Source organism: Pseudomonas subflava (assembly GCF_023823685.1).
GTDB classification, from domain to species: domain Bacteria; phylum Pseudomonadota; class Gammaproteobacteria; order Pseudomonadales; family Pseudomonadaceae; genus Aquipseudomonas; species Aquipseudomonas subflava.
The window spans coordinates 1-51,177 of the sequence record NZ_JAMXBF010000018.1; the positions used below are offsets into that span (position 1 = coordinate 1).

Below are 51,177 nucleotides of genomic sequence, written 5' to 3' on the forward strand. Positions count from 1 at the left end.
ACAGCAGACCGGCCTGGTGGTCGACCAGCAGAACGACGGCGTTGTCTTTGTCCAGGCGGTTGTAGGTGGCGTTGGTCATGGTGAAATCCTCGATTTGTTTTCAATGGTGGCCGGCGGGGCCGGTGAGTCAGTCTTGTTTCGCAGTACGTCACTGCATGGAAGAAAGATTAAATTCGAGGCCTTTGACGCGCCAGACTGCGAAAATCGCCTCTAGCGTTCTATTTGGAGAACGATCTGTATGCGCCACGGCTATCGGCTCCTCGCGGCGAGCGATCATCTGAGACGAAGCAGGAGTGGAAGAGCATTCCCAGGTATTCCCGCCCGCTCGGCCGTTCAGCGCCGAACTGCGAGCAAATGAGTCGGAATGAATGGCGCGCGAGGGCTGAGGCCGGACATAGCTTCTATCGGCCATGGAACACTCGCCCATGCGGGCCGGCGAGCGGGCGGAGCGTCGCGCTCGCCCGCCTGGATCGTGCCGTCCGCCTGAATAGGCTGCTTCAAAAGGCGCCGTGGGATACCCTTGCGCCACGAATCAACCACGAAGCTGCGAATACAACGATGGGTTTTGAGCAACTAGCTGAGTTACGTGACCGCCTGCGGGCCGAAAAAGAGCAGGTAAAGACCGACAGTCCGAAGCCGCGCAAGCGTAAGCCTTCGGCGCAGGCGAAGCCCCGCGAGCAGGACCCGGCGGTGGAGGCGATCTGGCGGCTGCAGAAGCATTTCCCCCTGGCCTTCCCGGTCAACCCGGCCCCCAAGGTTCCGCTCAAGGAAGGCATTCTCAAGGATGCCGAGCAGCACCTGGAGCTGCTCGGCATCACCGGCGAACAGCTCAAGCTGGGCATCGCCAGCTGGTGCCGCGGCCAGCGCTACTGGGCGAGCATGACGGAGAATGCGCCGCGCCTGGACCTGAACGGCCAGCCCGTCGGCGCCGTGACGGCGGCGCAGGCGCAGTATGCGAAGCAGCAGGCCAACCGGCAGCGCGTCCAGGCGCGACGTGCTCAGTCCAAGCCAAAGGCGAAGACGCCCGCCGAGGCTCCCGCCGCCGATACCGCGGGGGAACAGCCCGCGGAGTGAGTGCGAGTCGGCCGCACGTTTAGAACCTGTAGGCGAGCTGTGCCCAGATGCGCGGCTGGCGCTCGATATCGCTCTGCGCCGGATGGTCGCCGAGCTTCCAAGCCGCCAGCGCGCTGACGTGCCATGTCGCGGTCGACCATTTCGCGCCCACACCTGTCGCCGACAGGCGGCGCGGAGCGGTGTCGTAGGTCAGGCTCGGGATATTCAGCCGAGCCTCGCCGTGATCGGCAAAGGCCACCAGCCGCCACGCACCGGTCAGCGCGTAGCGCAACTCGACATTGGCCAGCCAGCCCCTGTCGCCGCAGGCCGCCGTCTGCTGCATGAAACGCGCGCCGAATACACCGCCGATATAGCTCCCCGGATGCCCAACCTCGACCAGGAGCGTGGCAAAAATGTGCTGCCGGGAGCGAAGTTCATCCGTGCAAACCCGCGCGGACTTTGCTTTGATGCGGGCAAGACCGACGGCCACCGGTCCACCGCAGCAACACGAGCACTTAGCGTTGAACAACCTAACCCGAGAAGAGCTGGAAGCCGAGGTCACTCGCCTGCGCACGGCGCTCGAAACCGCAGGCATCGATCCCCAGCATCCCTCCACGAGCGCGCTCGAAGAGACACTGGCGCGTTATCGCCTCGCCGCCAAGGCGACCAACGATGCCATCTGGGACTGGGACCTGCTCGCCAACCACGTACTCTGGAACGACGCCCTGGAGCGCGCCTACGGCCACCCTCTCGACAGTGTCGAGCCCACAGGCGACTGGTGGCTCTCACAGATTCATCCCGATGACCGGGCACGTATCAGCGACTCCATCCATGCCGTGATCGAAGGCAGCGGCACGGCCTGGTCGGACGGTTACCGCTTTCGCTGCCACGACGGCTCGTATGCCGAGGTGCTCGACCGCGGACACGTGATCCGCGACGCGCAGGGCCGCGCGACGCGCATGATCGGCGCTATGCTCGACCGTACCAAGATGCGCACCGCCGAAGCGGCGCTGCTGCGCAGCGAAGAGCGTTTCCGGACGGTGCTGGAGACCACCGAGGCGGCCTTCGCCATCGTCCAGGTGAAGTTCGACGAGCGCGACGAGCCGGTGGACTACCGGTTCGTCGAGGCCAACGCGGCCTTCGAGCGCGAGGCCGGGGTGAACCTGCGCGGCAAGTGGGTGACCGAGTTCGCGCCCGACCTGGAGCGCTTCTGGTTCGAGACCTACGGACACGTGGCCAAGACCGGCGAGCCCGCGCGATTCGAGAACTACGCCAAGGCCTTCGAGCGCTGGTTCGACGTGCGCGCGGTGCGCATCGGCGAGCCGGCCGAACGGCAGATCGCGATCATCTTCAGCGACGTCACCCAGCGGCGCAATGCCGAGGAGCGCCTGCGCGTCAGCGAGGCGCTGGCGCGTGAGAATGCCGAGCGCATGCAGCTGGCACTGGCGGCCGGCGCCATCATCGGCACCTGGAACTGGCATCTGCCCAGCAACAGCTTCACGCTCGACAAGCCCTTCACCGAGGCATTCGGCCTGGACCCCGCGCTTGGGCGTGACGGCCTCACCCTGGAGCAGATCACCGCCACCGTGCACCCCGAAGACCGGGACGGACTGTTCGCCGCGATCAACGAGGCCATCGCCCGCGGCGGCACCTATTCCCATCAGTACCGGGTCCGCCGAAAGGACGGCCGTTACTACTGGATCGAGGCGAATGGGCGCGTGGAGCCGGCCGAAGACGGCAGCCCGCTAAGCTTCCCCGGCGTGCTCATCGATGTCGAGGCGCGGCGCGCCGTCGAAGCCGAACGCGACCGGGCGATCGCCGCGTTGCGGGCGTTCAACGAGACGCTGGAGCAGCGTGTCGCCGACCGCACGGCCGAACTGATGCAGGCCGAGGAAAAGCTGCGCCAGTCGCAGAAGATGGAGGCCGTCGGCCAGCTCACCGGCGGCCTGGCCCATGACTTCAACAACCTGCTGGCGGGCATCTCGGGCGCCCTCGATCTGACGCTCCTGCGCATCGCCCAGGGGCGCTGGCAGGACATCGAGAAATACATCGTTACCGCCCAGGGCGCGGCCAAGCGCGCGGCGGCGGTGACCCACCGGCTCCTGGCCTTCTCCCGCCGGCAGACGCTCGACCCGCGGCCCACCGACGTGAACCTGCTGATCGCCGGCATGGCCGAGCTGATCCAGCGCACCGTGGGGCCGAGCATCCGCGTCGAGACCTCCGGCGCGAGCGGGCTGTGGCCGGCGCTGGTCGATGCGAGCCAGCTGGAAAACGCGCTGTTGAATCTCTGCCTCAACGCCCGCGACGCCATGCCCGAGGGTGGCTCCATCCAGGTCAGGACGGCGAACCGGCGAATGGACAAGGAGGCCGCCCGCGCGCTCGACCTGCGCGAGGGCGAGTACCTGTCGCTGGCAGTGACCGACACGGGCGTGGGCATGACGCCGGAGATCATGGCCAAGGCCTTCGATCCGTTCTTCACCACCAAACCCATCGGCCAGGGCACGGGTCTCGGACTGTCGATGATCTACGGCTTCGCCCAGCAATCTGGCGGACAGGTGCGTATCCAGTCCGAGCTGGGCAACGGCTCCACCGTGAGCCTGTACTTGCCGCGCTACCACGGCGATGCGGCGAAGGACGAAACGGAAGCCGGGAGCAACCCGTCCGCCTGCGCGGAAACCGGCGAGACCATTCTGGTGGTGGACGACGAGCCCACGGTGCGCATGCTGCTCACGGAAGCGCTGGGCAACCTGGGCTACACCCTGATCGAGGCGGCCGACAGCCTCGCCGGGCTCAAGGTGCTGCGCTCGGACGTGCACATCGACCTGCTGATCACCGATGTCGGCCTGCCCGGCGGCATGAACGGCCGGCAGATGGCCGATGCCGGTCGGGAGCTGCGCCCCGGCCTGAAGACCCTGTTCATCACCGGCTACGCAGAACAGGAGGTCTTCGAGCCTCGGCACCTCGGCCCGGGAATGGAGGTGCTGACCAAGCCCTTCACGATCGACGCACTGGTGGCGAAAGTGCGCGAACTGGTGATCGCCTAGTCGAATCGACCGTGGGAGGCCTGCAGAGCGTCTCCTGCCTCGCCTGGCTTCCTCGCCTCGGTAATCACACGGCCCCCGCACCAGGCTGGATAGTCGAGGCCTGCCCGATCAGGACGGTTTGGCGAAAGCTTCCAGCGTGTCCTCGGCTACCCGCAGTTCCCGCACCGGGAAGGCGAATTCCACGTCCAGCGCCTGGAGCCCCGCCAGCAGCTCCAGGTTGATCGCCTGCTGCACGTCCATGTAGCGGTTGTAGTCGGAGGTTTGCATGATGTAGACGACCTCGAACAGCAGCCGGCTTTCCTCGAAGGCGAAGAAGTGGGCGCGATCGAACTTGGCGTCGCCCTGCTTGCCGATGATGTCCCGCACCAGGTCGGCCACCGCCTTGGCCTTGTCCGCCGGGGTGCGGTAGCTGATGCCGAACTGGAACACGATGCGCCGGGTGTTCATGCGCTTGTAGTTGTGCAGCGTCTGCTTCAGCAGCTCGGTGTTGGAGCAGACGATCTGCTCGCCGCTGAGGCTGCGGATGCGCGTGGTCTTCAGGCCGATGTGCTCGATGGTGCCGGCCACGTTGCCGAACACCACGAAGTCGCCGATTTCGAACGGCTTGTCGAAGCCGATGGACAGCGACGCGAAGACATCGCTGAGGATGGTCTGCACGGCGAGCGCCACGGCGATGCCGCCGACGCCGAGGCTGGCGATCAGCGCGGTGATGTCGACGCCCAGGTTGGCGAGGATCGACAGCAGCATCACCGCCCAGACGACGATCAGGATCACCACCGAGATGATCGTCGCCATCACCGGATTCTGCACCCCGCCGAAGCGCGACGCGGCCATGCCCCGCGTCCACAGGCGCACGCAGGCGTCGAGCCAGAGCGCCACCTGCAAGGCCAGCACGACGAACCAGCCATGGGCCAGCGCCGCCTCCCAGCTGGCGGGCAATTCCACCAGCTTGAGCGCCAGCATGAGCGAGAAGACGAACAGCAGCAGGTTGCTGGTTCTGTGGGCGATGGCCGAGGCGTAACGGGCCCAGCGGCTGGTGCCGTCGGCCAGACGCTTGCGCAGCGAGCCGATCAGAAACCGCAGCAGTCCGAAGCCGATGACGGTCGCCGCGATCACCAGCAGCACCTGGCTGACGAACGCCATGTCGAGGCTGGAATACAACTTCATCGGGTGTCTCCCTTGTTGGCTAGGCACGAGTCATTTTTGGCGGGCCTGGCCGGGAGAAGTTCACGGGAGTTGGCCGCGGGCGCGCATCGTTGCGCGGGCCCGCACATGGAAACGGGGCCTCAGCCCCGTCTCGTTCACAGCTGTTGCGGCGCTCGCTCACAGAGCGTCTTCAGCGCCTCGGCCCAGCGCGGGTGGTCGTTCAGGCACGGCACCAGCACCAGCTCCTCGCCGCCGGCCTCGCGGAACTGCTCCTGGCCGCGCTGGCCGATCTCCTCCAGGGTCTCGATGCAGTCGGCGACGAAGGCCGGGCACATCACCAGCAGCTTCTTCGCCCCGGCCTTGCCCAGCTCGTCCAGGCGCGCCTCGGTGTAGGGCTCGATCCACTTGGCGCGGCCCAGGCGCGACTGGAACGACACCGACCACTTGCCCGCCGGCACCCCGGCGCGCTCGGCGAACAGCTCGGCGCTGCGCAGGCACTGGGCGCGGTAGCAGCGGGCCAGCACCTCCGGCGAGGCGGTCTTGCAGCACTCAGCGCCCTTCAGGCAGTGGCCGCTGGGGTCGAGCTTGTGCAGATGCCGCTCGGGCAGACCGTGAAAACTCAGCAGCAGATGATCGTAGTCCTGCTGCAGATGGGGCCTGGCGCTCTCGACCAGGGCATCCAGATATTCGGGCTGGTCGTAGAAGGGCTGCAGGGTGGCGAAGCGCAGCGGCAGGTTCTGCTCCCGCGCCACCCGACGGACCTCTTCCAGCGCGGTGGTGGTAGTGCTGTCGGCGAACTGCGGATAGAGCGGCGCCAGCGTCACCTGGCGCACCCCCTGGGATGCCAGGCGCGTGAGCACGCCGGCGATGGACGGCTCGCCGTAGCGCATGGCCAGCTCCACCGGGCCGTGCGGCCAATGCGGCACCATCGCCTGCTGCAGGCGGCGGCTGAGGGCGATCAGCGGCGAGCCCTCGTCCCACCAGATCGACGCGTAGGCGTGCGCCGACTCGGCCGGGCGCTTGATCAGGATCAGCGACACCAGCAGGCGGCGAACCGGCCACGGCAGGTCGATCACGTAGGGGTCCATGAGGAACTGGTTGAGGTAGCGACGCACGTCGGAAACCTCCGTGGAGGCCGGCGAACCCAGGTTGATCAACAGCAGGGCATGGTCGGTCATGCGGTGTCCTTGAACAGGTCGGCCAGGGCCGAGTCGATGTCGGTGAAACGGAATACGTAGCCGGCGGCCAGCGCGCGTTGCGGTATCGCCTTCTGCCCACCGAGCAGCAGCCCGGACAGCTCGCCCAGGCCCAGCTTCAACAGCGGCCCCGGTAGAGGCAGCAACGCGGGCCGGTGCAGCGCCCGGCCCAGCGCCTGGGCGAAGGCCCGGTTGCGGACCGGCTGCGGCGCGCAGGCATTATAGGGACCGCTGGCGTCTTCCCGCTGCAAGAGAAAATCGATCAGGCCGATTTGGTCCTGCAGATGAATCCAGGGCATCCATTGCCGACCATTGCCGATCGGCCCGCCCAGGCCCAGGCGGAACGGCGGCAGCAGGCGCTTGAGAAAGCCGCCGTCCCTGGCCAGCACCAGCCCGGTGCGCAGCAGCACCACGCGCAGGCCCAGCGTCTCGGCACGCTGGGCGGCCTCCTCCCAGGCGCCGCACAGCTGGGCGGCGAAGTCCTCGACCACCGGCGGGCTGTCCTCCTGCAACTCGCGCTCGCCGCCGTCGCCATACCAGCCTACGGCGGAACCGGAGATCAGCACCTGCGGCCTGGCGTCGCGGCTCTCCAGCCAGGCCAGCAGCTGTTCGGTGAGCGTGATGCGGCTGGCCCACAGCAGCGCCTTGCGCTTGTGCGTCCAGGGGCGGTCGGCGATAGGCGCGCCGGCCAGGTTGATCACCGCGTCCAGCGGGCCGTCGCCGTAGTCCTCGAGCCGGCCGATGCCGCGCACGCCCGCGCCGCAGCGCTCGGCGACCTTTTCCGGCGTGCGGCTCCACACCGTCAGCCGGTGCCCCTGCGGCAACCAGTGGCGGCAGAGCGCACGACCGATCAGCCCCGTACCGCCGGTCAGCAATATGTGCATGGCATTTTCCTCGCGTGGGGTTCTCCCCCTAGTCTGAATCATGACGGTGCGGCGTGCCTTTTTCCGCCCGGGCCGCCGTCCCAGTTTTGACACGCTCGCGCCGAGGCGCGAGACGGGTACAACCAATGTTCGTCCACCCGTGTCCAACCTGTAGCCGGCGGTGATATCGCTCCGAGAAGCGACTGGCTCCGGGAAACGAGGTCCATCATGAACGCACCCATCGCGATTATCGGTACCGGCCTGGCGGGCCTCTCCGCCGCCCAGGCCCTGCATGCGGCAGGGCTGGAGGTCGAGCTGTTCGACAAGAGCCGCGGCAGCGGCGGACGCATGGCCAGCAAGCGCAGCGACGCCGGCGCGCTGGACCTCGGCGCCCAGTACTTCACCGCCCGCGACCGCCGCTTCGTCGAGGTGGTCCAGCAGTGGCAGGCCCGCGGCTGGGTCGCCGAGTGGGATCCGCAGCTCTACCACTACAACCAGAACGGCCTGCTGCCCTCGCCGGACGAGCAGGTGCGCTGGGTAGGCACGCCGCGCATGAGCGCCATCAGCCGCGCCCTGCTCGGCGCCCTGCCGGTGCACTTCGCCTGCCGCATCACCGAGGTGTTCCGCGGCGAGCAGCACTGGGGCCTGCAGGATGCCGACGGCAACAGCCACGGCCCCTACAGCAGCGTGATCGTCGCCACGCCCGCGCCGCAGGCCACCAACCTACTGGCCGCCGCACCGAAGCTGGCCGGCGCCGCCGCCAGCGTGATCATGGAACCGACCTGGGCCGTGGCCCTGGGCTTCTCCACTCCACTGGAGACCGCCGTGCAGGGCTGCTTCGTGCAGGGCGGCGCGCTCGACTGGCTGGCCCGCAACCGCAGTAAGCCGGGCCGCGATGGCGGTTGCGACACCTGGGTGCTGCACGCCACCAGCGCCTGGAGCAAGCAGCACCTGGACCTGCCCAAGGAGGCGGTGATTGAACAGTTGCATGGGGCTTTCGCAGAGCTGATCGGCTGCGCCCTGCCCGCTCCGGCCTTCAGCCTGGCCCACCGCTGGCTCTACGCCCGCCCGGCCAGCGCCCACGAGTGGGGCGCGCTGGCGGATGCCGACCTGGGCCTGTACGCCTGCGGCGACTGGTGCCTGTCCGGCCGGGTGGAGGGCGCCTGGCTCAGCGGCCAGGAGGCCGCGCGGCGCCTGCTGGAGCACCGTCAGTGACACCGACGCGGATCAACCCGCGCAAGCTGCTGCTGTCGAAATGGACGGCGCGCGCCCCGCAAAACCGCGAGCGTCACTTCCTGGTGACCGAACTGCACCACGATGACGCTGGCCGGCTGCTGGAGGTCGACCTGCAGGCCGTGCTCACCGGCCGCAGCGAGCGCCTCGACTGGCGCCGCCTGCAGGACCCGCAGCGCTGGCAGATGGGCTGGAAGTAGCGGCTGTGGGACAATGCGCGCCCCGCCCGCCGAACCGCCCGCCATGCGTCAGAAAACCCAGCCTCCCCGCCCGCCCCAGGTCGTCGCCAAGGGTCAGCTGCACCCGCGCAACCGCCACCAGGGGCGCTACGACTTTCCCAAGCTGATCGAGGCCAGTCCCGAGCTGGGCCGCTTCGTCATCCTCAACCCTTACGGCAAGCAGAGCATCGACTTCGCCGATCCCGAGGCGGTGAAGGTCTTCAACCGCGCGCTGATGCGCCAGCTGTACGGCATCCGCCACTGGGACATCCCGCCCGGCTACCTGTGCCCGCCGGTGCCCGGCCGCGCCGACTACCTGCACGGCCTCGCCGACCTGCTGGCCGAGAGCGGCGACGGCGTGATTCCCCGGGGCAAGGCGGTGCGCGTGCTGGACGTGGGCACCGGGGCCAACTGCATCTACCCGCTGCTCGGCCACCTCGACTACGGATGGCGCTTCCTCGGCTCGGACATCGACCCGGTGGCCTTGGCCTCGGCCAAGGCGATCGTCCAGGCCAACGGTCTGCAGGACGCCATCGAGCTGCGCCACCAGGCCGACCCCGGACACATTTTTCAGGGCCTGCTGGAGGCCGGCGAGCGCTTCGCCCTAACCCTGTGCAACCCGCCTTTCCACGCCTCCGCGGCCGAGGCTGCCAGCGGCAGCACTCGCAAGTGGAAGAACCTGGGCAAGCTCGACCCCAAGCGCAAGCTGCCGGCCCTGAACTTCGGCGGGCAGAGCAACGAGCTGTGGTGCGAGGGCGGCGAGGCGGCCTTCCTGCGGCGCATGGCGCGCGAGAGCGCGACGGTGGCCGACCAGGTGCTGTGGTTCAGCAGCCTGGTGTCCAAGGCCGCCAACCTGCCGGCCCTGGAGACCGCGCTGAAGCAGGCCGGGGCGCTGGAGGTGCGCCGCGTGGACATGGCCCAGGGCAACAAGCAGAGCCGCTTCGTCGCCTGGACCTTCCTCGAGGTCGCCGCGCGGCGCGCCTGGCTGCAAGGCTGATGGCCTTCACCCTCGCCGCCTCCTGCGAGTATCGCGAGGAGATTCGCAAGAGCCGCTTCCTCGCCCTGGCCGCGCCCGTCGACTCGGCCGAGCAGGCGCTGGCCTTCATCGAACGGCACCGCGACCCGGGCGCCTCGCACAACTGCTGGGCCTTCCGCTGCGGCGATCAATACCGCTTCAGCGACGACGGCGAACCCGGCGGCACCGCCGGCCGACCGATCCTGGCCGCCATTGAGGGCCAGGACTGCGACCGCGTGATGGTGCTGGTGATTCGCTGGTACGGCGGCATCCAGCTCGGGACCGGCGGCCTGGCCCGCGCCTATGGTGGCGGCGCGGCCAAGTGCCTGCAGGGCGGCGAGCGGATCGAGCTGATCGCGCGGGTGACCGCCCGTTGCCACGTGCCCTTCGCCGAGCTGGCGCGGGTCAAGGCGCGCCTGGCGGATTGGCAGGCGGTGCTGGAGGAGGAGCGTTTCGACGCCCAGGGCGCCGAGCTGCGCCTGGCGTTGCCCGCCGAGCGCCTGGCACAGGCAGCGCGCCAGTTGGCGGACCTGGGCCGCGGGCAGATCAGGCTGGAGCAGGACTGAGCCGCTGACTCACATCGCCCATTCGCTCACCACCATGTGCGTCTTCACCCGCAGCATGCCGGGGAAACTCTCGATGGCGCCGCGGATCTCGGCCAGGCGCGCCATGCTCGCCGCCTCGACCTGCACCAGCATGTCGGTCTCGCCGCTGATGCCGCAGCACTGGCGGATCTCGGGGAACGCGCGCATGCGGTCCACATAGTCCTGGCAGCGGCTGTTCTGATAGAACAACTCGAGGAAGGCCTTCACCCCGCCGCCCGCCGGGTCGACCACCTGGGCGTGGTAGCCGCGGATGACCCCGTCCTGCTCCAGCTGGCGGATGCGCTCGCCGACCGCCGAGCGCGACAGGCTGACCTCGCGGGCGATCTGGCTGACGGGAGTGCGCGCGTCCTGGCGCAGCAGGGCGATGATCTGACGATCGAACTTGTCCACGGTGATTCTCGGCGGCAGGCGGTTTGACGGAGGAATCCGCCACTTTGCCGGCGATCGGCGGCGACCTGCTGCAGACGGCGCGCTTAACATGGCGGGATCGAAACCGAGCGAGCATACAACATGAGCCGGCTGAACAAGGAACTGGGCCTGCTGCAGGGCGTCGCGCTGCTCAGCACCTCGCTGCTGGGCACCGGCATCTTCGTGGTGCCCGCCCTGGCCGCCACCGCCGCCGGCGACGCCTCGCTCTGGGCCTGGCTGATCCTCATCGCCCTGGTGCTGCCGGTGGCCTTCACCTTCGCCCAGCTGGGCAAGCGCTTCCCCCATGCCGGCGGCGCGCCGCACCTGATCGGCCGGGCCTTCGGCGCACGCATGGAGCGGCTGATCGCCTTCCTGTTCCTCGCCGTGCTGCCGGTGGGCCTGCCCGCGGCGCTGAACATCGCCATCGGCTTCTGGCAGGCGGTGCTGCCGATCGGCAAGGTCGAGGCGCTGCTGATCCAGTTCGTCACCCTCGGCGCCATGCTCCTGCTCGGCCAGCGCCCGGCCCGCGCCAGCGGGGTGGTACAGGGCCTGATCGCCCTGGCGATCCTCGGCACGGTCGGCCTGGTCTGGTGGGTCGGCGACCTGCCGCTGGCCAGCCAGCCGCTGCTGCCGCAGATCGACGGCTCCTGGCAGCTGATCCCCGCGGCGCTAGGCGTGATGTTCTGGTGCTTCGTCGGCATCGAGGCCTTCACCCACCTGGGCGAGGAATTCAAGCACCCGCAGCGCGACTTCCCCCTGGCCCTGCTGCTCGGCGTGCTGCTGGCCGGCCTGGTGTACTGGGCCTTCTCGGTGGCGGTGCTGAGCTTCGGCGTGTACGGCGACGTGCACAGCGACGCCGCCTCGCTGCCACGGCTGATGCACATGCTGCTGGGCGACGAGGCGCGCTGGCTGGTGGCGGCGGTGGGCTACCTGGCCTGCTTCGCCTCGATGAACGTCTATGTGCAGGGCTTCGCCCGGCTGATCTGGAGCCTGGCCGACGAGGGCAAGCTGCCCGCCTCGCTCGCCCCGCTCAACCGTCACGGCGTACCGGCCCGCGCCCTGCTGGTGGTGGTAGTGAGCTGCTGCCTGTGCGCCACCCTGGCCGCGGTGATGCAGCTGTCGGTGGACGACCTGATCCGCTACGCCAACGGCAACTTCATCGTCGTCTACCTGCTCAGCATGGCCGCCGGCTGGGTGCTGTTGCGCGGCCTCTGGCGCTGGATCGCAGGCTTCAGCACGCTGCTCTGCCTGCTGGTACTCGCGGCCCTGGGCCTGGAGGCGCTTTACGCCCTGGCCCTGCTCGCCGGCTTCGCCGTGCTTGGGCACTGGCACGCGCGACGCGCCACGCCGCTCATTCCACGCGGCTGAGCGGTGAATGCGCGCGCTCGCGCGGCTATCCTCTGCCGGGAGATAGCCAGAAGGACCGCCCATGCGCCGCATTCTCCGCGACCTGAAAATCCTCATCCTCGCCAACCTGTGGATCGTGCCGGTACTGGCCGCCCTGGTCGGCGCGCTGTTCTACTTCGTCGCCCCGCCGCCGCCGATGCACGCGCGCATGGCCACCGGCGCGCCCGGCGGCGGTTACCACGCCTTCGCCGAACGGCTGCGCGACGAGCTCGCCTTGCAGGGCTTCGAGCTGGAGCTGGTGCCGAGCCAGGGCTCGCGCGACAACCTGGCCAAGCTGGGCCAAGGCGCCGTGGAGCTGGCCCTGGTGCAGAGCGGACAGGAGCTGACGCTGGACGACGAGCAGCGGGACAGACTCAGCGGGCTCGGCGTCATGTACCGCGAGCCGCTGTGGCTGTTCACCGGCGCTGACGTGAAGTTTGAGCGCCTGGCCGACCTGCGTGAACTGCGCCTGGCCATCGGCTCGCAAGACAGCGGCACCCAGGCGGTGACCGCGGCGCTGCTGGCCGCCAACCGCATCGAAGCCGCCGACTACCCCGAACGCTGGCAGCAGATCGGCGGCAGCCGGGCGGCCGACGCGCTGACGGCCGGCGAGCTGGACGCCGCGTTCTTCGTCGGCCCGGCGGAGAATGCGCTGATCCAGCGCCTGGCCACCGAGCCCGGGCTGCGCTTGGTCAGCCTGCGCCGCACCGAGGCCTATCTGGCGCGACTGCCCTACCTGAGCCGCCTGGAAGTGGGCGAAGGCATGCTGGACATGGCGCAAAACACTCCCGACCAGGACATCGTCACCCTCGGCCCGGTCGCCACGCTGGTGGCCGGCGAGAGCTTCCACCCGTCCCTGACCCCGCTGATTCTGGAGGCGGCCAGGACCGTGCTGAAGAACGGCAGCCTGCTCGATCCGGCCGGCAGCTACCCGGCCAGGCCGCCGCTGTCGCTGCGCACGCTCGACGAGGCCGAGTACTACTACGACAAGGGCCTGCCGATCCTGCAGCGCTACCTGCCGTTCCGCATCGCCTCGCTGGCCGACCGCTACATCATCCTCGCCATCCCGCTGCTGGTGCTGCTGTTCCCGCTGTTCAAGGCCATCGGCCCGATCTACCAGTGGCGCATCCGCGCGCGGATCTACCGCTGGTACAAGCACCTGCGCGAAATCGACCAGCAGTTGTACAAGGGCAGCCTGAATGGCGATATCGGCGCCGAGATCGCGCGCCTGGAGAAACTGGAGGATGAGCTGGCCCGGGTCGAAGTGCCGCTGTCGTACTCCAGCGAGTTGTACGAACTGCACATGCACCTGCGCTACATGATCGAGCGCCTGCACGCGGTGCAGCGCCGCCGGGCCATCGCTGCGGCCCAATAAAAAGCCCCGCCGGGCAATGCCTGGCGGGGCCTCGGGTCAGGCGTGGATCACTTGATCCAGTGCTTGCCCCAGTGGGTGATGTCGTAGGCCTTGGCGGCGCGCTTCAGGGTCGGGCCGGCCTGGCCGGCTTCGATCTCGTCGATCGCCTTGGTCGAATGCGACAGCCAGCTGGTGACGAAGGCCATGGCATCGCCATTGATCTCCAGCGCCCGGGCATCGATGTTGTTCAGCCCATCGCAGGCCTGGTGGTAGCAGGGATCGAGCGCGATGCCCGCAGTGCCGCCGTAGCGCGCCGCCTGCTCCTCGGTCTTCAGCACCTCGGCTCCGGTGAACAGGCCGCCGAACGCGATGCCGTCGGTGAAGAACTGTGCATAGTCGGAGCGGAAGGTGATCTCGTCACCCTCGGACGGCAGCCCGCGCAGTGCGTAGTACTCCTCGAACAGCTTCTCGATGGCCGCCGAGCCGGGCGGGCCTTCCAGGCCGAAGTCCGAGCCGTCGCCGTCATACACGAAGTAAGCGAAGTTCGGCGAGGCGATCATGTCGAAGTTCAGGTACGCCTTGATCTTCGCCTTCTCTTCCGGCGGCAGCTGAGTCACGTAATGGGTCGAGCCCACCAGCCCCGACTCCTCGGCCCCCCACCAGGCGAAGCGCAGCTTGTTGTTCGGCCGCACCTTGCGCAGCTGCACGGCCATCTCCAGCAGCGCGGCGCTGCCCGAACCGTTGTCGTTGATGCCCGCACCCTCGTACACCGAATCCAGGTGCGCGCCGGCCATCACCACGTTGTTCGGATTGCCGTGGCGCGTCTCGGCGATGAGGTTGTGGGTCTGGGTGCGCTCGCGCACCACGTCGGTGACCATGCGCAACTGCAGCTCGGCGGTCTGCGCCAGGCTCACGCCGACATCGTAGGTGGCGAACAGCACGGGAATGCCACCGGCGTAGGCGTCGCCCAGGGTGGCGCTGAGCAGGCCCTTGCGGTCCTCGGTGTCGCCCTGGTTGAAGATCACCACCCCGGCGGCACCGGCCTCGGCGGCGTTCTCCGCCTTGATGCGGAAGTCGCACGCACCGCGCTGCACCAGCGCGATGGCGCCTGCGGGGAAGCCGGTGAAGTCTTCCGGCTCGCAGCCGCTGGTGGAGGTGTTGCCGGCACCGAGGGCGATGTCCACCGGCGCCACGGCCGCGGTCACGTCACCGGCATCGGTCTGCGACAGGTAGGTGAAGTCCACCTCCCACTCGTATTCGCCCGGCGCCGGCGCCACCGTCTGCAGCAGGCCGGGGCCCTGCGGATAGAAGGCGCTGAAGGGAAAGGCCTGCAGCGTCACGCGGTAGCCGGCGCGCTCCAGCGTCTCCTTCACGTAGTTCACCGAGCCGTCGTAACCCGGCAGGCCGGCGGCGCGGTTGCCGCCGTTGGCCTGGGCCACGTCGTGCAGCATCTGCAGGTGTTGCTGGGTGTTCTCCACCTGCATGCAGCGCGGTAGCAGCAGCGGCGAACTGTTGAGCAGGCCGGCGCGACACTCCAGCGGGCCGATGCGGCTCGGGCTCCAGAGTTTGTCGAACAGTTGCGAGAAGTCCTGGGTGGCCAGGGCCGGCGAGGCAGCGGTGGCGAGAAGCGAGGCGAACAGCAGTTTCTTCTTGTAGTGCATGGGTTTTCTCCAATCCGTATTTGGAGCAAATGGATGCGACAGCGCTTGTGGCGCGGCCGCGGACCGTCCCTTTACTGCGTCGTGTGGACGCATGGACAGTAGACCCGCATCGCCGGGCAAGCGAAGCGGTGGCAGATCTTTTCGTCGAAAAATTGCGGCAGTTCACCGAAGATAACGGCACAAAGCCATCACTCGAGGCGCCGGCGACCCGCCTGCGAACGGAGTCGGGTAGACTCCTCGCCCTGTTTCCCGCGAATCACCGAAGACCGATACCCATGCCGATCCGCCACTGCATCGTCCACCTGATCGACAAGAAGCCCGACGGCTCACCCGCCGTGCTGCACGCCCGCGACTCCGAACTCGCCGCGTCGCAGGCCATGGAGAATCTGCTGGCGGACCTCAACGAGAGCTACAACGCCAAGCAGGGCAAGGCCTGGGGCCTGTTCCACGAGGAATCCGGTGCCTATCCGTTCAGCGGCTGGCTGAAGGCCTATCTGGACGACGAGCAGGACTTCACCGCCTTCAGCCGCCAGGCCGTGGAGCAGCTGCAGAAGCTGATGGAGGAATCCAACCTGTCCACCGGCGGCCACGTGCTGTTGGCCCATTACCAGCAAGGCATGACCGACTACCTGGCCATCGCCCTGCTGCACCACAGCGAGGGCGTGGCGGTGACCGACGCGCTGGACGTGGCGCCGGCCAAGCACCTGGACCTCGGCCAGCTGCACCTGGCGGCGCGCATCAACATCTCCGAGTGGCGCAACAACGCGCACTCCAAGCAGTACATCTCGTTCATCAAGGGCAAGAACGGCAAGAAGGTCTCGGACTACTTCCGCGACTTCATCGGCTGCCAGGAGGGCGTCGACGCGCCGAGCGAGACGCGCACCCTGCTTAAGGCCTTCAGCGACTTCGTCGAGAGCGAGGACATGGCCGAGGAGCAGGCCCGCGCCAAGACCGAGACGCTGGTCGACTACGCCACCAGCCAGGCCAAGATCGGCGAGCCGATCACCCTCGACGAACTCTCCGGGCTGATCGACGAGGACCGCCCGCGCGCCTTCTACGAGCACATCCGCAACAAGGACTATGGCATGGCCCCGGAATTTCCGGCGGACAAGCGCACCCTCAGCCAGTTCCGCCGCTTCACCGGCCGCGCCGAGGGCCTGTCGATCAGCTTCGAAGCCCATCTGCTGGGCTCGAAGATCGAGTACGACGAGGCGCGCGACATGCTGATCATCCGCCAGGTCCCCACCCAGTTGAAGGACCAGCTCAAGCGTCGCAAGGACTGACATGGGCAAACGGCTATTCGTGCTGCTGGCGCTGTTCGCCGCCTGGCAGCACTGGGACCGCATCGAGACCTTCCTCGGCCTCGGGCCGACGCCGCGGATGGCCGCCGCGGATGCGCCGGTGGTGCTCTATGCCACCAGCTGGTGCGGCTATTGCGCCAAGACCCGCAGCTTCCTCGCCGAGGAAGGCATTGCGTATACCGAGCTGGATATCGAGAAGTCCGCCGAAGGCCGCCGCGCCTACGAGGCGCTGGGTGGTCAGGGCGTGCCGCTGCTGACGGTGGGCGACACGCTGGTGCGCGGCTACGACCCCGAGGGCATCAAGGCCGCGCTGCGCTAGCCCGCCATCCGAGCAGGGTGTGCCATGCGCACCGAGTCTCCGCATGGTGCGTGCGGCGAACCCCACAAAAGCGGCGCGACACTAGAGCCCTCGCCGTACATGCGGGCTCGGACGGGCCCGGCGTCGTAGGGTGCGCCGCGCGCACCAACCCTCTGCGCGGTGCGCACAGCGCACCCTACAAAGCGGCTCGACACCATCGCCATTTGCCACAACCGGGCGCGGACTGCGAATGCGCCGCGTCGCCTAGGGTGCGCCGTGCGCACCACCCCTGCCGCGCGCGCCGACCCGGCGCACGCGGCACGCCGCTTAGCAGGCCTCGATGCGGAAGCCCAGGCGCGGGAAATGCACGTGGACGGTGCCGGCGCGCTCGTCCTCGCGTCGCAGGATGATCGATTCCTCGGCCACACAGAGCAGCTCGCCCTGCACCGGGTCGACACCGTAATCGGTCGCCGCCACCTTCACCTGCTGGCCCTTGGCAACGCCCAGCGATGCGCCGAAATCCCGCTCCGGCAGCGCCGCCGGCGTGGCGTCGCGAGCGATGGCGATGGCCTCTTCGGCGCTTAGGGTGCTCGACGCGCCATGACCGAAGCCGAGCACGCGACCGAGCCAGGCGCTGACCGCCGGGTAGTCATCGACCAGCGGCGCGGTGACATGGGTGCCCTTGAGGAACCACAGCGGATGGGCCATGGCGAAGTCGGCCACCGACGCCTCGCCGAACAGGAAGTCGCCCTCCTCCCGTGCCAGTTGCTGTTCCAGGCGCGCCATCAGCACCGGCCATTGCAGCTTGGCCTGCTCCAGCGGCAGGCGGGTGGCGCTGCCGCCGGAGAACAGCGCGGCGCGGTCGGCGACGAAGGCCTGCTGCGCGGCCGGCGGCAGCTTGCCCATGCGCACGGCGATGGATTCCGGCTGGAACACCAGGGCCACGGCATGCTGGAACACCACGGCATCGGCCCATTGGGCGAAGCTGGCGGCGGTCAGTTCATGGCCTTCCGGGAAGAGCGCCGAGGTAGCCTTCTCGGCCTCCAGGCGGCGGGCGATCAACGCGGTGTCGCAGTAGATGTCGGCACCGACCTGCAGCACCGGCGTCTTGCGGTAGCCACCGGTGAGCGCGGTGAGGTCGGGCTTGGGCATGACCCGCGGAATCTCCACCGAGCGCCACGACAGCTGCTTGTAGCCCAGCATCAGGCGGGCCTTCTCTGCGAAGGGCGAGGCGTCGTAATGGTGCAGGATCAGTTCGGACATGGCGGGTCTCCGCTGCTTATTGGAATGCGAGGCCGCAGCTTAGCCGCAGCCGGCGCCGCGGCCTACCCCGGCGCGGCGACTATCAGCGCTTCCTTGGCCGCCTTCTTCAGGCGCTTGATGGCGATCTCGCGGCGCAGCGCCGCGCGCTTGTCGACGCAGGACTCGACATAGACCAGTGCACGGGCCGGGCTGGCGTGGAAGAAGCGCGCGCCTTTGCCGCTGCGGTGTTGTTCGAAGCGCCGCTGCGGATCGTCGCTGATGCCGCAGTAGAGCGCGCCGCTCTCGGCGCGGACCAGATAGACAAACCAGGGCTTGGCGGGAGGTGTATCGGTCATGGCTCGGCAGCAGGATGCGGGGCCGCCGAGCTTACGCCAGTCAGCGTCCGGCCTGCCAGGCGCGCAGCCCGCCCATGGCCTGCTTGCGGATGGCGTTCTGCACCGGCGCCAGCCAGCCGAGCAGCACGCCCTTGGCGCCCAGGGCCTGGCGGGACCAGCGCCACAGGTCGAAGCGGTCGCGGTGCTCGACGATCTTGCCGCCGACGAAGCGGAAGCTGGCCTCGATATGGTTCTCCACCATGCGCCCGGTCTGGCTGAACAGGTAGGTAGCCACCCAGCGCGCGCGGCCCTTTTCGTCGTCCGCTTCGAGCACCTCGTAGGTCAGGGAAAACTGCTTGGCGCGGGCGCAGAGCATGCGCCACATGTCGCCGGCGTCCGTGCCCTTGAGGTCGCGGAACACCGGGTCGGAAAACTCGACATCGTCGGCGTAGCAGGCGGCCATGGCCTCGGCGTCCTGGCGCTGGAAGGCCTGGTAGAAACGGTCGATCAGTTCGGCGTTGGGGTGGGCCATGGCAACACGCTCTGGGTTGGGATGGGCGAAGTATGGCCGCGGCTAACACCGCCGGCGATTGGCGATACAGACAACTTTGTGGCCATAATCGCCAAATGATCCGCATCGCCCTCTATACCTGCCCGCAGACCGTGCTCTCCAGCCTGAGCATGGCCGACGACGCCTTCCGCCTGGCCAACCAGTTGGCCGGTGAGGCGCTGTTCGAGCTGCAGCGGATCAGCTTCGATGGCCAGCCGGTGCAGCTGGGCTACGCGCAGCTGCGGGTGGACGGCAATCTGAGCCTGGCCGAGCGTGCCGACCTGCTGCTGATTCCCGCCACCGGCAGCGCGCTGGATCGCACCCTGGAGCACAACGCCGCCCTGCTCGCCTGGCTGGCCGCACGCCCGCAGCACCAACAACTGGCCAGCCTGTGCAGCAGCGCCTGCCTGCTGGCTGCCTCCGGAGTGCTGGACGGCCGCCGCGCCACGACGCACTGGGCCCTGGCCGAGCAGTTCCGCCAGCGCTTTCCCAGAGTGCGCCTGCAGATCGATGCGCTGTTCACCGAGGACGACAACCGCTTCTGCTCCGGAGGCGCCCAGGCCGGCCTCGACCTGTGCCTGCACCTGATCGCCGTGCATGGCGGCGACTGGCTGGCCCAGCGCGTGGCCGGCGCTCTGGTGGTGGAGCGTGAGCGCGGCGGGCAGAGCCGCTTCGCCCCGCTGCTGCCGATGGCTGGGCAGGACGACCCATTGATTGCCCCGCTGCTGCGCTGGTTGCAGCAGCACCACGCCCAGGCCATCGACCTGCCGCTGCTGGCCGAACGCGCCAACTGCTCCACCCGCACTCTGCTGCGGCGCTTCAAGGCGGCCACCGGCCTGACGCCCAATGACTACCTGCAGCGCCTGCGCATCAGCGCCGCGCAGAGCGCCCTGCGCAACCCGGCGCGCTCGCTGGAACAGGTCGCCGCCCAGGTCGGCTACGCCGACCGCGCCACCTTCGCCAAGCTGTTCAAGCAACTGTGTGGCGAGACGCCCGGGGCCTTTCGCAAGCGCCTGCGCCAGCCGATGTAGGGCGCCAGGTGCACCCCGCAAACCGCAGGGTGCGCCATGGACTGCCATAGCACCCTGTACGCGACCCATGAAAAAGGAGCCTCGAGGGCTCCCTTTTTCTTACCGCGGCCAGATCAGTGGAGGATCTGCCCGAGGAACAGCTTGGTCCGCTCGTTCTGCGGGTTGTCGAAGAACGCGTTGGGCTCATTCTGTTCGACGATCTCACCACGGTCCATGAAGATCACCCGGTTGGCCACGGTGCGAGCAAAGCCCATCTCGTGGGTCACGCAGAGCATGGTCATGCCGTCTTCGGCCAGGCCGATCATGGTATCCAGCACCTCCTTGACCATTTCCGGGTCGAGGGCCGAGGTCGGCTCGTCGAACAGCATGATCTTCGGCTTCATGCACAGGGCGCGGGCGATGGCCACACGCTGCTGCTGGCCGCCGGAGAGCTGGCCTGGGTACTTGTGCGCCTGCTCGGGGATACGCACGCGCTCGAGGAAGTGCATGGCGATCTCTTCGGCCTTGCGCTTGGGCATCTTGCGTACCCACATCGGCGCCAGGGTGCAGTTCTGTAGCACGGTCAGGTGCGGGAACAGGTTGAAGTGTTGGAACACCATGCCCACTTCGCTGCGGATCGCCTCGATGTGCTTGAGGTCGCTGGTCAGCTCGGTACCGTCGACGACGATGCGCCCCTGCTGGTGTTCCTCCAGGCGGTTGATGCAGCGGATGGTGGTGGACTTGCCGGAACCGGACGGGCCGCAGAGGACGATGCGCTCGCCCTGCTGCACGTCGAGGTTGATGTCCTTGAGCACATGGAACTGCCCGTACCACTTGTTCACGCCCTGCAGCTGAATGATCGGCTCGGCCGCGGCTTCTTTCTTAACTTCGGTCATGGTCAATGACTCCTAACGCTTGTGGCCGGTGTCCAGCTTGCGCTCCAGGCGCATGGAATAGCGGGACATGCCGAAACAGAAAATCCAAAACACCAGGGCGGCGAACACGTAGCCCTCGGTGGCCATGCCCAGCCAGGCCGGGTCGGTGGTGGCTTGCTTGATGCTGTTGAGCAGGTCGAACAGGCCGATGATGATCACCAGGCTGGTGTCCTTGAACAGGGCGATGAAGGTGTTGACGATGCCCGGGATCACCAGCTTGAGCGCCTGCGGCAGGATCACCAGACCCATCATCCGCCAGTAGCCCAGGCCCATGGCCGCGGCCGCCTCGTACTGGCCCTTGGGGATGGCCTGCAGGCCGCCACGCACCACTTCGGCGATGTAGGCGGACTGGAACAGGATCACCCCGATCAGGGCGCGCAGCAGCTTGTCGAAGGACAGGCCTTCCGGCAGGAACAGCGGCAGCATCACCGAGGACATGAACAGCACGGTGATCAGCGGCACGCCGCGCCAGAACTCGATGAAGGTCACGCAGATCACCCGGATCGCCGGCATCTTCGAGCGCCGGCCCAGCGCCAGCACGATGCCCAGCGGCAACGCGCCGGCGATGCCGACGGCGGCGATCACCAGGGTCAGCATCAGGCCGCCCCACTGGCTGGTTTCCACTTCGGTCAGGCCGAGGAAGCCGCCGTGCAGCAGCCAGAAGGCCAGCAGCGGGTAGATGACCAGAAACGCCGCGCCGTACAGCGCCTTGCGCGGCATCGCCGAGACAAACAGTGGCGCTGCGCCGATCACCGCCAGCCACACGGTGAGGTCGACGCGCCAGCGCAGTTCGGCCGGGTAGAAGCCGTACATGAACTGGCTGAAGCGCTCCTTGATGAACACCCAGCAGGCGCCCTCGCCGGTGCAGTCGGCGCGGGTGGTGCCGACCCAGTCGGCCTCGAACACCGCCCATTTCAGCAGCGGCGGCACGATCAGCCAGACCAGGTAGATGGCCAGCAGGGTCAACAGAGTATTGAACCAGTTGGAAAACAGGTTGGATCGCAGCCAGCCGACGACGCCCACGCTCATGCGGGGCGGCGGCAGACTGGGACGGAACTGATGGACTTCCATGCGCTTCTCCTTACCGCTCGATCAGCGCGATGCGCTTGTTGTACCAGTTCATCAGGATCGAGATGCTGATGCTGATGGCCAGGTACACACTCATGGTGATGGCGATGGCTTCGATGGCCTGACCGGTCTGGTTCAGGGTCGTGCCGGCGAACAGCGAGACCATGTCCGGATAGCCGATGCCGGCGGCCAGCGACGAGTTCTTCGCCAGATTCAGATACTGGCTGGTCAGCGGCGGGATGATCACGCGCAGGGCCTGGGGGATGATCACCAGACGCAACGTCTTGCCCGCCGGCAGGCCTAGGGAGCGCGCCGCCTCGGTCTGACCGTGGCTCACCGCCTGGATGCCGGAACGCACGTTCTCCGCGATGAAGGCCGCGGTGTAAACGGTCAGCGCCAGGGTCAGCGCCATCAGTTCGGGAATCAGCACCCAGCCGCCGCGGTAGTTGAAGCCCTTCAGCTCCGGGACGGTCCAGTGGAAGGGATCGCCGAACACCAGCATGGCCAGGCCCGGCAGCGCGACGATCAGCACCAGGCTGGTGATCAGCGTCGGGAAGCTCCGCCCGGTGGCCTCGAAGCGCCGCAGCGCCCAGCGCGCCAGCACCCAGACCGCCACCAGGGCGACCACCACGGCGATCAGGAACGGCCAGAAGCCTTCCGCCATGTTCGGCGAAGGCATGTTCAGGCCTCGGTTGCTCAGAAAGAAGGTGTCGCCGAGGTTGAGGCTCTGCCGCGGACCGGGCAGCGGCAGGAACACGGCGAAGTACCAGAAGAATATCTGCAGCAGTGGCGGGATGTTACGGAAAGTCTCGATATAGACGGTGGCCAGTTTGCTGATCAGCCAGTTCGGCGACAGCCGCGCCACGCCGAGAATGAAGCCGAGGATGGTGGCCAGCACGATGCCGATGGCCGAGACCAGCAAGGTGTTGAGCAGGCCGATGACGAAGACGCGGCCGTAGCTGTCGCTTTCGGTGTAATCGATCAGGTGCTGAGAAATACCGAAGCCGGCACTCTGATCGAGAAAGCCGAAGCCCGAAATGATGCCGCGCTGGGCGAGGTTGTGCTGGGTGTTGTGGAACAGGTACCAGCCGATCGCCACGACGGCGATGACGGCGATGATCTGGAATAGCCAGCCGCGCACCTGCGGGTCGGTCCAGACCGACGCGCGCGGGCGCGAAATAGTGGCGGGATTTTGCATAGCGGCCCTCATGGAAACTCCGCGCCCGTGAATTGCGGCGCGGAGTTCTCTGAATCAGAAACACCATCGCCCCACAGGGGGGCGATGGCACGGCGGTCAGCGCACCGGCGGTGCGTACTGCAGACCACCCTTGTTCCACAGGGCGTTGAGGCCACGCTCGATCTTCAGCTCGCTGCCAGCACCGACGTTGCGATCGAAGATTTCGCCGTAGTTGCCGACCTGCTTGATGATCTTCACCGCCCAGTCTTTCGGCAGCTTCAGATCCTTGCCGAAGTCACCCTCGGCGCCCAGCAGACGGGCGACGTCCGGGTTCTTGGTGGACTTGGCCATCTCTTCGACGTTGGCGGAGGTGATGCCCAGTTCCTCGGCGTTCAGCTGAGCGAGCAGGGACCAGCGCACGATGTCGAACCACTCCTCGTCACCCTGACGCACGGCCGGGCCGAGGGGCTCCTTGGAGATCACTTCCGGCAGGACCACGTAGTCGTCCGGCGCGGCCAGCTTGATGCGCTGGGCGTAGAGCTGGGACTGGTCGGAGGTCAGCACGTCGCAACGGCCGGACTCCAGGGACTTGGCGCTCTCGTCGGAGGTGTCGTAGGTGATGGGGGTGTACTTCAGGCCGTTGGCGCGGAAGTAGTCGGCCAGGTTCAGCTCGGTGGTGGTACCGGCCTGGATGCACACGGTGGCGCCGTCCAGTTCCTTGGCGCTGGAAACGCCGAGCTTCTTGTTCACCAGGAAGCCCTGACCGTCGTAGTAGGTCACGCCGGTGAAGTTCAGGCCCATCGCCGCATCGCGGGAGCTGGTCCAGGTGGTGTTGCGCGACAGCATGTCGACTTCGCCGGATTGCAGCGCGGTGAAGCGCTCCTTGGCGGTCAGCGGGCTGTACTTGACCTTGGAAGCATCGCCGAATACGGCGGCAGCCACGGCCCGGCACACGTCCACGTCGATCCCCAGGTAGTTACCCTTGGCGTCGGCGTAGGAGAAACCGGGCAAGCCGTCGCTGATACCGCATTGCACGAAGCCTTTCTTCTTCACCGCATCCAGGGTCGCACCGGCCTGAGCGAAACCGCTCACACCGAGAACCGCAGCCGTGGTCAGTACTGCCAGGGTGGATTTCACCATCTTCATCAAAACCTCCAAGTGTTCTTGTTTGGTCGGGTCTCGGTCCTGCCGCCGTACCCTTGTGAGGCACGTTCGATCCCGCCACCATGGCAGGATCAACCGGGGTGCGAACCTGAAAGGAGTCTAGTTGCCGTTCCGCAGAGCGGCGAACGACCCTTTCATTTCCGTAGGTCTTACAGAAAGGAGACGAGCAGATCGTCCGGCTTTCCGCAGCGGAGCGGCCCCCGCCGGACAGGACCAGTACAGCAAGGGCCGTACCAGTTTCACGACCGAGCCCGATTGACGACCGGTCAATAGGTAAAGTTCTAGTAGTGCGACATCTTGTTAAGTGATCCGCCATCGCCGAACAGAGGCGCCGCACCAAACCCGACAAAGCGCACCAAAAAGAGGCATTCATGCAACAACCCTTAGTAGTGGAGCCCTCCCAGCCGGCCGACTCCTGCGTCATCTGGTTACACGGTTTGGGGGCCGATCGTTACGACTTCGAGCCGGTGGCGCAGATGCTCCAGCGCAAACTGCCGGGCACCCGCTTCGTCCTGCCGCAGGCGCCGACCCAAGCGGTGACCATCAACGGCGGCTGGGCCATGCCGAGCTGGTACGACATCCTCGCCATGAGCCCTGCACGGGCGATCGACAAGGACCAGATGGAGGCCTCGGCGCAGACGGTGATCGGCCTGATCGAGGCGCAGCGCGACGGCGGCATCGATCCGGCGCGGATCATCCTGGCCGGCTTCTCCCAGGGCGGCGCGGTGGTGTTTCACACCGCATTCCTGCGCTGGCAGGGTCCGCTGGGCGGACTGCTGGCCCTGTCGACCTACGCGCCGACCTTCGGCGAGCCGCTGCAACTGGACGACGCCCGCAAATCCCTGCCGGTCCTCTGCCTGCATGGCAGCCAGGACGACGTGGTGCCGTCCTTCATGGGTCGCGCCGCGCACGATGCGCTGGCGAGCCAGGGCGTGCCGGTGGACTGGCGCGAATATCCCATGGCCCATGAGGTGGTCGCGGAGGAAATCGACGACATCGCCGCATGGTTGCTGCAACGCCTGCGTGGCTGACGCTGTCATAAAGCGATCGAGACGCCGACCGGGCACGCCGCACGGCGATGGCAAACGCCCGTCCTGTGACGTCGTGCGCAGGCCCGTCCAGCCCTTGCGACCGCTGGTCGGGCGTCTCCGGACCGAGGATTGCACCGGTCACGAGGGCGGACATATGTTCGCCGTTTGGTGTTTCGCCCTAACGACAGGGAGTGTTAAGCGATGCCCCTTATCCACCGCCAGACAGGTCATTCGTTCTCGCAATGAAAAACGCCCACTGGCAGCAAGATATCCAGCAGATCAGCCGGCTGCGCCTGTTCCAGAACATCGCCGCCAGCAGCCTGCAGCTGTTGCTGCAGGAATTTCGCGCCTGCGAGCTGGAGGCCAGCGAGATCCTGCTCTCGCCCTTCAACCGCAACCAGCACCTCTACCTCTTGCTCGAGGGTGAGCTGAAGGTCTATCTCGGCTCCCTCGACAACCAGCCGGTCATCACCCTGCGGCCGGGCGACTGCGCCGGCGAGATCAGTTTCATCGACAACGATCGCCCCTCGGCCTATGTGGTCGCCACCGAGCCATCGCTGGTCCTGCGCCTGCACCGCGAGTCGCTGATCAAGCTGTTCAACCAGTCGCCGGAAATGATGCAGAACCTGCTGAGGCTGCTCTGCGACCGGGTGCGCCAGGGCAACCGGCTGATTCTCGACAGCGAACAGAACGCCAACGTCGACATCCTCACCGGCTGCTTCAACCGCCGCTGGCTGGAGCACGTGTACGAACGCGAGAGCACCCGCTGCGCCTTCAACGGCCAGCCGCTGAGCATGCTCATGCTCGATGTCGACCACTTCAAGGCCTACAACGACCAGCACGGCCACCTGGCCGGCGACTATGCCCTGTGTTTGGTGGCCCACACCCTGCGCAACCAGCTGCGCCCCAAGGACAGTCTGGTGCGTTACGGCGGCGAGGAGTTCGTCATCCTCCTGCCGGAACTGGACGCGGCCGAGGCACGCACCATCGGTGAGCGCCTGCGCCAGAGCCTGGAGCAGATCGGCTCCTTCTATTCGCCGGTGGGCATCCTGCCGGGCGTCACGGTCTCCCTCGGCATGGCGCAGATGCAGGACCGGGACGGCCTGGAAAGCCTGATCGCCCGCGCCGACGCCGCGCTGTACAAGGCCAAGCAGCAAGGCCGCAACCGCCTGTTCGGCTGATCGGGCCGTCACGCCAAAGCGGCCGGCGAAGCCGCCATCGCATCGCCGCTTCCGCCGCCGCTTGTTAGAGTCGCCGCATAACAACAACGAACGGATGCCGTCATGCGCAAGCTGCTGCTCGCCCTGCTGATTCTCGTGCCACTGGCCGCGGGAGTCTTCTTCACCCTTCCCACCCTGCTCGACCGGCAGATGAACAGCGTGGCCAACCCGGCACCCTACCCGGCCAGCGACAAGGCCGAGCAGCTGCACCAGCGCCTGTTCGTCGCCGACCTGCATGACGATGCCCTGCTCTGGCAGCGCGACCTGCTGCAGCGCCACGACTACGGCCATTCAGACCTGCCGCGCCTGCTCGAGGGCCGCGTCGGCCTGCAGGTGTTCTCCACCGTGACCAAGACGCCGCGCGGCATCAACTACGAGAGCAACGGCGCCGACAGCGACAACATCACGCTGCTGGCCATGGCCCAGCGCTGGCCGCGGGCGACCTGGGGCAGCCTGCTCGAACGTGCCCTGTACCAGGCCGACAAGCTCAAGCAGGCCGCGGCCGCCGGCGAAGGCCGCCTGGTGCTGATCCGCAACCGCGGCGAGCTGGCGAGCTTTCTGGAAGACTGGCGGCGCGATCCGCAACGCCTGGCCACGGTCCTCGCCACCGAGGGCCTGCAGCCCATCGAGGGCAAGCTGGAAAACGTCGATCGCCTGTACGACGCGGGCTTCCGCATCGCCGGCCTGACGCACTTCTTCGACAACGAGGTGGGCGGCTCGGCCCACGGTCTGGACAAGGGCGGGCTGACGCCGCTGGGCCGCCAGGTGATCACTCGACTTGAAGGGAAACGCATGCTGGTCGACCTAGCCCATGCCTCCAAGCCACTGATCGACGACGTACTGGCGATGGCCAAACGCCCGGTGCTGGTTTCCCACACGGGCGTGGCCGGCACCTGCGCCGGCCCGCGCAACCTCAGCGACGACCATCTGCAGCGCATCGCCGCCACCGGCGGGGTGATCGGCATCGGCTACTGGGACGCCGCCGTCTGCGACACCTCGGTCGGTGCCATCGTCCGCGCCATCCGCTATGCCGTGGACAAGGTCGGCGTCGCCCACGTGGCCCTGGGCTCGGACTTCAACGGCACGGTGCACGCTCCGTTCGATACCACCGGCCTTGCGCAGATCACCGAGGGCCTGCAGCGCGCCGGCTTCGACGAGGCGCAGATCGCCGCGATCATGGGCGGCAACGTGCGCGACCTGCTGCTGGCCAACCTGCCCGATTGACCGCACGCAACCCGCGCGGCACTTCGCCGCGCGGGCTTCTTGCTTTACACTGGCCGGCGTTCATTCCTTGACCAGAACGAGACCGGCCGTGCTCAAAGCACTCAAGAAGATCTTCACCAAGGGCGAAGCCGAGCAGCCCGCCAACAGCACCACCGTCGCCCCCTCCCCCAGCGCTCCCGCGCAGAGTGGCCAGCGCAGCGCGCCGGTGAAAACGGCCGCCGAAGACACGTCGCCACGCGAGAAGAAGCCGCGCACCGACAAGCCGCGCCGCGAGCGCCCGGCCAAGCCGGTGGATACCTGGAAACTGGAAGACTTCGTGGTCGAGCCCGCCGACGGCAAGACCCGCTTCCACGACTTCCGCCTGGCCCCCGAGCTGATGCACGCCATCCACGACCTCGGCTTCCCCTACTGCACACCGATCCAGGCCCAGGTCCTCGGCCACACCCTCAAGGGCAAGGACGCCATCGGCCGCGCCCAGACCGGTACCGGCAAGACCGCCGCCTTCCTCATCTCGACCATCACCCAGCTGCTGCAGACCCAGGTGCCGAAAGAGCGCTACATGGGCGAGCCGCGTGCGCTGATCATCGCGCCAACCCGTGAGCTGGTAGTGCAGATCGCCAAGGACGCCGAGGCCCTGACCAAGTACACCGGCCTCAACGTCATGCAGTTCGTCGGTGGCATGGACTTCGACAAGCAGCTCAAGCAGCTCGAATCACGCTACTGCGACATCCTGGTCGCCACCCCCGGCCGCCTGCTGGACTTCAACCAGCGCGGCGAGGTGCACCTGGACATGGTCGAGGTGATGGTGCTGGACGAAGCCGACCGCATGCTCGACATGGGCTTCATCCCGCAGGTACGCCAGATCATCCGCCAGACCCCGATGAAGGGCGACCGCCAGACCCTGCTGTTCTCCGCGACCTTCACCGAAGACGTGATGAACCTGGCGCGGCAGTGGACGGTGAACCCGGCCATTGTCGAGATCGAGCCGGAAAACGTCGCCAGCGACACCGTCGAGCAGCACGTCTACGCCGTCTCCAGCCAGGACAAGTACAAGCTGCTGTACAACCTGGTGACGCAGAACGACTGGCAGCGCGTGATGGTGTTCGCCAACCGTCGCGACGAGGTACGCCGCATCGAGGAGAAGCTGATCCGCGACGGCGTCAGCGCCGCGCAGATGTCCGGCGACGTGCCGCAGCACAAGCGGATCAAGACCCTGGAAGGCTTCCGCGAGGGCAAGATCCGCGTGATGGTCGCCACCGACGTGGCCGGCCGCGGCATCCACGTCGACGGCATCAGCCACGTGATCAACTTCACCCTGCCGGAAGTGCCGGACGACTACGTGCACCGCATCGGCCGTACCGGCCGTGCCGGCGCCAGCGGCACCTCGATCAGCTTCGCCGGCGAGGACGACGCCTTCGCCCTGCCGCCGATCGAAGAGCTGCTGGGCCGCAAGATCACCTGCGAGATGCCGCCGGAAGAGCTGCTCAAGCCGGTGCCGCGCAAGCACTGATCGGCAGCGATAAAAAAGCCCGCTCGACGCGGGCTTTTTTGTGCGCGCAGATCTAACGCGACTGCACCAGGCTGAGCACCTCGGCGCTCGGCTGCGGGCGCTGCGCCAGGAAACGCGTGCAGCTGACGCGCAGGAACGAGGCGAAGTTGACCACCTCGCCCCGGTAGTCCATGACCTCCTCGTACAGCTTGGTGATCAGCTGGTTGGTGGTCATGCCGTCGACCTCGGCGATCTCGCGCAGGATGTCCCAGAACTGATTTTCTAAACGCAGGGTGGTGACCACCCCGCGGATGCGCAGCGAGCGCGAGCGCGACTCGTAGAGGATCGGATCGGCCTTCACGTAAAGCTCACACATCGCCTGCTCCCGAATCTGCTGCGCGTCGCCACTGCGTTGAGAAGTGGCTCGGGCTGCTCATCTACGCTCCGCGCCCTCGCCCCTTCTCGCCTTGCCTGGCGCTCGCTCGCGAGATTCTCTTTTGTCTATTTAGCCCAGTACCTTCAGGAACGCCGCCAGCCAGGCCGGATGCGCCGGCCACGCCGGGGCGGTGACCAGGTTGCCGTCGACGTGCACGCCATCCATTGGCACCTCCACGTACTCGCCACCGGCCAGGCGCACTTCCGGCGCGCACGCCGGGTAGGCACTGCAACCGCGGCCCTTGAGCACATCGGCGGCGGCCAGCAGCTGGGCGCCGTGGCATACGGCGGCGATCGGCTTGTCGGCCTTGGCGAAGGCCTGCACCAGGGCGATCACCTCGGCATTCAGCCGCAGGTATTCGGGGGCACGGCCGCCGGGAATCAGCAGGCCGTCATAGGCGCTTTCGGAGGCCTTGGCGAAATCGAAGTTGAGGGCGAAGTTGTGCCCCGGCTTCTCGCTGTAGGTCTGGTCGCCCTCGAAGTCGTGGATCGCGGTACGTACGGTCTGCCCGGCGCTCTTGCCGGGGCACACTGCATGTACGGTATGGCCGACCATCTGCAGCGCCTGGAATGGCACCATGGTCTCGTAGTCTTCGACGTAGTCGCCGACCAGCATCAGGATCTTCTTCGCCGCCATGACAATGACCTCCTCTGGGTGAATGTGGTGCCAGTCTGCGCCGCCTCACCCAATCCAGGGTAACAGCTGGCTACTACACGGGGACGCTACAAATCCCTCAAACACCCTGGAATATAAGCCAGCCCCCGGAACGGCGCCGGAAGGAGGGAACCCTTCGCGAAGCGTAGGGCCGGGTGCCGGGATGCGCTTTCTTTTGCTTACTTTTCTTTGCGCCGGGCTGCGATCCGCAAACAAAGAAAAGTGAGTGGGCGAAACCAGACGTGTCCGACCGCTCGGTAATCGGCCAGGCACCGCATCCCCGGATCATCCAGGCTACGGACCGGCACAACGGTGCGCACAGCGCACCCTACGAAGCACATGCCGCCCAACAACAAAAAGCCCCGCACAGGGCGGGGCTTCGGTCACGGCCGGCAGATCAGAGCGGCTTGCCGCGGTTGCCATGGGCGGCGACGAACTGCTGCACGGCCTTCAGGTCGTTGGCCAGCACGGTGCAGCGCTCCTCGCGCTGGAAAAGGTCGGTCAGGTGCGCCGGCAGCGCCGGGCTCTGGCCGACGCCGGCCTTCTCCACCGCTTCGGGGAACTTGACCGGGTGCGCGGTACCCAGGGTGACCATGGGCACGGCCAGGCTGCGGCGGCACTCACGCGCGGCGCGCACGCCGATGGCGGTGTGTGGGTCGAGCAGCTCGCCACAGGTCTTGTACACCTCGGCGATGGTCTCGCAGGTCTGCTCGTCGTTGACAGCCAGGGAGTCGAACAGCTTGCGCGCCTCGGTCCAGCGATCGTCTTCGACGCTGAAGCCGCCACCCTGCTTGAAGGTGTCCATCAGACCGGCGATGGCGGCGCCATTGCGACCGTGCAGGTCGAACAGCAAGCGCTCGAAGTTGGACGAGACCATGATGTCCATGGACGGCGACAGGGTCGGGTGCAGGTCGCCCTTGACGTACTGGTTGCCGCTCATGAAGCGGTGCAGGATGTCATTGCGGTTGGTCGCCACGATCAGCTGGCTGATCGGCAGCCCCATGTTGCGCGCCAGGTAACCGGCGAAGATGTCGCCGAAGTTGCCGGTCGGCACCGAGAAGGTCACGGAACGCGCCGGGCCGCCCAGCTGCAGGGCCGCGTGGAAGTAGTAGACGATCTGGGCCATGATCCGCGCCCAGTTGATCGAGTTGACCGCGACCAGGCGGGTGCCCTTGAGGAAGCCCTGATCGGCGAAGCTGGCCTTGACCATCTCCTGGCAGTCGTCGAAGTTGCCTTCGATGGCGATGTTGTGGATGTTCTCGCCGAGGATGGTAGTCATCTGCCGGCGCTGCACCTCGGACACACGGTTGTGCGGGTGCATGATGAAGATGTCGACGTGCTCGCAGGCCTTGCAGCCCTCGATGGCGGCCGAGCCGGTGTCGCCGGAGGTGGCGCCCATGATCACCACGCGCTCGCCACGCTTGCTCAGCACGTGGTCGAGCAGGCGCCCCAGCAGCTGCAGGGCGAAGTCCTTGAAGGCCAGGGTCGGGCCGTGGAACAGCTCGAGCACCCACTCGTTGCCGTCGAGCTGGCGCAGCGGCGCCACGGCGCTGTGGGCGAACACGCCGTAGGTCGCCTCGAGGATCTTCTTGAAATCGGCGTCGGCGATGCTGCCGGCGACGAAGGGGCGCATCACGCGGAAGGCCAGCTCGTGGTACGGCAGGCCGGCCCAGGAGGCGATCTCCTCCTGAGTGAAGCGCGGCAGATTTTCCGGCACATACAGGCCGCCGTCGCTGGCCAGGCCGGCGAGCAGGACGTCTTCGAAATTGAGGGCCGGGGCCTGGCCGCGGGTGCTGATATAACGCATGACTCTTCTACCTCAGACCAGTTGCTCGACGCGGATGCGCACGACTTTGCCGACCACGTCGGCCAGCCCCTCGAGGGCGGCGATGGCGTCGTCGATGCGGCTCTCCACCACGCGGTGGGTGACCAGGATCATCGGAACCAGGCCGTCGTGCTCCTCGACCTCCTTCTGCATGATCGACTCGATGTTGATGCCGCGCTCCGACAGGATGCTCGCCACCTGGGCCAGTACGCCCGGATGGTCCTTGGCCTGGATGCGCAGGTAGTAGGCGCTCTCGCACTCGCCGATCGGCAGGATCGGGTGGTCGGACAGCGCATCCGGCTGGAAGGCCAGGTGCGGCACGCGGTTTTCCGGGTCGGTGGTCAGGGCGCGGACCACGTCGACCAGGTCGGCCACCACCGAGGACGCGGTCGGCTCCATGCCGGCACCGGCGCCGTAGAACAGGGTGCTGCCGGCGGCATCGCCATTGACCATCACCGCGTTCATCACGCCGTTGACGTTGGCGATCAGGCGGTCGGCCGGGATCAGCGTCGGGTGTACGCGCAGCTCGATACCGGCCTCGGTGCGACGGGCCACGCCGAGGTGCTTGATGCGATAGCCCAGGGCCTCGGCGTAGTTGACGTCGGCGCTGGTCAGCTTGCTGATGCCCTCGGTGTAGGCCTTGTCGAACTGCAGCGGGATGCCGAAGGCAATGGACGCGAGGATGGTCAGCTTGTGGGCGGCGTCGATGCCTTCCACGTCGAAGGTCGGATCGGCCTCGGCGTAGCCCAGGGCCTGGGCTTCCTTCAGCACGTCGGCGAAGGCACGGCCTTTCTCGCGCATCTCGGTGAGGATGAAGTTGCCGGTGCCGTTGATGATGCCGGCCAGCCAGTTGATGCGGTTGGCGGCCAGACCCTCGCGGATCGCCTTGATCACCGGGATGCCACCGGCCACGGCGGCCTCGAAGGCGACGATGACGCCCTTCTCGCGGGCCTTGGCGAAGATCTCGTTGCCGTGCACGGCGATCAGCGCCTTGTTGGCGGTGACCACGTGCTTACCGTTCTCGATGGCCTTGAGCACCAGCTCGTGGGCCAGGGTATAGCCACCGATCAGCTCGATGACCACGTCGATGTCCGGGTTGTTGGCCACGTCGAAAATGTCGGCGGTGATGGGGGTGGCACCGGTTTCACACTTCGGGTTGGGGCGACGGGCGGCAATCTGCGCGACTTCGATTCCACGCCCGGCACGGCGGGCAATCTCCTCGGCGTTGCGTTTGAGTACGTTGAAGGTACCGCCACCGACGGTGCCCAGCCCACAGATGCCCACTTTCACCGGTTTCACGTTGTTTTCCCCATCTGCTACACGAAACGGCCGGGGCAAGCCCCGGCCGCACAAAAGAGCCGCACTTTACGAAGCGCCAGTACTCCAGGTCAATCGACCCGGCGGCCGAATCACTTGGCCTGCAGGGCGATTTCCGCGAGCTGCGGCGCGGGCTGGTAGCCCGGGATCAGCTCGCCGTTGCCGAGGACAATGGCCGGGGTGCCGTTGACGCCGATCATCTGGCCCAGTTCGTACTGCTTGGCGACCGGATTGGCGCAGCTGGCCGACGGCAGGTCCTCGCGGGCCTTGGCCTTGTTCATGGCCTCCTGACGGTCCTTGGCGCACCAGACGCTGACCAGGCTGTTGTAGCCGTGGCTGCCCAGGCCCTGGCGCGGGAACGCCACGTAGCGCACTTCGATGCCGCGGCGGTTGAGCTCCGGCACCTCGCTGTGCAGCTTCTGGCAGTAGCCGCAGTCGGTGTCGGTGAATACGGTGATGTGCGCCTTGGCCGGCTCCTTGGGCGAGAACACCACCATGTCGCTGGCCGGAATGCCGTTGATTTCCTTGGCCACGCCCTTGCTCTCGGCCTGACGGGTCAGGTTGAGGGCCTCGTCACCCTTCATCTGGTACAGGTTGCCCTGCATCAGGAACTGGCCGTCAGCGCTGGCGTAGAGCAGGCGGCCACCCTTGAGGTGCACCTGATAGAGACCGGTCATCGGGCTTTCGGCGATGGCCTCGATGGGCATGTCGGGTTGCAGCTTGGTCAGGGTGGCGCGGATGGCCTGATCGGGATCGGCGGCCAGAGCAACGGAAGCGGCGAGACCCAGAACGGCGCCGCCCAGCAGACGAATAACGGACATGGAATGCTCCTGTGACAGTGGCCCAAGCCTACCACAGCCGCTCTGCGCCGCCGACCGCGGACGCCGGGCGGGAACGGGAGGCGGATGAGCTGCGTGAAGCAATCGCTCGACGATGCCTCGCTGCATGGCGCCGGCCTCTGCTTTCACAACCTCGGCGCTGACCGCGTTCGCCTTTGCGACGCGAGCGGCGAAAGCGCTTCGCGTAGACGCCCCCTGTCGCAACACCGTGGCGCTGCCATACCCCGGCCCCGCCAGCCATGGCGGGGCGTTCGCCTTTGCGACGCGAGCGGCGAAAGTGCTTCGCGTAGACGTCCCTGTCGCAACACCACGGCGCTGCCACACCCCGGCCCCGCCATCCATGGCGGGGCGTTCGCCTTTGCGACGCGAGCGGCGAAAGTGCTTCGCGTAGACGTCCCTGTCGCAACACCACGGCGCTGCCACACCCCGGCCCCGCCATCCATGGCGGGGCGTTCGCCTTTGCGACGCGAGCGGCGAAAGTGCTTCGCGTAGACGTCCCTGTCGCAACACCACGGCGCTGCCACACCCCGGCCCCGCCATCCATGGCGGGGCGTTCGCCTTTGCGACGCGCGCGGCGAATGTGCTTCGTGTAGACGTCCCTGTCGCAACTCCGCGGCGCTGCCACACCCCGGCCCCGCCAGCCCTGGCGGGGCGTTCGCCTTTGCGACGCGCGCGGCGAATGTGCTTCGTGTAGACGTCCCTGTCGCAACTCCGCGGCGCTGCCACACCCCGGCCCCGCCATCCATGGCGGGGCGTTCGCCTTTGCGACGCAGTGCGTCGCAAGAGGCTCACCCCCTCGGGTGGTGCTGGGCGTAGAGTTCCTGCAGCCGTGCGCGGGCGATGTGGGTATAGATCTGGGTAGTGGAAAGATCGCTGTGGCCCAGCAGCATCTGCACCACCCGCAGGTCGGCGCCGTGGTTGAGCAGGTGGGTGGCGAAGGCGTGGCGCAGCGTGTGCGGCGACAGGGGTTTGTCGATACAGGCCACCCGGGCCTGGTGCTTGATGCGGTGCCAGAAGGTCTGCCGGGTCATCTGCTCGCCGCGCAGGCTGGGAAACAGCACGTCGCTGGGCTTGCCGGAGAGCAGCAGCGAGCGGGCCTCGCGCAGGTAGCGCTCGACCCAGGCGATGGCCTCTTCGCCCAGCGGCACCAGGCGCTCCTTGCTGCCCTTGCCGAACACCCGCAGCACGCCCTGGCGCAGGTTGACCTGCTCCAGCGTCAGCGACACCAGCTCGGTGACGCGCAGACCGCAGGCGTAGAGCACCTCGAGCATGGCACGGTCGCGCAGGCCGATGGGATCGTCCAGGTCCGGCGCCGCCAGCAGGGCCTCGACGTCCGCCTCGGACAGCGACTTGGGCAGCGGCCGGCCGATTTGCGGCAGCTCGATCAGCAGCGTCGGGTCCTCGGCGATCAGCCCATCGCGCAACAGGTAGCGGTAGAAGCCCCGCATGCCCGAGAGCAGGCGCGCGGTGGAACGCGCCTTGTAGCCCTGCTCCAGGCGCCAGCCGAGATGGTCGAGAATGCTGTCGCGCCCGGCATGCTGCAGGTCGCCGCCGCGCTCCTGCAGCCAGGCGTGGAAGTGGCCGAGGTCGCTGCGATAGGCGGCACGGGTATGGGGCGACAGGCCCTTCTCCAGCCACAGGGCGTCGAGAAAGCGATCGATCAGCGGGTGGTCCAGAACGGGCATGGTGCGGCTGTATTTCCAACGGGGCGGCGCGGTAGTCTTCCATAGCCCCGCGCCGCAGTGCCAGCCGGCGGCGTTCAGACAAGGAGTCTCCATGAGCGAAACCCAGATTCTGCTAGGCCTCGGTGGCGTCGGCCTGGCCTCCCTGGCCAGCCAGTGGCTGGCCTGGCGCCTGCGCCTGCCGGCCATCCTGTTCCTGCTGCTCTGCGGCATCCTGGCCGGGCCGGTGCTCGGCTGGCTCGATCCTTCGGAGATCTTCGGCCCGCTGCTGCTTCCGCTGGTCTCGCTGTCGGTCGCGCTGATCCTGTTCGAGGGCAGCCTGACCCTGCACCTGTCCGAGTGGCGCGAGATCGGCAGCGTGGTGAAGCGCATGGTGACCCTCGGCGCGCTGGCCACCTGGGCGGTGATCGCCGTGGCCACGCACTACCTGCTGGATTTTTCCTGGGACCTGGCGCTGCTGTTCGGCACCCTGACCCTCGTCACCGGGCCGACGGTGATCGCGCCGATGCTGCGGGTCGTGCGGCCGCGCGCCTCGGTGGGCAACATCCTGCGCTGGGAAGGCATCGTCATCGACCCCATCGGCGCGCTGCTGGCGGTGGTGGTATACAGCTTCATCGCCAGCCGCAGCGGCGGCGAGCCCTGGAGCGAGAGCCTGACCACCTTCGCCGCGGTGATCGCCTGCGGCTCGGCCTTTGGCGCCGCCGGCGGCTGGCTGTTCGGCCAGGTGCTGCGCCATCGCTGGCTGCCCGAGTACCTGGAGAACCTCGCCGCACTGGCCGCCGTGCTGGGCATCTTCATCGCCGCCAACCTGCTGGTGCACGAGTCGGGGCTGCTGGCCGTGACGGTGATGGGCATGTGGCTGGCCAACATGCGCGGCGTGGACGTCCGGCACATCCTGCACTTCAAGGAAAACCTCAGCGTATTGCTGATCTCCGGGCTGTTCATCCTGCTCGCCGCACGCCTGGACCTGGCCGCCCTTCTGGCACTGGGCCCCGCCACGCTGCTCCTGCTGGCGGTGATCCAGTTCATCGCCCGCCCGCTGAACATCGCCCTCTGCACGGCCGGCTCCGACCTCGGCTGGCGCGAACGCGCCCTGCTCGCCTGGATCGCCCCGCGGGGCATCGTCGCCGCGGCGGTCTCGGCGATATTCGCCGAACGCCTGCAACAGCATGGCTACGAGCAGGCCCACCTGCTGGTACCGCTGACCTTCCTGGTGATCATCGGCACCGTGGTGCTGCAGAGCGCCACGGCGCGCCCGCTGGCCCGCCTGCTCAAGGTAGCCGAGCCCGCCGCCCGGGGTTTCCTGATCGTCGGCGCCAATCCGGTGGCCCGCGCCATTGGCCGCGCCCTGAAACAGCAGGGCAGCCATGTGCTGCTCACCGACTCCAGCTGGGAAAACATCGCCGCCGCGCGCATGGACGGGCTGCCCACCTACTTCGGCAATCCCGCATCGCAGCATGCGGACGCTCACCTGGATCTCACCGGCATCGGCCAGTTGCTGGCCCTGTCACCTTCCAGCGAGCAGAACAACCTGGCCTGCTCGCGCTTCCGTCCGGACTTCGGCAAGCAGCATCTGTACAGCCTGACCAACTCCCGCGAGCTGCGCCTGAGCGAGAAGCACCGGGTCAGCGACGAGCATCGCGGCCGCAGCTTCGGCTTTCCGGCCCAGAGCTACGGACGGCTGGCCGGCCTGCTCGCCCGCGGCGGCGAGATGCGCAGCACCACCCTGACAGAGACCTTCGGCTGGCAGGAGTACCAGGCTCTGCATGGTGAGCGCGCCACGTTGCTGCTGGCCTTCGACCCGCGCGGCTGGGTGCAGGTGGCCGGTGACCCGCTGTCGTTCGTGCCGGCACCCGGCTGGACGCTGCTGGCCCTGATCGAACCCGCGGAGGTCTGACGAGCCACCGCGGGCCTCGGCTCAGGCGAAGTCCGGCAGGACCGGCACCGGCTTCTTGTCCTCGTCGATGGCGACGAAGCTGAACACGCCGCCGATCGCCTTCTCGCGGCCGCCGCAGTACATGCCCTCGACATAGACCTCCACCTCGACCTTGAGGCTGGTGTTACCGACGGAAATGACACGGCCGATCAGCTCGACGATGGAGCCGGCCGGAATGGCGTGTTTGAAGTCGATGCGGTCGCTGGACACGGTGACCAGCGGCAGGCGGCAGAAGCGCGTGGCGGCGATGAAGGACACTTCGTCCATCCAGGCCAGCGCAGTGCCGCCGAACAGGGTGTTGTGGTGATTGGTGCTGGGCGGAAACACCGCCTTTGTCACGCGCGTCTCCGACAGTTCGGTACGGCGCTGGATCTCTAGCTCTCTCGCGGTCATGCCACTACTGCTCTCAAGAGGGTGGCTGCCTCGTCGCGAACTTGTGCTTGTTATGGACGCTCAGGGCAGTGGATGAAGACCCGCCGGTCGCACGGGCCCAGAAACGAAAAAAGCAGCCCGGAGGCTGCTTCTTTCAGGTCGGAAAACCGTCCTATCAGGACAGTTTTTCCTTGATGCGAGCTGCCTTGCCGGACAGGTCGCGGAGGTAGTACAGCTTGGCCTTGCGCACGTCGCCGCGGCGCTTGACGCTCACGCTGTCGATCAGCGGGGAGTAGGTCTGGAAGGTACGCTCGACGCCTACGCCGCTGGAGATCTTGCGCACGGTGAAGGCGCTGTTCAGACCGCGGTTACGCTTGGCGATGACGACGCCTTCGAAGGCCTGCAGACGGGAACGGTCGCCTTCCTTTACCTTCACCTGAACGATGACGGTGTCACCCGGGGCGAAGGCCGGGATTTCTTTGTTCATCTGCTCGGCTTCGAGCTGCTGAATGATCTTGTTGGTCATGCTGTGCTCCTAAGACAAACCTGAGTTTGCCATCGATACGTTAACTATCGTCCCGCTGGCGGATGTATTCCTCCAGCAGCTTCTTCTCTTCTCCAGAAAGCGAGCGGCTATCCAGAAGATCGGCTCGACGTTCCCAGGTCCGCCCGAGGGCTTGCTGCAGACGCCAGCGCCGGATGTGTTCGTGGTTGCCGCTGAGCAGCACGTCCGGAACACGCTTGCCCTCGTACACCTCGGGTCGGGTGTAGTGCGGGCAATCGAGGAGGCCGTCGCTGAACGAGTCCTCCTCGGCGGAATCTGCATGCCCGAGCGCACCCGGAAGCAGCCGCGTAACAGCATCGATCAGCACCATCGCCGGAAGCTCACCGCCGGAGAGGACGTAATCGCCGATCGACCATTCCTCATCGACATGCGCCTGAATGAAGCGCTCGTCGATGCCTTCGTAGCGGCCGGCGATGAGAATCAGCGCCTGCTCGCTAGCCAGTTCACGAACCCCCTGCTGATCCAGCTGGCGGCCCTGCGGCGAAAGGTAAACCACCTTCGCCGACTCCCCGGCGGCGGCCCTGGCCGCGGCTAGAGCACCCTCCAGGGGCTTTATCTTCATCACCATGCCGGGGCCGCCGCCGAAGGGGCGATCATCCACCGTCTGGTGACGGTCATCGGTGAAATCGCGGAGCTGGTGGCAGTTCAACTGCAACAGGCCCTGCTTCACCGCGCGACTGGTAATGCCGTACTGACTGATGGCGGCGAACATCTCCGGGAAGATGCTGATGACTTCGACACGCACGGCGCGGACCTCAGAAGTCCGCGTCCCAGTCCACCCGCATCTCGCCGGCGACCAGGTCGATGTGCTGCACGCACTGCTCGGTGTACGGCAGCAGGCGCTCGCGATCATCCAGGCTGCCCGGACAGGGCTTGACCACCATCACGTCGTTGGAGCCGGTTTCCAGCAGGTGATCGAGGCGCCCGAGCAGTTGCCCTTGCAGGTCGATCACCTTCAGTCCTTCCAGCTGATGCCAGTAGAACTCGCCTTCATCCAGGTCGGGCAGCAGTGCACGGGGTACGCATATGTCGAAACCCGCGTAGGTACGTGCCACCTCGCGGTCATCGAGCCCCTTGAGCTTGGCCACCAGGACTTTGCCCTGGAGGCGACCGCTGACCAGCTCCACCTGCTTGACCTCGCCCTCGCGCCTGAGCGTCCAAGGGCTGTAGTCGAGCAGGTTGTCAATCGGGTCGGTGAAGGAATAGATCTTCACTTCCCCACGCACGCCGTGCACCGAAGTGATCTTGCCGAGGACGATCAGGTCCTCAGCGGACGGCGTAGCGTTCATATTGCTTAGGCAGCAGCCTTGGCAGCTTCCTTCAGCAGCTGAGCAACGCGCTCAGACGGCTGGGCGCCCTGGCTCAGCCAGTAGGTGGCGCGCTCCTGGTTCACGGAGAGCTTCACTTCGGCACCGGTGGCGACCGGGTTGAAGAAACCGATGCGCTCGACGAAGCGACCATCGCGCGCGTTGCGGCTGTTGGTCACGGTCAGGTGGTAGAAGGGGCGCTTCTTGGAGCCGCCACGAGCAAGACGGATGGTTACCATTGAACTTCGTTCCTGTAATCGGTGCTAACTTAAAGGCACACACTTTGATGGGCCTAGGCCCGAAAGGCCGCATATTCTAAGGATTATCCGGCTATTTGCAAATCTCTTTTTCGGCCACCTATCGGCCACGGGCTCACAACTTCGGCAGCCCGCCCGGCATCATGCCGCCGAGGCCGCGCATCATCTTGGCCATGCCGCCCTTGGCGGTGAATTTCTTCATCATCTTCTGCATCTGCTTGTGCTGCTTGATCAAGCGGCCGACGTCCTGAACCTGCGTGCCGGAACCGAGGGCGATGCGACGCTTGCGCGAGCCGCTGATCAGCTCCGGATCGCGACGCTCGGCCGGCGTCATGGAGTCGATGATCGCCTCCATCTGCTTGAACTGCTTCTCCGCGGTGCCCTGGGCTCCCGCCATCTGCGACAAGTTGACCCCGCCGATGGCCGGCAGCTTGTCCATCAGGCCACCGAGGCCGCCCATGTTCTTCATCTGCTGCAGCTGATCGCGGAAGTCTTCGAGATCGAAGCCCTTGCCCTTCTTCAGCTTCTTGGTGAGTTTCTCGGCCTTCTCGCGGTCAAGCGTCTGTTCGGCCTGCTCGATCAGGCTGAGCACGTCGCCCATGCCAAGGATGCGCGAAGCGATGCGGTCCGGGTGGAAGGGCTCGAGCGCCTCGCTCTTCTCGCCCATACCGATGAACTTGATCGGCTTGCCGGTGATCTGCCGCACCGACAGCGCGGCGCCGCCACGGGCATCGCCGTCGACCTTGGTCAGCACCACGCCGGTCAGCGGCAGCGCGTCGCCGAAGGCCTTGGCGGTGTTGGCGGCGTCCTGACCGGTCATGGCGTCGACCACGAACAGCGTCTCGGCCGGCTTGATCGCGGCATGCACGGCCTGGATCTCGGCCATCATCTCTTCGTCGATGGCCAGGCGGCCGGCGGTATCGACGATGACCACGTCGATGAACTTGAGCTTGGCGTCGGCGATCGCCGCCTGGGCGATGGCCACCGGCTTCTGGCTGATGTCCGAGGGGAAGAAGGTTACGCCGATGTCGCTGGCCAGGGTCTCCAGCTGCTTGATCGCCGCGGGGCGATAGACGTCCGCAGACACCACCATCACAGACTTCTTCTTGCGCTCCTTGAGGAAGCGCGCCAGCTTGCCGGCGGTGGTGGTCTTACCGGCGCCCTGCAGGCCGGCCATCAGCACCACGGCAGGCGGGGCGACGGAAAGCGCGAGATCCTCGTTGGCCGCGCCCATCAGCTCTTCCAGCTCGGCACGGACGATCTTCACGAAGGCCTGGCCCGGGGTCAGGCTCTTCGACACCTCGGTGCCGACCGCACGCTCCTTGACCTTGTTGACGAAGTCCTTGACCACCGGCAGGGCGACGTCGGCCTCGAGCAGGGCCATGCGCACTTCGCGCAGGGTGTCCTTGATGTTGTCCTCGGTCAGCTTGGCCTTGCCGGTGACATGGCGCAGCGTCTGTGACAGGCGGTCGGTTAGGTTCTCGAACATGCGCGATCCTTTGAACGGGGTGCTTGCGGCAAGCCGCGGAGTATAACGAACTGCCAGGTCGGCCGACACCGCCGGCGGTCTTTCGTGAAATGCGTCTTGTATGCCACACTCTCGGCCTTTCGGGCCCAGCCATACACGGATTTATGCACCCTCTGCTGCCCAGTCTCACCGCCGCCAGCCTGTACGCCGGCGCCACCCTCTACCAGGGATTGCGCTTCGGCCGCCGCCAGGCACCGGACATGCGCCTGCTAGGCCTGCTCGGCGTGCTCGCCCTGCTCGCTCACGCGATCAGCCTGGGCATGCAGCTGCTGCCGGGCACCGGCCTGAATCTGGACTTCTTCAATGCCTCCAGCCTGATCGCCTGCGCCGTGATCGCCCTGATCCTGATTGGCACCACGCGCATCCCGGTGCAGAACCTGCTGCTGCCGCTGTTCCCGCTCGGCGCGCTGACCGTATTACTGGCCCAGTTCGCCCCACCGGGCACCAGCCAGCCGATCGACGAGGCACCGGGCATCCTCGCCCACATCCTGCTGTCGATCCTGGCCTACGGCCTGCTGACCATCGCCATGTTCCAGGCCCTGCTGCTGTCGCTGCAGGACCGCCAGCTCAAGCACAAGCACCCGTCCGGACTGATCCGCAACTTCCCGCCGCTGCAGACCATGGAAAGCTTGCTGTTCGGCTTCCTCTGGGCCGGCTGGCTGCTGCTGTCGCTATCGCTGCTGTCCGGCTGGCTGTTCTTCGAGGACCTGTTCGCCCAGCACCTGGTGCACAAGACCGTGTTGTCATGCATCGCCTGGGTGGTGTTCGCCGTCCTGCTGGCCGGCCGCCACCAGCTCGGCTGGCGCGGCCACAAGGCGATCCGCTGGACGCTGGCCGGCTTCTGCCTGCTGATGCTGGCCTACTTCGGCAGCAAGCTGGTCCGCGAATTCATCCTGCACGTCTGATACCGGCATGAACCTCGCCCCCTACGAGTGGTGGCTCGGCACGGCAATCCTGCTGGCCGGGGCCCTGCTTCTGCTGCGCGAACGCGACCTGCTGCCGCTGCGCCGCACCACCCGCAAGGACCGCGCCGCCGGTGCGCCGCGCCACGAACGCCGGCGCATGCCGCGCAGCGAGTCGCTGCAGGAGGAACGCCAGCAGCGCCAGCACGCGCTACTGCAGCTGCTGGAACTGGAGAAGGTGACGGTCGACGACATCATGATTCCGCGCGGCGAGATCGTCGGCATCGACCTGGACGACGACCTGCCGCAGCTGACCCAGCAGCTGCGCGGCATCGGTCACACCCGCGTGCCGGTGTACCGCGGTGACATCGACCGCGTCGAAGGCATCGTCCATATGCGCCGCCTGGCCGCGCTGTTGACGCAGAACCGCCTGAGCCACGCGACCCTGCTGGAAAGCTGCGTACCGCCCTACTTCGTGCCCGAGGGCACGCCGCTGGCGACCCAGCTGGTGAACTTCCAGAAGGAAAAACGCCGCCTCGGCCTGGTGGTGAACGAGTACGGCGACGTCCAGGGCATCGTCACCCTGGAGGATCTGCTGGAAGAGATCATCGGCGACTTCAGCCACATCGAGGGCGAGGAGAACCCGGACATCCAGCCCCAGGACGATGGCTCGCAGATCATCGACGGCGCGGCGAGCATCCGCGAGATCAACAAGACCCTCGGCTGGCACCTGCCCAGCGAAGGCCCGAGGACACTCAGCGGCCTGGTCACCGAAGCCCTGGAAACACTGCCCGACAGCCCGGTGTGCCTGAAGATCGGCCCCTATCGCCTGGAAATTCTCGAATCCGGCGACAACCGGATCAAGCGCGTACGCCTGTGGCAGGGCCGTTACAACTCGAACGCGTGATCAGCTCCGCCAACCCCTCGCCCCACACCTGATAGCCCAGCGCCGACGGGTGATAACCGTCCCGCGCCAGGTACTCCGAGGCGAAGCGCAGCTCCAGCCGCGCGTACTGCGCTCGCTCCTCGGCACTGATGCGGCGCAACTCGCTATCCAGCAGACCGGCCCGCAGCCCCAGCAACTGCCGCAGCGGCCAGGGCAAGGCGCTGAAATGCCGGATCGGCGGCACGCCGGTGAAGACCACCCGCTCGCCTCGCGCACTCAGCCCACGACTGAGCGCACGCAACGAGCCCTCCCAGCGCGCCAGCGAACTCAGATGAGTCGTGTCGTTGACGCCGAATACCACGACCACCAGGTCGGCCGGCTCGCTCAGCGCCAGCGGCAGCAGGCGTTCGCAGGCCTCCCCCGCGGTGATGCCGTTCTCACCACAGGCACGCCAGGCCACGGGGCGCCCCAAGCGCGTCGCCAGCGCCCGGGCCAGGCAACCGGCGAGCGCCGATTCCTGGGCCTCGACGCCGACCCCGGCCACGGTGGACTCGCCGATCAGCAGCAGACGCAACGGCTCGCCACCCTGCCCGGCTGCCACCAGACTGCTCTGCGCACCCTCTGCGGGCGGCAGGCGCAGCGCCGTGCGCCGGGTATGGATCGCCAGCGGCAGCACCAGCGGGAGCGCCGCCAGCGCCAGGCCCCACCACAAGCCGGCGCGCAGTCGGCTCACAGCTCGACCTTGACCGCCTCGGATGCACGCACCGCCTTGGCCCGCGCCGCCTCGATGCTCTCGTCGCGGGCCAGGGTCACACCCATGCGCCGCTGGCCGCTGACCTCCGGCTTGCCGAACAGACGCAGCGCGGTGTCGGGCTCGGCCAGGGCCGCGCCGAGGTTGGCGAAGGCCACCTGGCGCGACTCGCCCTCGACCAGGATCACCGAAGAGGCGGACGGACCGAACTGGCGAATCGTCGGAATCGGCAGGCCGAGGATGGCCCGCGCGTGCAGGGCGAACTCGGACAGGTCCTGGGAGATCAGGGTGACCAGGCCGGTATCGTGCGGGCGCGGCGACACCTCGCTAAACCACACCTCATCGCCCTTGATGAACAGCTCCACGCCGAACAGGCCGCGGCCGCCGAGGGCCTCGGTCACCGCCAGGGCCACGCGCTCGGACTCGGCCATGGCCTGGGCGCTCATCGCCTGCGGCTGCCAGGACTCGTGGTAGTCGCCCTTGACCTGGCGATGGCCGACCGGCGCGCAGAACGAGGTGCCGCCGATGTGGCGCACGGTAAGCAGGGTGATCTCGTAGTCAAAGTCGATAAAGCCCTCGACGATCACCCGGCCCTTGCCGGCGCGGCCGCCTTCCTGGGCGTAATCCCAGGCAGCTCGCAGGTCGGCGTCGCTCTTCAGCACGCTCTGGCCCTTGCCCGAGGAGCTCATGATCGGCTTGACCACGCAGGGATAGCCGACCGCCTGCACTGCCTCGGCGTAGGCCTCGTAGGTATCGGCGAAGTGGTAGGGCGAGGTCGGCAGGCCCAGCTCTTCGGCGGCCAGGCGACGGATGCCCTCGCGGTTCATGGTCAGCTTGGCGGCGCGCGCGGTGGGCACCACGGTGAAGCCTTCGGCCTCCAGTTCGACCAGGGTGTCGGTGGCGATGGCCTCGATCTCCGGCACGATGTAGTGCGGCTTCTCCGCCTCGATCACCGCACACAGGGCGGCACCATCGAGCATGCTGATCACGTGGCTGCGATGCGCCACTTGCATGGCCGGGGCGTCGGCGTAGCGGTCAACGGCGATCACCTCGCAGCCCAGGCGCTGCAGCTCGATCACCACTTCCTTGCCCAGCTCGCCGGAGCCACAGAGCAGGACGCGGGTCGCGGTGGGCGACAAGGGGGTACCGATACGGGGCATGCGGATGTCCTCGGAGAAGGGAGAAAGGGAATTCAGTGGCGCGCGGGCTGCTGCAGGAACTGCCCGGCGGCGCGGGTGCGCTCGATGCAGTGCTGCAGCACTTCACGGCGCTCGTCGTTGCTCATGCGGCCCCAGCGGGTGATTTCGTCCGCCGTGCGCTGGCAGCCGATGCAGATGTCCTGCTCGTCCAGCGCGCAGATGCTCACGCAGGGCGACTTGACCGGGCGCTCGTCGCTCACGCCTCGTCCTCGGCCAGGTCGTGGGCGTAGCGCTGGGCGTTGTGCACGTAGTGGGCGGCGCTGCCCTCGAGCATCTTCTTCTGCTGCTCGGTGAGCTCGCGCACTACCTTGCCGGGGCTGCCCATCACCAGACTGCCGTCGGGGATCTCCTTGCCTTCGGGGATCAGGCTGTTGGCGCCGATGATGCAGTACTTGCCGATCTTTGCGCCGTTGAGGATCACCGCGTTGATGCCGATCAGGCTGTAATCACCCACGGTGCAGCCGTGCATCATCACGTTGTGGCCGACGGTGACGCCGGTGCCAAGGGTCAGCGGGAAGCCCATGTCGGTGTGCATCACCGTGCCGTCCTGCACGTTGCTGTTCTCACCGATATGGATCAGCTCGTTGTCGCCACGCAGCACGGCGCCGAACCAAACGTTGGCACCCTTTTCCAGGCGCACCTTGCCGATCACCGCCGCGGTCGGCGCGATCCAGCTCTCGGGATGGGCTTCGACGCGGGCGTCACCCAGGCGATATTTCATGCGGATTCCTCTCAGACCTTGATGATCCGGACCGAGGGCTGTGGCGGCCGCTCCAGGTCGATGCCGGCGTCGAACGCCAGGTTGACCAGCTCGACGATCATCACCGCCGTCAGACCCCAGATCTTGTAGTTGTCGTAGTGAAAGCAGGGCACGTACCAGCTGCGCCCCTCGTAATCGATGCGGTGGGTGACCTCGCGCGGGTTCTCCAGGAAGAAGCGCAGCGGCACGGAGAATACCGCGGCGATCTCGGCGTCGTTGGGCCGGTACTCGACGTAGTCCGGCACCACGCCCACCCAGGGCGTGACGCGGATGCCGAAGCGCGATACCAGCGGGCTGAGCGGCCCGACCATTTCCACCAGACCGGGCGGCAGGCCGACCTCCTCTTCCGCCTCGCGCAGTGCGGTGAAGGCCAGGTCGAGATCGTCGGGGTCGCGTCGGCCACCGGGAAAGGCCACCTCGCCGCCGTGGGTGGACAACCCGCTGGCGCGCAGGGTCAGCACCAGCTCAGGCTCGTCGCTGCGGGTCAGCGGCACCAGCACGGCCGCCTCGGGATGGCGCGGGTCGGTCTCCAGGCTGCGCGGAGTATGGTCGCGCACGCGCTGCAGGAGCTCGTCGAGCATGTCGGTTCTCGGTCTTTTTCGTTCTGCCGGGCATCATGGCACGAAGGAGCGAAGCGCCCAAGACCTTGCGACGCGACGCGCTCCGGCGCCAAGATGGCGTATCGACCGGAGACCCAGATGAAATTCTGCTGCTACTGCGGCAGCGGCGTGGAACAGCGCATTCCCGCGGGCGACAACCGCATGCGCTTCGTCTGCACCCAATGCCAAGTCATCCATTACCAGAACCCGCGCATCGTCGCCGGCTGCCTGCCCGTGTGGGGTGAGCAGGTGCTGCTGTGCCGCCGCGCCATCGAGCCGCGCCGCGGTTACTGGACGCTGCCGGCCGGCTTCATGGAGAACGGCGAGACCATGGCCGAGGCGGCCCTGCGCGAGACCGACGAAGAGGCCTGCGCCCGGGTGCGTGACCTGCAGCTCTACACCCTCTTCGACCTGCCGCACATCAGCCAGCTGTACGTATTCTTCCGCGCCGAACTGGTCGACCTGAACTTCTGCGCCGGCGAGGAGAGCCTGGAGGTGCAGCTGTTCCACGAGCGGGAAATCCCCTGGAACGAGCTGGCCTTCCCCACGGTCGGACGTACTCTGGAATGCTATTTCGCCGACCGCCGCGAACAGCATTATCCGATACGCAACGAGGGCATGGCCGCGTTCCGCCCTCGCCAGTAATCGCACGGGAAGATCGCCATGGACACCAGCAACCACCACAGCCTGCGCACCCTGTTCGAACAGCTCGGCCTGCCGTCCAGCAACGAGGACATCGCCGCCTTCATCCGCGACCATCGCCTGGCCAAAGGCGAGAAGCTGGCCAAGGCGCCGTTCTGGAGCGAGGCGCAGGCCAACTTCCTCGCCGAGTCGCTCAAGCGCGACTCCGACTGGGCGATCCAGGTGGACGAGCTGGCGGTGTCACTGACCCGCGACGAGGACGTCGCGCCACACTGAGGCGCGCAGGCGCAGCAGGCTGGCAGCCTTCGCCGGATCATCGGCGTCAGTGACCATCAGCAGGTCGCCATTGGCGGCCAGGGCAATGCCCTCCACCTTCCAGCGCCCGTCCAGCTGCGCCAGGCGGCGGATCTGCCCATCGCCCTCGACTAGGCCGATCAGCGTGCCCAGACAGGCACCGTCGTGATAGCTGTCCGTCGTGTTCTCCGCCACCGCGCTGAACAGCCAGCGCCCGTCTTCCAGCGCCGCACCATCGGTGAAACCGAGGGCCACACCGTCCAGTTCGCCCAATGCCATGGGCTGAATCTGCGAGGGTGGTGGCGCCGGGTGCTGCCCGAGCAGCCAGCCGCGCATAGCGGGCCAGGCGTAGCGTACGGCTGCATTGGCCGCCAGCCCTTGGTTGCCGCGCTGCAGCAGGATGAACTCGTCACCCAGCAGAAAGCCGCCCTCGATGTTGAGGTCGGCGAAGTGCTGGCGCAGCGGCCGGTACAACGGCGCTAGGTCGAGGATTCGCGGCTGGGCGCCCTCCACCAGGCCCAGCAACGCGCCACGCTGACGGTTATCGGTGGAGCCGGAGCCCAGCGCCAGCAGGGCGCCTTCGGCATGACCGGGCAGCGCCGGCAATCGGACCAGCGCCTCGAGGTCGGGCTTGGCGGCCTTGCGAGCGTTCTTTTCAGCCGGCAACTCACCCTCGAACAGGTGCAGGACGCGCCCGGGGCCCGGGTCGTCGAGACCGAACAGCCCTAGGTGCAGCTCGTCGTCGGCGACCACGAACAGCCGCTCGCCCACCCGCACCAGGGCGCTGGCGGCGCTCAGGTGCGCATGGCCGGCCTGGTCGGGCAGATGCAGATCACGCAGCCATTCGGGTTCGTTCATAGTCCTTTCCTTGCGCCTAGTCGAGGGGCCGATCCTAACCAGCGCACCGTCCGACTGGCGAGGATTGAAGATCATCCGCGGCATAGGCAGACTCTCGCGCTATAACAACCTGATCCATCAGGGCCAACACTGAAACACCCCCGGAATGTCGTAATGCGCTGGCTGCTTACCCTACTCTGCATATCCCTCGCCGGCCTGTCCCAGGCCACGCCGGCCCCCATCCCCAGCGGCAAGTCGGTAGACAAGGTGCTGGTCGTCAAATCCGAGCGCAAGCTGCACCTGATGGGTCGCGGCGAGGTGCTCAAGTCGTATCGCATCTCGCTGGGCAAGATCCCGACGGGCGCCAAAGTGCGCGAGGGCGACCTGCGCACGCCGGAGGGCTTCTACTGGATCGACTGGCGCAAGACCAGCGAGAAGTACAACCTGTCCATGCACATCTCCTACCCCAACGCCCGCGACGCCGCCAATGCGCGCAAGAAGGGCATGCCCGCCGGCGGCATGATCATGATCCACGGCACGCCGCTGGACGATGAATACCCCGAGTGGTTCTTCAACACCCTGGACTGGACCGAGGGCTGCATCGCCATGCGCAACACCGACATGCGCGAGGTGTGGAACCTGGTGAAGGACGGCACGCTGATCGAGATTCGCCCCTGACGATATGCGTCTGCCGCCAGGCGTCGCGGGAAGCATCCCGCCTGGCTTGGCTCCAGCTCGCAAGATCATGAACAGGGATCACTCAGCTATTTGAACGAGGCGCCGCAAGGCGCCTTTTTCATGTCCGCTGTACAAAATTTGCCCATATTTAATTTGCGCGATAAATTGTTGCGCAGATAACGAGCGGAGGCTCCCGTCATGAAACAGCCGCAATCCTGCGCCGCCCTGCAGCTGGACAACCAGCTGTGCTTCGCCCTGCACTCCACCTCGCTGCTGATGACCAAGGCCTACAAGCCCATGCTGCAGAGCATCGGCCTGACCTATCCGCAGTACCTGGCCATGATGGTGCTGTGGGAAGGCGACGGCATCACCGTCGGCGATATCAGCGCCCGCCTGCTCACCGATCCCGGCTCGCTGACCCCGCTGCTCAAGCGTCTCGAGGCCGAGGGCATGATCACCCGCACCCGCAGCAGCGCCGATGAGCGCGTCGTGGAGCTGCGCCTGACCGACAAGGGCCGCCAGCTTCAGCAGGAGGCCGAGCGCTTCCCCGCCTGCATCCTCGAGGCCAGCAGGCAGACGCCGGAGCAGATCCAGGCCCTCAAGGAGCAGATCGTCGCCCTGCGCGATCAGCTGCAGAAGTCGCTCTGACGCCCGTTCCGCCTCGCTTATTCCAGAAGTAGAGCTAGCTAGATCGAATTCATCTAACAATTAACTTGCGCGCAAAATTAAACGCCGCTAACTTTCGCATCACGCACTTAATTAGCGCGCAAAACTTTAGATAGCAAGCAAATTGGAGACACCGCCATGCAAACCATCAAAGCCCTCTACACCGCTACCGCTACCGCCACCGGAGGCCGTGACGGCCGCGCCGTTTCCTCCGACGGTCTTCTCGACGTCAAGCTGACCACCCCGCGTGAACTGGGCGGCGCCGGCGGCGAAGCCACCAACCCCGAACAGCTGTTCGCCGCCGGTTACTCCGCCTGCTTCATCGGCGCGCTGAAGTTCGTCGCCAGCCAGAAGAAGCAGGCCTTCCCGGCCGACGCCTCGATCACCGGCAAGGTCGGCATCGGCCAGATCCCCGGCGGCTTCGGCCTGGAAGTGGAACTGAACATCAGCCTGCCGGGCATCGACCGCGCCGTCGCCGAAGAGCTGGTCGCCGCGGCCCACCAGGTCTGCCCTTACTCCAACGCCACCCGCGGCAACATCGAGGTCCGTCTGGTGCTCGTCTGAGCCCAGCGGAACGAACAGGAGAATCGCCATGAAAACTCGTCAATTCGTAGCCGGCGCCTTCGCCGCACTGGCCCTGATCAGCGCCTCGGCGAGCTTCGCCGCCGAGCAGAACCAGCCCTACCGTTACGGCCAGAAACTGGACGTCGCCGAAGTGATCAGCCTGCAGGAAGCCGACAGCGCCAACTGTGGCGTGGTCGAAGCGCAGATGACCTACCGCGACTCCACCGGCGCGCTGCAGTCCATCACCTACCTCAAACAATCCGACACCTGCCACAACCAGGGCTGAGGCCCTGGTTGTCCCCACATTCCGAACTGCCAGGAAAATCACAATGAACATCAAGCAACTCGTTGGAAGCGGCCTGCTCGCCCTGGCCGTCACTCAAGCTTTCGCCGCCGGCAGCCCCGGCGTTGAGCACAACACCCAGGCCTTCCTCCAGGCCCTGGAAGCCGGCGGC

Annotated in this window: 54 protein-coding genes and 3 pseudogenes; 25 read left to right on the forward strand and 32 right to left on the reverse strand. The window is 67.0% G+C overall.

What is annotated here, in order from left to right; all coding sequences use genetic code 11:
* A pseudogene (locus NF616_RS20435) lies at positions 1–79 on the reverse strand (hydrolase); the annotation flags it as partial.
* A gap of 479 nt (positions 80–558) precedes the next feature.
* On the opposite strand from NF616_RS20435, the gene NF616_RS20440 reads away from it, so the two are divergent.
* Entirely contained in the window at positions 559–1,074 is a 516-nt protein-coding gene (locus NF616_RS20440) for a ProQ/FinO family protein (RefSeq protein ID WP_252275611.1), read from the forward strand.
* Positions 1,075–1,093: 19 nt separating this feature from the next.
* On the opposite strand, the gene NF616_RS20445 is transcribed toward NF616_RS20440, so the two are convergent.
* A complete protein-coding gene (locus NF616_RS20445) occupies positions 1,094–1,543 on the reverse strand; it encodes a hypothetical protein (RefSeq protein WP_252275612.1) in 450 nt (149 codons plus the stop codon).
* Positions 1,544–1,574: 31 nt separating this feature from the next.
* Between NF616_RS20445 and NF616_RS20450 the strand changes: the two genes are divergently transcribed.
* Positions 1,575–4,097, forward strand: a complete 2,523-nt coding sequence (locus NF616_RS20450; protein ID WP_434091918.1) for a PAS domain-containing protein — start codon at positions 1,575–1,577, stop codon at positions 4,095–4,097.
* Positions 4,098–4,205: 108 nt separating this feature from the next.
* Here NF616_RS20450 and NF616_RS20455 read toward each other — a convergent pair whose 3' ends face one another.
* The 3 genes from NF616_RS20455 to NF616_RS20465 all read right to left on the reverse strand — a co-directional run bounded on the left by NF616_RS20455 (position 4,206) and on the right by NF616_RS20465 (position 7,323).
* Entirely contained in the window at positions 4,206–5,264 is a 1,059-nt protein-coding gene (locus tag NF616_RS20455; protein WP_252275614.1) for a mechanosensitive ion channel family protein, read from the reverse strand.
* 134 nt (positions 5,265–5,398) lie between these two features.
* Positions 5,399–6,421: a ferrochelatase gene (gene hemH, locus NF616_RS20460; RefSeq protein WP_252275615.1), complete on the reverse strand. Its 1,023-nt coding sequence runs from the start codon at positions 6,419–6,421 to the stop codon at positions 5,399–5,401.
* Positions 6,418–7,323, reverse strand: a complete 906-nt coding sequence (locus tag NF616_RS20465) for a TIGR01777 family oxidoreductase (protein WP_252275616.1) — start codon at positions 7,321–7,323, stop codon at positions 6,418–6,420. The genes hemH and NF616_RS20465 overlap by 4 nt, the downstream gene beginning before the upstream one ends.
* 207 nt (positions 7,324–7,530) lie before the next feature.
* On the opposite strand from NF616_RS20465, the gene NF616_RS20470 reads away from it, so the two are divergent.
* The 4 genes from NF616_RS20470 to NF616_RS20485 are packed head-to-tail and all read left to right on the forward strand — an operon-like array spanning position 7,531 to position 10,334.
* Positions 7,531–8,517, forward strand: coding sequence for an NAD(P)/FAD-dependent oxidoreductase (locus NF616_RS20470; RefSeq protein ID WP_252275617.1), 987 nt, complete (start codon positions 7,531–7,533; stop codon positions 8,515–8,517).
* Entirely contained in the window at positions 8,514–8,735 is a 222-nt protein-coding gene (locus tag NF616_RS20475) for a TIGR02450 family Trp-rich protein (protein ID WP_252275618.1), read from the forward strand. The genes NF616_RS20470 and NF616_RS20475 overlap by 4 nt, the downstream gene beginning before the upstream one ends.
* A 43-nt stretch (positions 8,736–8,778) precedes the next feature.
* Positions 8,779–9,750 carry a 23S rRNA (adenine(1618)-N(6))-methyltransferase RlmF gene (gene rlmF / locus NF616_RS20480; RefSeq protein ID WP_252275619.1) on the forward strand — a complete coding sequence of 324 codons (972 nt, stop codon included), beginning with the start codon at positions 8,779–8,781 and terminating at the stop codon, positions 9,748–9,750.
* The gene (locus NF616_RS20485) at positions 9,750–10,334 is read left to right on the forward strand and encodes an IMPACT family protein (RefSeq protein ID WP_252275620.1); all 585 of its coding nucleotides are present in this window, start codon (positions 9,750–9,752) and stop codon (positions 10,332–10,334) included. Before rlmF ends, NF616_RS20485 begins: the two co-directional genes overlap by 1 nt.
* Positions 10,335–10,343: 9 nt before the next feature.
* On the opposite strand, the gene NF616_RS20490 is transcribed toward NF616_RS20485, so the two are convergent.
* Complete coding sequence (locus tag NF616_RS20490; protein WP_252275621.1) at positions 10,344–10,763, reverse strand: Lrp/AsnC family transcriptional regulator; 420 nt, start codon at positions 10,761–10,763, stop codon at positions 10,344–10,346.
* A 120-nt stretch (positions 10,764–10,883) separates the two neighbouring features.
* On the opposite strand from NF616_RS20490, the gene yjeH reads away from it, so the two are divergent.
* Positions 10,884–12,149: an L-methionine/branched-chain amino acid transporter gene (gene yjeH, locus NF616_RS20495; protein WP_252275622.1), complete on the forward strand. Its 1,266-nt coding sequence runs from the start codon at positions 10,884–10,886 to the stop codon at positions 12,147–12,149.
* 61 nt (positions 12,150–12,210) lie between these two features.
* On the forward strand, positions 12,211–13,542 hold the full coding sequence (locus NF616_RS20500) for a TAXI family TRAP transporter solute-binding subunit (protein ID WP_252275623.1): 1,332 nt from the start codon (positions 12,211–12,213) through the stop codon (positions 13,540–13,542).
* A gap of 47 nt (positions 13,543–13,589) precedes the next feature.
* On the opposite strand, the gene NF616_RS20505 is transcribed toward NF616_RS20500, so the two are convergent.
* Entirely contained in the window at positions 13,590–15,182 is a 1,593-nt protein-coding gene (locus NF616_RS20505) for a M28 family metallopeptidase (RefSeq protein ID WP_252275624.1), read from the reverse strand.
* Positions 15,183–15,457: 275 nt separating this feature from the next.
* Here NF616_RS20505 and yejK point away from each other — a divergent pair, with 275 nt between their 5' ends.
* Together yejK and NF616_RS20515 are read left to right on the forward strand one after the other, a co-directional pair.
* Positions 15,458–16,465: a nucleoid-associated protein YejK gene (gene yejK, locus NF616_RS20510; RefSeq protein WP_252275625.1), complete on the forward strand. Its 1,008-nt coding sequence runs from the start codon at positions 15,458–15,460 to the stop codon at positions 16,463–16,465.
* Between the two features lies 1 nt (position 16,466).
* Entirely contained in the window at positions 16,467–16,802 is a 336-nt protein-coding gene (locus tag NF616_RS20515) for a glutaredoxin family protein (protein WP_252275626.1), read from the forward strand.
* Positions 16,803–17,108: 306 nt separating this feature from the next.
* Here NF616_RS20515 and NF616_RS20520 read toward each other — a convergent pair whose 3' ends face one another.
* The 3 genes from NF616_RS20520 to NF616_RS20530 form a co-directional block, all read right to left on the reverse strand.
* Positions 17,109–18,044 (reverse strand): glutathione S-transferase family protein, encoded by a 936-nt coding sequence (locus NF616_RS20520; RefSeq protein WP_252275627.1) that lies wholly within the window; start codon positions 18,042–18,044, stop codon positions 17,109–17,111.
* Positions 18,045–18,106: 62 nt separating this feature from the next.
* Complete coding sequence (locus NF616_RS20525; protein ID WP_252275628.1) at positions 18,107–18,379, reverse strand: GIY-YIG nuclease family protein; 273 nt, start codon at positions 18,377–18,379, stop codon at positions 18,107–18,109.
* 40 nt (positions 18,380–18,419) lie between these two features.
* Complete coding sequence (locus tag NF616_RS20530; RefSeq protein WP_252275629.1) at positions 18,420–18,890, reverse strand: nuclear transport factor 2 family protein; 471 nt, start codon at positions 18,888–18,890, stop codon at positions 18,420–18,422.
* Positions 18,891–18,985: 95 nt separating this feature from the next.
* Here NF616_RS20530 and NF616_RS20535 point away from each other — a divergent pair, with 95 nt between their 5' ends.
* The gene (locus NF616_RS20535) at positions 18,986–19,939 is read left to right on the forward strand and encodes a GlxA family transcriptional regulator (RefSeq protein ID WP_252275630.1); all 954 of its coding nucleotides are present in this window, start codon (positions 18,986–18,988) and stop codon (positions 19,937–19,939) included.
* Between the two features lie 113 nt (positions 19,940–20,052).
* Here NF616_RS20535 and NF616_RS20540 read toward each other — a convergent pair whose 3' ends face one another.
* From NF616_RS20540 to NF616_RS20555, 4 genes are all read right to left on the reverse strand, one after another.
* Positions 20,053–20,814 carry an amino acid ABC transporter ATP-binding protein gene (locus tag NF616_RS20540; RefSeq protein ID WP_252275631.1) on the reverse strand — a complete coding sequence of 254 codons (762 nt, stop codon included), beginning with the start codon at positions 20,812–20,814 and terminating at the stop codon, positions 20,053–20,055.
* A 12-nt stretch (positions 20,815–20,826) separates the two neighbouring features.
* Positions 20,827–21,924 carry an amino acid ABC transporter permease gene (locus NF616_RS20545; protein ID WP_252275632.1) on the reverse strand — a complete coding sequence of 366 codons (1,098 nt, stop codon included), beginning with the start codon at positions 21,922–21,924 and terminating at the stop codon, positions 20,827–20,829.
* 10 nt (positions 21,925–21,934) lie between these two features.
* Positions 21,935–23,119, reverse strand: a complete 1,185-nt coding sequence (locus tag NF616_RS20550) for an amino acid ABC transporter permease (protein ID WP_252275633.1) — start codon at positions 23,117–23,119, stop codon at positions 21,935–21,937.
* Positions 23,120–23,215: 96 nt separating this feature from the next.
* A complete protein-coding gene (locus tag NF616_RS20555; RefSeq protein ID WP_252275634.1) occupies positions 23,216–24,244 on the reverse strand; it encodes an amino acid ABC transporter substrate-binding protein in 1,029 nt (342 codons plus the stop codon).
* Between the two features lie 389 nt (positions 24,245–24,633).
* On the opposite strand from NF616_RS20555, the gene NF616_RS20560 reads away from it, so the two are divergent.
* The 4 genes from NF616_RS20560 to rhlB all read left to right on the forward strand — a co-directional run bounded on the left by NF616_RS20560 (position 24,634) and on the right by rhlB (position 29,247).
* Positions 24,634–25,293: an alpha/beta hydrolase gene (locus NF616_RS20560; protein ID WP_252275635.1), complete on the forward strand. Its 660-nt coding sequence runs from the start codon at positions 24,634–24,636 to the stop codon at positions 25,291–25,293.
* Positions 25,294–25,535: 242 nt separating this feature from the next.
* Complete coding sequence (locus NF616_RS20565; protein WP_252275636.1) at positions 25,536–26,474, forward strand: GGDEF domain-containing protein; 939 nt, start codon at positions 25,536–25,538, stop codon at positions 26,472–26,474.
* 102 nt (positions 26,475–26,576) lie between these two features.
* On the forward strand, positions 26,577–27,737 hold the full coding sequence (locus tag NF616_RS20570; protein WP_252275637.1) for a dipeptidase: 1,161 nt from the start codon (positions 26,577–26,579) through the stop codon (positions 27,735–27,737).
* Positions 27,738–27,825: 88 nt separating this feature from the next.
* Entirely contained in the window at positions 27,826–29,247 is a 1,422-nt protein-coding gene (rhlB, locus tag NF616_RS20575) for an ATP-dependent RNA helicase RhlB (protein WP_252275638.1), read from the forward strand.
* 52 nt (positions 29,248–29,299) lie between these two features.
* Here rhlB and NF616_RS20580 read toward each other — a convergent pair whose 3' ends face one another.
* The 6 genes from NF616_RS20580 to xerD all read right to left on the reverse strand — a co-directional run bounded on the left by NF616_RS20580 (position 29,300) and on the right by xerD (position 35,982).
* Positions 29,300–29,602, reverse strand: coding sequence for a ribbon-helix-helix domain-containing protein (locus NF616_RS20580; RefSeq protein WP_043308632.1), 303 nt, complete (start codon positions 29,600–29,602; stop codon positions 29,300–29,302).
* Between the two features lie 129 nt (positions 29,603–29,731).
* Complete coding sequence (locus tag NF616_RS20585) at positions 29,732–30,298, reverse strand: DJ-1/PfpI family protein (RefSeq protein ID WP_252275639.1); 567 nt, start codon at positions 30,296–30,298, stop codon at positions 29,732–29,734.
* A gap of 415 nt (positions 30,299–30,713) precedes the next feature.
* Positions 30,714–32,123 carry a threonine synthase gene (thrC, locus tag NF616_RS20590; RefSeq protein ID WP_252275640.1) on the reverse strand — a complete coding sequence of 470 codons (1,410 nt, stop codon included), beginning with the start codon at positions 32,121–32,123 and terminating at the stop codon, positions 30,714–30,716.
* A 12-nt stretch (positions 32,124–32,135) separates the two neighbouring features.
* Positions 32,136–33,440 (reverse strand): homoserine dehydrogenase, encoded by a 1,305-nt coding sequence (locus NF616_RS20595; RefSeq protein WP_252275641.1) that lies wholly within the window; start codon positions 33,438–33,440, stop codon positions 32,136–32,138.
* A 110-nt stretch (positions 33,441–33,550) separates the two neighbouring features.
* On the reverse strand, positions 33,551–34,279 hold the full coding sequence (locus NF616_RS20600; RefSeq protein ID WP_252275642.1) for a thioredoxin fold domain-containing protein: 729 nt from the start codon (positions 34,277–34,279) through the stop codon (positions 33,551–33,553).
* Between the two features lie 806 nt (positions 34,280–35,085).
* Entirely contained in the window at positions 35,086–35,982 is an 897-nt protein-coding gene (gene xerD, locus NF616_RS20605) for a site-specific tyrosine recombinase XerD (RefSeq protein WP_252275643.1), read from the reverse strand.
* Between the two features lie 91 nt (positions 35,983–36,073).
* On the opposite strand from xerD, the gene NF616_RS20610 reads away from it, so the two are divergent.
* Complete coding sequence (locus tag NF616_RS20610; RefSeq protein WP_252275644.1) at positions 36,074–37,876, forward strand: cation:proton antiporter; 1,803 nt, start codon at positions 36,074–36,076, stop codon at positions 37,874–37,876.
* 21 nt (positions 37,877–37,897) lie between these two features.
* Here NF616_RS20610 and NF616_RS20615 read toward each other — a convergent pair whose 3' ends face one another.
* The 6 genes from NF616_RS20615 to ffh all read right to left on the reverse strand — a co-directional run bounded on the left by NF616_RS20615 (position 37,898) and on the right by ffh (position 41,905).
* On the reverse strand, positions 37,898–38,308 hold the full coding sequence (locus NF616_RS20615; RefSeq protein WP_252275645.1) for an acyl-CoA thioesterase: 411 nt from the start codon (positions 38,306–38,308) through the stop codon (positions 37,898–37,900).
* Between the two features lie 154 nt (positions 38,309–38,462).
* Positions 38,463–38,813, reverse strand: a complete 351-nt coding sequence (gene rplS / locus NF616_RS20620) for a 50S ribosomal protein L19 (RefSeq protein WP_252275646.1) — start codon at positions 38,811–38,813, stop codon at positions 38,463–38,465.
* A gap of 40 nt (positions 38,814–38,853) precedes the next feature.
* Positions 38,854–39,597 carry a tRNA (guanosine(37)-N1)-methyltransferase TrmD gene (gene trmD / locus NF616_RS20625; RefSeq protein ID WP_350493503.1) on the reverse strand — a complete coding sequence of 248 codons (744 nt, stop codon included), beginning with the start codon at positions 39,595–39,597 and terminating at the stop codon, positions 38,854–38,856.
* 10 nt (positions 39,598–39,607) lie between these two features.
* Complete coding sequence (rimM, locus tag NF616_RS20630) at positions 39,608–40,141, reverse strand: ribosome maturation factor RimM (protein WP_252275647.1); 534 nt, start codon at positions 40,139–40,141, stop codon at positions 39,608–39,610.
* A gap of 5 nt (positions 40,142–40,146) precedes the next feature.
* Positions 40,147–40,398, reverse strand: coding sequence for a 30S ribosomal protein S16 (gene rpsP / locus NF616_RS20635; RefSeq protein ID WP_021700306.1), 252 nt, complete (start codon positions 40,396–40,398; stop codon positions 40,147–40,149).
* A 133-nt stretch (positions 40,399–40,531) separates the two neighbouring features.
* Positions 40,532–41,905 carry a signal recognition particle protein gene (gene ffh / locus NF616_RS20640; protein WP_252275648.1) on the reverse strand — a complete coding sequence of 458 codons (1,374 nt, stop codon included), beginning with the start codon at positions 41,903–41,905 and terminating at the stop codon, positions 40,532–40,534.
* Between the two features lie 143 nt (positions 41,906–42,048).
* On the opposite strand from ffh, the gene NF616_RS20645 reads away from it, so the two are divergent.
* A complete protein-coding gene (locus tag NF616_RS20645; RefSeq protein ID WP_252275649.1) occupies positions 42,049–42,849 on the forward strand; it encodes a cytochrome C assembly family protein in 801 nt (266 codons plus the stop codon).
* A gap of 202 nt (positions 42,850–43,051) precedes the next feature.
* Positions 43,052–43,753 (forward strand): annotated as a pseudogene (locus NF616_RS20650) (transporter associated domain-containing protein); the annotation flags it as partial.
* On the opposite strand, the gene NF616_RS20655 reads toward NF616_RS20650, so the two are convergent.
* From NF616_RS20655 to NF616_RS20675, 5 genes are read right to left on the reverse strand one after another with little or no spacing between them, the layout of a single operon-like run.
* Complete coding sequence (locus NF616_RS20655) at positions 43,707–44,465, reverse strand: SGNH/GDSL hydrolase family protein (RefSeq protein WP_252275650.1); 759 nt, start codon at positions 44,463–44,465, stop codon at positions 43,707–43,709. The pseudogene NF616_RS20650 and the gene NF616_RS20655 sit on opposite strands and share 47 nt — an antisense overlap.
* Positions 44,462–45,643, reverse strand: coding sequence for a formate-dependent phosphoribosylglycinamide formyltransferase (gene purT / locus NF616_RS20660; RefSeq protein WP_252275651.1), 1,182 nt, complete (start codon positions 45,641–45,643; stop codon positions 44,462–44,464). The genes NF616_RS20655 and purT overlap by 4 nt, the downstream gene beginning before the upstream one ends.
* A 32-nt stretch (positions 45,644–45,675) precedes the next feature.
* On the reverse strand, positions 45,676–45,882 hold the full coding sequence (locus NF616_RS20665; RefSeq protein WP_252275652.1) for a DUF1289 domain-containing protein: 207 nt from the start codon (positions 45,880–45,882) through the stop codon (positions 45,676–45,678).
* Positions 45,879–46,403: a gamma carbonic anhydrase family protein gene (locus NF616_RS20670; protein WP_252275653.1), complete on the reverse strand. Its 525-nt coding sequence runs from the start codon at positions 46,401–46,403 to the stop codon at positions 45,879–45,881. Before NF616_RS20670 ends, NF616_RS20665 begins: the two co-directional genes overlap by 4 nt.
* Before the next feature lie 11 nt (positions 46,404–46,414).
* A complete protein-coding gene (locus NF616_RS20675; RefSeq protein ID WP_252275654.1) occupies positions 46,415–47,023 on the reverse strand; it encodes a CoA pyrophosphatase in 609 nt (202 codons plus the stop codon).
* A 117-nt stretch (positions 47,024–47,140) separates the two neighbouring features.
* Between NF616_RS20675 and NF616_RS20680 the strand changes: the two genes are divergently transcribed.
* Complete coding sequence (locus NF616_RS20680; protein WP_252275655.1) at positions 47,141–47,686, forward strand: NUDIX hydrolase; 546 nt, start codon at positions 47,141–47,143, stop codon at positions 47,684–47,686.
* A gap of 18 nt (positions 47,687–47,704) precedes the next feature.
* On the forward strand, positions 47,705–47,959 hold the full coding sequence (locus tag NF616_RS20685; protein ID WP_252275656.1) for a DUF2789 domain-containing protein: 255 nt from the start codon (positions 47,705–47,707) through the stop codon (positions 47,957–47,959).
* Here the strand turns inward: NF616_RS20685 and NF616_RS20690 are convergent.
* The gene (locus NF616_RS20690) at positions 47,924–48,835 is read right to left on the reverse strand and encodes a DUF6929 family protein (protein ID WP_252275657.1); all 912 of its coding nucleotides are present in this window, start codon (positions 48,833–48,835) and stop codon (positions 47,924–47,926) included. The genes NF616_RS20685 and NF616_RS20690 overlap by 36 nt on opposite strands.
* 153 nt (positions 48,836–48,988) lie before the next feature.
* Between NF616_RS20690 and NF616_RS20695 the strand changes: the two genes are divergently transcribed.
* The 5 genes and pseudogenes from NF616_RS20695 to NF616_RS20715 form a co-directional block, all read left to right on the forward strand.
* Complete coding sequence (locus NF616_RS20695; RefSeq protein WP_252275658.1) at positions 48,989–49,492, forward strand: L,D-transpeptidase family protein; 504 nt, start codon at positions 48,989–48,991, stop codon at positions 49,490–49,492.
* A 198-nt stretch (positions 49,493–49,690) separates the two neighbouring features.
* A complete protein-coding gene (locus tag NF616_RS20700) occupies positions 49,691–50,140 on the forward strand; it encodes a MarR family winged helix-turn-helix transcriptional regulator (protein ID WP_252275659.1) in 450 nt (149 codons plus the stop codon).
* Positions 50,141–50,296: 156 nt separating this feature from the next.
* A complete protein-coding gene (locus tag NF616_RS20705; RefSeq protein WP_252275660.1) occupies positions 50,297–50,722 on the forward strand; it encodes an organic hydroperoxide resistance protein in 426 nt (141 codons plus the stop codon).
* Between the two features lie 28 nt (positions 50,723–50,750).
* Positions 50,751–51,008 (forward strand): DUF2790 domain-containing protein, encoded by a 258-nt coding sequence (locus NF616_RS20710; RefSeq protein ID WP_252275661.1) that lies wholly within the window; start codon positions 50,751–50,753, stop codon positions 51,006–51,008.
* 43 nt (positions 51,009–51,051) lie between these two features.
* Positions 51,052–51,177, forward strand: a pseudogene (locus NF616_RS20715) (alpha/beta hydrolase); the annotation flags it as partial.

Coding starts and splice junctions, on each gene's coding strand:
- NF616_RS20440 (WP_252275611.1), top strand. CDS start 559: ATGGGTTTTGAGCAACTAGCTGAGTTACGTGACCGCCTGCGGGCCGAA.
- NF616_RS20455 (WP_252275614.1), bottom strand. CDS start 5,264: ATGAAGTTGTATTCCAGCCTCGACATGGCGTTCGTCAGCCAGGTGCTG.
- hemH (WP_252275615.1), bottom strand. CDS start 6,421: ATGACCGACCATGCCCTGCTGTTGATCAACCTGGGTTCGCCGGCCTCC.
- NF616_RS20465 (WP_252275616.1), bottom strand. CDS start 7,323: ATGCACATATTGCTGACCGGCGGTACGGGGCTGATCGGTCGTGCGCTC.
- NF616_RS20470 (WP_252275617.1), top strand. CDS start 7,531: ATGAACGCACCCATCGCGATTATCGGTACCGGCCTGGCGGGCCTCTCC.
- rlmF (WP_252275619.1), top strand. CDS start 8,779: ATGCGTCAGAAAACCCAGCCTCCCCGCCCGCCCCAGGTCGTCGCCAAG.
- NF616_RS20485 (WP_252275620.1), top strand. CDS start 9,750: ATGGCCTTCACCCTCGCCGCCTCCTGCGAGTATCGCGAGGAGATTCGC.
- yjeH (WP_252275622.1), top strand. CDS start 10,884: ATGAGCCGGCTGAACAAGGAACTGGGCCTGCTGCAGGGCGTCGCGCTG.
- NF616_RS20500 (WP_252275623.1), top strand. CDS start 12,211: ATGCGCCGCATTCTCCGCGACCTGAAAATCCTCATCCTCGCCAACCTG.
- NF616_RS20505 (WP_252275624.1), bottom strand. CDS start 15,182: ATGCACTACAAGAAGAAACTGCTGTTCGCCTCGCTTCTCGCCACCGCT.
- yejK (WP_252275625.1), top strand. CDS start 15,458: ATGCCGATCCGCCACTGCATCGTCCACCTGATCGACAAGAAGCCCGAC.
- NF616_RS20515 (WP_252275626.1), top strand. CDS start 16,467: ATGGGCAAACGGCTATTCGTGCTGCTGGCGCTGTTCGCCGCCTGGCAG.
- NF616_RS20520 (WP_252275627.1), bottom strand. CDS start 18,044: ATGTCCGAACTGATCCTGCACCATTACGACGCCTCGCCCTTCGCAGAG.
- NF616_RS20525 (WP_252275628.1), bottom strand. CDS start 18,379: ATGACCGATACACCTCCCGCCAAGCCCTGGTTTGTCTATCTGGTCCGC.
- NF616_RS20530 (WP_252275629.1), bottom strand. CDS start 18,890: ATGGCCCACCCCAACGCCGAACTGATCGACCGTTTCTACCAGGCCTTC.
- NF616_RS20535 (WP_252275630.1), top strand. CDS start 18,986: ATGATCCGCATCGCCCTCTATACCTGCCCGCAGACCGTGCTCTCCAGC.
- NF616_RS20540 (WP_252275631.1), bottom strand. CDS start 20,814: ATGACCGAAGTTAAGAAAGAAGCCGCGGCCGAGCCGATCATTCAGCTG.
- NF616_RS20545 (WP_252275632.1), bottom strand. CDS start 21,924: ATGGAAGTCCATCAGTTCCGTCCCAGTCTGCCGCCGCCCCGCATGAGC.
- NF616_RS20550 (WP_252275633.1), bottom strand. CDS start 23,119: ATGCAAAATCCCGCCACTATTTCGCGCCCGCGCGCGTCGGTCTGGACC.
- NF616_RS20555 (WP_252275634.1), bottom strand. CDS start 24,244: ATGAAGATGGTGAAATCCACCCTGGCAGTACTGACCACGGCTGCGGTT.
- NF616_RS20560 (WP_252275635.1), top strand. CDS start 24,634: ATGCAACAACCCTTAGTAGTGGAGCCCTCCCAGCCGGCCGACTCCTGC.
- NF616_RS20565 (WP_252275636.1), top strand. CDS start 25,536: ATGAAAAACGCCCACTGGCAGCAAGATATCCAGCAGATCAGCCGGCTG.
- NF616_RS20570 (WP_252275637.1), top strand. CDS start 26,577: ATGCGCAAGCTGCTGCTCGCCCTGCTGATTCTCGTGCCACTGGCCGCG.
- NF616_RS20580 (WP_043308632.1), bottom strand. CDS start 29,602: ATGTGTGAGCTTTACGTGAAGGCCGATCCGATCCTCTACGAGTCGCGC.
- NF616_RS20585 (WP_252275639.1), bottom strand. CDS start 30,298: ATGGCGGCGAAGAAGATCCTGATGCTGGTCGGCGACTACGTCGAAGAC.
- thrC (WP_252275640.1), bottom strand. CDS start 32,123: ATGCGTTATATCAGCACCCGCGGCCAGGCCCCGGCCCTCAATTTCGAA.
- NF616_RS20600 (WP_252275642.1), bottom strand. CDS start 34,279: ATGTCCGTTATTCGTCTGCTGGGCGGCGCCGTTCTGGGTCTCGCCGCT.
- xerD (WP_252275643.1), bottom strand. CDS start 35,982: ATGCCCGTTCTGGACCACCCGCTGATCGATCGCTTTCTCGACGCCCTG.
- NF616_RS20610 (WP_252275644.1), top strand. CDS start 36,074: ATGAGCGAAACCCAGATTCTGCTAGGCCTCGGTGGCGTCGGCCTGGCC.
- NF616_RS20615 (WP_252275645.1), bottom strand. CDS start 38,308: ATGACCGCGAGAGAGCTAGAGATCCAGCGCCGTACCGAACTGTCGGAG.
- rplS (WP_252275646.1), bottom strand. CDS start 38,813: ATGACCAACAAGATCATTCAGCAGCTCGAAGCCGAGCAGATGAACAAA.
- rimM (WP_252275647.1), bottom strand. CDS start 40,141: ATGAACGCTACGCCGTCCGCTGAGGACCTGATCGTCCTCGGCAAGATC.
- rpsP (WP_021700306.1), bottom strand. CDS start 40,398: ATGGTAACCATCCGTCTTGCTCGTGGCGGCTCCAAGAAGCGCCCCTTC.
- ffh (WP_252275648.1), bottom strand. CDS start 41,905: ATGTTCGAGAACCTAACCGACCGCCTGTCACAGACGCTGCGCCATGTC.
- NF616_RS20645 (WP_252275649.1), top strand. CDS start 42,049: ATGCACCCTCTGCTGCCCAGTCTCACCGCCGCCAGCCTGTACGCCGGC.
- purT (WP_252275651.1), bottom strand. CDS start 45,643: ATGCCCCGTATCGGTACCCCCTTGTCGCCCACCGCGACCCGCGTCCTG.
- NF616_RS20670 (WP_252275653.1), bottom strand. CDS start 46,403: ATGAAATATCGCCTGGGTGACGCCCGCGTCGAAGCCCATCCCGAGAGC.
- NF616_RS20675 (WP_252275654.1), bottom strand. CDS start 47,023: ATGCTCGACGAGCTCCTGCAGCGCGTGCGCGACCATACTCCGCGCAGC.
- NF616_RS20680 (WP_252275655.1), top strand. CDS start 47,141: ATGAAATTCTGCTGCTACTGCGGCAGCGGCGTGGAACAGCGCATTCCC.
- NF616_RS20685 (WP_252275656.1), top strand. CDS start 47,705: ATGGACACCAGCAACCACCACAGCCTGCGCACCCTGTTCGAACAGCTC.
- NF616_RS20690 (WP_252275657.1), bottom strand. CDS start 48,835: ATGAACGAACCCGAATGGCTGCGTGATCTGCATCTGCCCGACCAGGCC.
- NF616_RS20695 (WP_252275658.1), top strand. CDS start 48,989: ATGCGCTGGCTGCTTACCCTACTCTGCATATCCCTCGCCGGCCTGTCC.
- NF616_RS20700 (WP_252275659.1), top strand. CDS start 49,691: ATGAAACAGCCGCAATCCTGCGCCGCCCTGCAGCTGGACAACCAGCTG.
- NF616_RS20705 (WP_252275660.1), top strand. CDS start 50,297: ATGCAAACCATCAAAGCCCTCTACACCGCTACCGCTACCGCCACCGGA.
- NF616_RS20710 (WP_252275661.1), top strand. CDS start 50,751: ATGAAAACTCGTCAATTCGTAGCCGGCGCCTTCGCCGCACTGGCCCTG.